Here is a 55,384-nt window from a genome sequence, read left to right as displayed (position 1 = left end):
CCGGGCGGCACCGTCGAGGTGCGGGTGCCGCCCTTCGGCGCCGTGCAGGTGATCGAGGGGCCGCGCCACACCCGCGGCACGCCCCCGAACGTCGTCGAACTCGACGCCGCGACCTGGATCGCCCTCGCCACCGGTGCCGAGGCGTGGCCGGATGCCGTCGCCTCCGGCCGTATCCTCGCCTCGGGCACGCGCGCCGACCTGTCGCCGCTGCTGCCGCTGCGGCCCTGATCCGCCCGGCCTATCGTGGAGCACGTGATCAGACTCGCCACGATCGGCACCAGCACCATCACCGAGCGATTCGCGGATGCCGTCACCGCGGTGGACGGCATCCGGATCGACGCGGTGACCTCGCGCGACGCCGCCCGCGGCCGGGCGTTCGCCGACCGCATCGGCGTCGCCCGGGTCAGCACCGACCTCGACGCGCTCCTGGCCGGAGGGGACGTCGACGCGGTGTACGTCGGGTCGCCCAACGGCGCCCATGCCGGCCAGGCCGCCCGGGCGATCGCCGCCGGGGTGCACGTCTTCCTGGAGAAGCCCGCGACCCCGACGGCGGCCGAGTTCGCCGCGCTGGTCGAGCACGCGCGGCGGCGCGGGGTCGTCGTCTTCGAGGGCATGCGCAACGCGTACGACCCGGGCCTTTCCCGGGTGTGCGAGCTGCTGCCCGAGATCGGCCCGGTGCGGCTCGCATCGTTCACCTACGGCAAGCGGTCGGCGCGCTACGACCTCGTCCTCGCCGGCGAGACGCCGAACATCTTCGACCCGGCGCTGGCCGGCGGCGCCCTGTTCGACCTGGGCGTCTATCCGCTGAGCGCGGCGATCGCGCTGTTCGGTGCGCCGAACGACGTCGCCGGACGTCTCGTCCCGGTCGCGACCGGCGCCGACGGCGCGGGCGCCGCCCTCCTCGCCTACGACGGATTCGTCGCGCAGATCGCGTTCTCCAAGATCGGGTTCACGGCCCGGCCCGACGAGATCCAGGGCGAGCGGGGCACGATCGAGATCGACGCGATCACCGACCCGCGCGAGATCGCCGTGACGGGGCTGGGCGGCATCCGCACCGTGCACCGCGTCGACGGAGCGGAGAACAACATGGTCTACGAGGTCGCCCGCTTCGCCGCCCTCGTGCGCGGTGAGGCGGATGCCGCCCCCGACCACGCCCGCACCCTCGCCGTGTTGCGGGCCGTCGAGGCGATCCGTGGCTGATCGGGCCGCACCCTCGCCGGCCTCGCCGCAATCCCCGCAGACGCTCGCGCATCTGCGTCGCGCCCGCGACCTCATGGACCGCGCCTACGCCGAGCCCCTCGACGTGCCGACGATGGCGGCGAAGGCGTTCATGTCGCCGGCGCACTTCTCCCGCGAGTTCCGCGAGGCGTACGGCGAGACGCCCTACGCGTACCTCATGACGCGGCGGGTGGAGCGGGCGATGGCGCTGCTGCGGGGCGGGATGAGCGTGACCCAGGCCTGCATGACCGTCGGCGCCACCTCGCTCGGGTCGTTCAGCTCCACGTTCACGCGGCTCGTCGGGGAGACCCCGAGCGCCTACCGGGCGCGTCCGCACGAGGCCGCCGAGGCGATGCCCGCGTGCACGGCCAAGATCCTCACCCGCCCGACCCGCTACGCCTGACCGGCCCGCTGGCATCCGCGGCGTCCGCCGCGCTCGGCGGCACCCAGGCCCGCCGCATCCGCGCCGCGAAAAACGGAAAAGTCGCGAAATACGGACGGATGCCGGCTGAACCATCCGTTTTTCGCGACATCTCCGTATTTCGCGACGCCCGCGACGCGCGCGATGCGACGCCCGCGACGCGACGCCCGGCGCCCGCGACGCAGGCGGCGGCGCGGTCGAGCAGGATCGGAGAAGCACCATCCGGGCCGGCATCCGTATCGTTGCCGCCATGACTGACATCGCCCTCATGTACTGCCCGATCACCGTCGACGACGTCGACGCCGCCATCGCGTTCTACAGCGACGCGCTCGGGCTCGAGCTCCTGGGCGACATCGCCTCCGACGGTCACCGCTGGGTCACCGTCGGCACGTCCGGCGGGTCCGGCGTCGCGCTCGTGCTCTCCGATCCGGGCGCCGGCCGTTCCCCCGAGGATGCCGAGGCGCTGCACCGCCTCGTCGCCAAGGGCTCGGGTCCGGGGCCGTACGTCTTCTTCGCCGCCGACCTCGATGCCGCGTTCGAGCGCGGGCGCGCCGCGGGCGCGGAGGTGCTGCAGGAGCCCATGGACCAGCCCTGGGGCACCCGCGACTGCGCCTTCCGCGACCCGGCGGGCACCCACATCCGCATCAACCAGGCGTGACAGCCCGCCGAGTGACCCCGCCCGCCGCGACGGCGGGTGGGACGCGCCGGACGACCTAGACTGGTGAGGTTCCGCCGTCCCCGATCCGATGGGTCTCGCCGTGCCTGACGCCGAAAGCGCTGCCGCGCGCGCCACCGCGCCCGCGGCACCCGCCGTGCGCGTCTTCACGACGCGGCACGTGCAGCTCGCGCGCGCCGCGCTGGCGGCGGTGGCGGCGATCATGATCACCTTCACGCCCGATCACTCCGCGACCGTCGGCCTGTCCGTCTTCAGCGGCTGGGCGACGGCGTCGGCGCTCGTCCTGCTGCTCGGCGCGTGGCTCGCCTACCCGCGCGCGCGCCGCGCGCTGCCGATCGTGCTTGGCGCGCTCATGCTCGTGGCCGGCATGGTGTCGGGCCTGCCCGGCATCCGTTCGACGACGCTGTTCTTCTGGCTGCTGATCGCCTGGGCGCTGCTGAGCGGCGCCGCCGAGCTGGGGTGGGGAGTGCGCGACCGCCGGCAGGGCCGCGACGACGCGCGCGACGAGATCCTCATCGGGGCGTTCACGATCGCTCTCGGCATCGCGCTGCTCGTGGTCAATCCGGCGTACCGCCTCGACTACTTCATCGCGGATGCCGGGCAGAGCTTCACCCTCACGGGCATCGCGATCGGGGTCGGCCTGTTCGGCGGCTACGCGGCGATCGTCGCGGTGTTCCTCGGCATCGCGGGCCTGTCGCCGCGGCGGGCGGGGGCTGTGGCGTGAGCGAACCGAACCTCGGGCCGCGTCCCGCGACGCGCCGCGACCTCATGAAGCCGGTGCAGCTGCTCGGGCTCGCCTTCGCCGCCGCGGTGTTCGGCGGCGGCGTCGCGCTCGTGTCGATGGGCTTCTTCACCGATCTGCCGGCGCCGGAGCCCGGTGAACTCGAACCGCACCTGCGCATCGCCCAGGTGGCGGGGGTCGTGGCCGGCATCTCGTTCATCGCGACGCTCGTGATCATCGCGCTGCTCATGCTCGCCGTCGACCCCGCCGAGATCACGCGTGAGGTCGATCACGGCGTGCTGCTCGACGAGAATCCCGCCGAGGGGGCCGCGGATGCCGCGGCACCGGCATCCGACGACGACACCGCGCCGCGCGACTGACGCGGCGCCGCGTGCGTCAGAGCTCGCCGACCAGCTCCGAAGCGAGGCCCGTGTAGGTCGCGGGGGTGAGGGCGAGCAGGCGCGCCTTCGCCTCGTCGCCGATGTCGAGCCCGCGCACGAACTCGGCGAGCTCGGGCCCGCCGACGCGGCGGCCGCGCGTGAGATCCTTCAGCAGCGCGTACGGGTCGGTGATGGCCGAGCGCCCGGCCACGATCTCAGCGCGCACGACGGTCTGGATCGCCTCGGCGAGCACCTCCCAGTTGGCGTCGAGGTCGGCCAGCAGCACGTCGCGCGACAGCGAGATCTCCTTGAGGCCGCGCTGCAGGTTGTCCAGGGCCAGCAGCGAGTGGCCGAACGCGACGCCGATGTTGCGCTGCGTCGTCGAGTCGGTGAGGTCGCGCTGCATCCGGCTCGTGACCAGGGTGGCGGCCAGCGTCGTGAACAGACCGCCCGCGATCTCGAGGTTCGCCTCGGCGTTCTCGAAGCGGATCGGGTTGATCTTGTGCGGCATGGTCGACGAGCCGGTGGCGCCGGCGACCGGGATCTGCGCGAAGAAGCCCATCGCGATGTACGTCCAGATGTCGGTCGCGAGATTGTGCAGGATGCCGCCGGCGTGACGCACGCGGTCGTACAGCTCGACCTGCCAGTCGTGCGACTCGATCTGCGTCGTCAGCACGTTGAAGTGCAGGCCCAGCCCCTCGATGAACTCGCGCGAGAGCGCCGGCCAGTCCACGTCGGGGGCGGCGGCCAGGTGCGCCGACCAGGTTCCGGTCGCCCCGGAGAACTTCGCCAGGTACTCGCCGCCCGCGATCTGCGCGGCGACCCGGCGCAGGCGCCACGCGAACACGCCCAGCTCCTTGCCCATCGTCGACGGGGTCGCGGGCTGACCGTGCGTGCGCGAGAGCATGGCGGCATCCCGATGCTGCTCGGCGAGGGCCGCGATGGCGTCGATCACGACGTGGAGCTTCGGCAGCCACACGTTCTCGACGGCGCGCTTGACGGTGAGGGCGTACGAGGCGGAGTTGATGTCCTCGCTCGTGCAGGCGAAGTGGGTGAGCTCGGCGACGGCGTCGAGCCCGAGGGCGGTGAGCCGGTCGCGCACGAGGTATTCGACGGCCTTCACGTCGTGCCGGGTGACCGACTCGGTCGAGGCCAGCCAGTCGATCTCGGCCTGGCCGAAGTCGCGGTACAGCGCCCGCAGCGCCTCCTGCTGGGTCGCATCCAACGGCGTGGCGCCGAACAGGCCGCGCCCGGCGAGGGCGATGATCCACTCCACCTCGACCTCGACGCGCGCCCGGTTGAGCCCGGCCTCGGAGAGGTAGTCGGAAAGACCTGCGACGGCGCCGCGGTAGCGGCCGTCGAGCGGGCTCAGGGGCTGGTCGGCGAGAGTTGTCAAGGCGCGGGCTCCGATCGGATGGGCGGCGGGCGCCGGGCTCGACGCGCTTATGCCGACGGCCGGATCGCGGGTTCGAGTTGCCGGAAGAGCGCCCGGCTCGCGCTTTCGATCATACCGAGCACCTCGTCGAACATCTCCGGCTCGGCGTAGTACGGGTCGGGCACGTCGAGGCTCCCCGCCGCCTCGTCGAACGAGAGCAGGAGGGCGAGCTTGTCGGCGTCGGCGCTGGTGCGCGCCCAGCCCGACAGGATGCGCTCGTGCGAGCGGTCGAGCGCGACGACGAGGTCGTGACGGTCGAAGTCGCCGGGGGTGAACTGCCGGGCGCGGTGGCGGGTGCCGTCGTATCCCCGCCGGGCGAGTGCGTCGATCGCGCGGCCGTCCGCGCGTTCGCCGACGTGCCAGTCGCCCGTGCCCGCGCTGGCCGACACGACGCGTTCGCCGAACCCCGACCGGTCGGCGAACGCCCGGAAGATGACCTCGGCCATCGGCGAGCGGCAGATGTTGCCGGAGCACACGAACACGACGCGGAAGGGCTCGACGTCGGCACGCATCTGTTCATTGTGCCTCGTGCGACCGGCCCTGCACAGCCTCCTGCACAGGTGCCGATTTCGGCGAACTGTCCACAGATCGTGCCTTCGCGCTCCCACGGGGCGCCGGCAGCCGTCAGGCTGTCGGGATGGATGCCGTCCCCGTACCCCCGACCCTCACCGCGCTCGCGAGCGCGCGCCGCCTCCTGGCCGAGGCCGCGACGGATGCCGCCGACCTGAGTCGCACCGCGACCGCCATCGCCGCCGCCACCGACTGGCGGTCGCGTGCCGCCGACGGCTTCCGCGGCGCCAGCGCGCGGCTGCGCGACGAGCTCGACGCCCTCGATCGGCTGATCGCCCTGAGCGACGGCGACCTCGCGGCACGGCAGTGCGCCGAGGTCTCCGCGATGGTGGAGCGGTGGTCATGAGCGTCAGCGCGCCCGCCGACGACCTCGACATCCGCGGCGGCGGGGTCGTCGCGGTCGACACCCAGCTCCTGCGCGACGCCGCCGCCCGGCTGACCCTGCTCGCCGCGGCCTGCGACCGGGTGCACGACGTGCTGGCCCGGGCCACCGGCATCCTGCTCGACGCCGGGATCTGGCTGTATCCGCCGGCGCGGGAGGCGACCGCGGCGGGGACGGATGCCGCGGCCATCGCGGCCGACCTGCGCAGCCTCGCCGACACGTACGAGTTCGCGGAGCTGGCGGCCGAACTCGAGGTGGCGCGGGCGGCGGGCGACCTTGACGTCGTCGCGCGGCTCACGGGGCGTCAGCGCGAGCTCGCCGACGCCGATCCGCTGGTGAGCCTGCGTGCCGCGTGGCTGACGGGGCAGTGGCGCCTCGGCGTCGGCGGGGGCCTCGTCGACCAGTTCGAGCCCACCGGGTCGAGCTTCGGCTCCCTGGCGCTGCTCCTGAACGCGCTGCTCGCCGTCGTCACGGCCTGGGGCCACGGCACCCCCGACCGGCCGCTGACCGGCAGCGCCGAGCCGGTCTCGACGCCGGTGCTGCGGCGCTCCGCGACCACCGCGCCGGAGTCGCTGGAGCAGCTCCTGGCGCGCATGCCGGGCGGCGGTGACAGCCGCATCCGCATCGAGGAGTACACGATGCCCGACGGGTCGCACGAGTACGTCGCCTATGCTGCGGGCACCCAGACGGTGGCCCCCGGGGCGTCGAGCGATGCCTTCGACATGCGCTCCAACATCGAGCTGTACTCGGGGGAGCGCGCGGCGTCGTACGACGCGATGCTGCAGGCGCTCGCCGACTCGGGCGCCCGGCCGGGCGACACGGTGCACCTCGTCGGCTACTCGCAGGGGGCGATGGTGGTCAGCGCCGTCGCGCTGGCGGGCACCTACACCGTGTCGACGATCATCACCGCCGGCAATCCGGTGCAGCCCGCCGTCGGCGGCGACACCCTGAGCGTCGCGCTGCGGCACCGCGACGACCCGGTCTCGGCCCTGTCCGACGGCGGCCGGGCCGGCGGGACGGGAGCGACCGGGAGCTTCGTCGCCGAACGCACCGTGGAACGCCCGCCGTGGGACGACGGGGCGCTCGCGGCGCACGAGTTCGACGAGTACCTTGCGACGGCGCGGCAGCTCGACGATTCGTCCGACCCGCGGATGGATGCCGTCCGCGACCTGTTCACCGAGCTGGAGGAGGCGGCATCCGTCGAGGTCACCGTCTACGGCGCCGAGCGACCCGCGCCGCCCCCGCAGCCCGCGCCCGAGGTGTCGCTCGAGCTGTTCAGCGGCGGGACTTCCGCTGCGGACGCAGGATGATGCCGATCACCCAGTTGATGAGCGAGATCACGAGGGCCGCGAGGACGCCGAGCCAGAAGTCCTCGACGCGCAGCCCCCAGCCCCACCAGTGCGTGAGCCAGGCGGTGATCCACAGCAGCAGTCCGTTGATCAGCAGCGAGATGAGCCCGAGCGTGAGGATGTAGAGCGGGAACGCGACGATCTTGATGACCGTGCCGATGAACGTGTTCACGAGCGCGAAGATCGCCGCGACCGCGAGGAGGGTCAGCACGAGCTGCAGCGTCTCGCCGGGCGCGAAGGCGATGACCTCGACGTGCAGCGGCTCGATGAGCGTCACGACCCAGAGGGCGAAGGCGTTGATGACGACGCGGATGAAGAAGCGCATTGTTCCGTCAGTCTGCCACGGCGTCGTCGAGAGGCTCGAGGTGTGCCCCGAGTTCGGTGGCGAGGTCTTCGAGCGCGATCGCACTCTGGGCGACGCGGAGCACGAGGTCGAACGCCTCGTCGTTCGTGAAGGTCGTGCGGAATCCGTTGATGCGGAGGAACGTGAAGGTGAGACGCAGCGAGAGGCGCTTGTTTCCGTCGAAGGGGGGATGGTTCTGCGCGAGCGAGGAGAACAGCGCCGCCGCCTTCAGCTCCAGTGTCGGATAGGCGTCCTGCCCGAACATGCCGGCTGACGGACGCGCCAGCGCCGAGAACAGCAGCCCCTGGTCGCGGACATGCAGCCCCATTCGCTCGACCACGGCCATGGCCTGGGGCGGCTCGATGTAGAGCGTCATGCGTCTTCGAGTCGTCGGAGCGCGTCCGCGTACTCGAGCGCGACCTCAGCGTCGGCAGCGAGCACCAGCTCAGTCTTCGCCTCATCGGACACGAATCGGTTCGCAGCCTCGATCACGACAGCGTGCTTGGACGTGTGCCGTGCGCGAGCCAGCGCCTCCAGCTTGGCGTCGAGGTCTTCGGGGAGTCGCAGTGTCATCGCCATACCAGAATGATACCGCCACCAGTTCGGTATCACCAGGCACGGCGGCGGCGACGTCGGCCGTTCGGTCGCGGCATCCTGCGGGTGCGGCGCGCGAACACCCGCAAATCGCCGCGATCGAAAGCAGGATGCCGCGCCCGCGCCCGGCATCCGTAGACTCGTCGCGTGACCGATCTGCCCGTCCGCATCCGTCCCGAGATCGCCGCCCTGCCCGCCTACCGGCAGGGCAGACAGGCCGGCGCCGACGCCTTCAAGCTGTCGAGCAACGAGAACCCGTTCGAGCCGCTGCCCTCGGTCGTCGCGGCGGCGCAGGCGGCGACGCCGTTCCACCGCTACCCGGATGCGTCGTCGCCGCGGCTGCGGGCGCGCCTGGCCGAGCGGTTCGGCGTGACCGACGACGCCGTGCACATCGGGGCCGGGTCGGTGTCGATCCTCTACCAGCTCGCGCAGGCGACGGCGGCTCCCGGCGACGAGATCCTCTACCCGTGGCGCTCCTTCGAGGCGTATCCGAACCTGCCCGCCCTCACCGGCGCGACCGCGGTGCCCGTCCCGAATGCGCCGGATGCCGGCCACGACCTGACCGCGATGGCGGATGCCGTCACCGACCGCACGCGCATGGTCATCGTGTGCAGCCCCAACAACCCCACGGGCCCGGTCGTCACGCAGGCGGCGTTCGACGCGTTCCTCGCGCGCGTCCCGGCCGACGTGCTGGTGGTGCTCGACGAGGCGTACATCGAGTTCGTCACCGATCCGGCCGCCGTGCGCGGCGAGACCGTGCTGGCGGACGGGCTGCGCAACGTCGTCGTGCTGCGCACCTTCTCGAAGGCGTACGGCCTGGCGGGGCTGCGGGTCGGCTACGCGGTGGGGCATCCGCGCATCCTCGACGCGGCGCGCAGCACCGGCATCCCGCTGTCGGTCACCGCCGCCGCCGAAGCGGCGGCGCTCGCGAGCCTGGATGCCGAGGACGAGCTGCTGGCCCGGGTGGCGACCCTCGTCGCCCGCCGCGACGCGCTGGTCGCGGCCCTGCGTGCCGCGGGCTGGGACGTGCCCGACGCGCAGGGCAACTTCGTGTGGCTGCCCGCCGGCGAGCGGGCGCTGGAGGTCGCGGCGGCGTTCGATGCGGCGGGGCTCATCGTGCGTCCCTTCGCTGGCGACGGCGTGCGCATCTCGATCGGCGAGGCCGAGGCCCTCGACCGCGTCGCCCAGGTCGCCGCCCCCCTCGCCCCCTGACCCCCTGACCTCCCTGGCGCCGCCGCGCCCCCGCGCCGCCGCGCCCCCTGACCTCCCTCGCCCCTCGCCCCCTGACCTCCCTCGCCCCGTGCCCGTGCCGCCGCGCCGCCGCGCCCCTCGCGCCGTGGCGCCGCCGCGCCCTCGCCTTCGGCTACGCGGTTCGGTCGCGGCGTTTTGTGGGTGTCGCGGCGTTGCACCCGCAGTTCGCCGCGACCGAATCGCTGTGGCGGGGTGTCGTGTTGTTGGGTCGCGGCGTTTTGTGGGTGTCGTGGTGCTGTACCCGCAGTTCGCCGCGACCGAATCGCTGTGGCGGGGTGTCGTGTTGTTGGGTCGCGGCGTTTTGTGGGTGTCGTGGCGTTGCACCCGCAGGTTGCCGCGACCGAACGGGAAGGGAGCGCTGGTGGTATCCGACGGCGAAAACGCGGATGCGTTGTGCATCGCATGCAGCACCCCGCATACACCGGGCGCTAGCGTGAAGGAATGACCTCGCCCGACGACCCGGCCCTCGTGCGCGTCCTGGCCTCCGACGGGACGTTCGCCCCGACGCCCGAGGCCGAGCGCTACCTGCCGCTCATCGATGCGCTCGCCGACGCAGAGCTGGAGACCCTCTACCGCGACATGGTCGTGGTCCGCGCCTTCGACCGCCAGGCCACCAACCTGCAGCGGCAGGGGCAGCTCGCCCTGTGGCCGCCGTCGCTCGGTCAGGAGGCGGCGCAGGTCGGCTCGGTGCGCGCGGCGCGCCCGCAGGACCACCTGTTCCCCTCGTACCGCGAGCACGTCGTCGCGACGACCCGCGGCGTCGACCCGATCGACATCATCCGCGTCATGCGCGGGCTCACGCACGGTGGCTGGGATCCCACCGATCCCACCAACGGCAACGTGCACATCTACACGCTCGTGCTCGGCTCGCAGACGCTGCACGCCACCGGGCTCGGGATGGGGCTCGTGTTCGACGGGCGCTGCGGCACCGGCGACCCCGCCGCCGACGAGGCCGTCATCGTCTACTACGGCGACGGCGCGTCGAGCCAGGGCGACGTGCACGAGGCGATGGTGTTCGCCAACTCGTACCGCACGCCGCAGGTGTTCTTCCTGCAGAACAACCACTGGGCCATCTCGGTGCCGGTGGCGACCCAGTCGCGCGCGCCGCTGTACCACCGCGGTGCCGCCTACGGCATGCCCTCGGCCCTCGTCGACGGCAACGACGTGCTCGCCAGCTACGCCGTCAGCCGCCTCGCCCTCGACGAGGCGCGCGCGGGCGGCGGGCCGCAGGCCATCGAGGCGGTGACGTATCGTATGGGCGCGCACACGACCAGCGACGACCCGACGAAGTACCGCACGTCCGACGAGGAGCAGTCGTGGGGCCGCCGCGACCCCATCGCCCGCATGCGTGCGTATCTGGAGGGCCGGGGCGCCCCGGCATCCTTCTTCGCGGAGGTGGATGCCGAGGCCAGCGCCTACGCCGACGACGTGCGCGTGCGCACGAACGCCCTCGGCGAGCTCGCGGCCGACACGATGTTCGCGCACGTGTACAGCGACGCGCATCCGCTCGTCGCCGAACAGGCGCGGTGGCTCGCCGACTACGAGGCCTCGTTCGAGGGGGGTGCGTCGTGACGGTGCTGCCCTTCGCCAAGGCCCTGCACGCGGGCCTGCGCGCCGCCATGGCCGCCGACGACCACGTGCTCATGATGGGCGAGGACATCGGGCGCCTCGGCGGCGTCTTCCGCGTCACCGAGGGCCTGCAGGCCGAGTTCGGCGAGCGCCGCGTGCTCGACACGCCGCTGGCCGAGTCGGGCATCGTCGGCACGGCGATCGGGCTCGCGATGGCCGGGTTCCGGTCGGTGTGCGAGATCCAGTTCGACGGGTTCGTGTTCCCCGCGTTCGACCAGATCACGACGCAGCTGGCGAAGCTGACGAACCGGCACGAGGGTGCGATGACGTTCCCCGTCGTGATCCGCATCCCGTACGGCGGCCACATCGGCGCCGTCGAGCACCATCAGGAGAGCCCCGAGGCGTACTTCACGCACACGCCGGGCCTGCGCGTCGTGAGCCCCTCGACGCCGAACGACGCGTACTGGATGATCCAGGACGCCATCGCCTCGCCCGACCCCATCATCTTCCTCGAGCCCAAGGCGAAGTACTGGATGAAGGGCGAGGTCGACACGACCGAGCGGGCCCTGCCGCTGCACGCGTCGCGCATCGTCCGCCGCGGCACCGACGTCACGCTCGTCGGCCACGGCGCCATGGTGACGACGCTGCTGCAGGCCGCCGCCATCGCCGAGGGCGAGGGCACGTCGTGCGAGGTCGTCGACCTGCGCTCGCTGTCGCCGATCGACTACGGGCCGATCCTCGACTCGGTGCGCCGCACCGGGCGGATGGTCTACGCCCAGGAGGCGCCGGGCTTCACCTCGCTCGGGTCGGAGGTGGCGGCATCCGTCATGGAACGCGCCTTCTTCGCCCTCGAGGCGCCCGTGCTGCGGGTGTCGGGCTTCGACGTGCCGTTCCCGCCCGCCAAGCTCGAGGGCGTGTACCTCCCGGATGCCGACCGCATCCTCGAAGCCGTCGACCGCGCCCTTGCCTACTGACCCCCGCCCGTGTCCCCGACCGCGAGACTGCACTGGTGCACCGAGACGGCAGCTGCCGACCGCAGTCTCGGTGCACGGATGCGGTCTCGCGGGATGATGGAGATGGATGTGGAGATGTGGAGATGAGGAGAACCGCATGAGCACGCAGACCTTCCACCTGCCGGACGTCGGCGAGGGACTGACCGAGGCCGAGATCGTGCAGTGGCGCGTCGCGCCCGGCGACACGGTCGCCGTCAACGACGTGCTGGTCGAGATCGAGACGGCCAAGTCGCTCGTCGAGCTGCCGTCGCCGTTCGGCGGCACGGTCGGCGACCTGCTCGCCGCCGAGGGCGACACGGTGACCGTCGGCGCCGCGATCATCACGATCGCGGGCGGTGCCGACACGACGGATGCCGCCGCCGGCCGTTCGGCGCACGGCGCGCCCGAGCCCGAGGACGGCGGCGCCGTGCTCGTCGGCTACGGCACCGGCACCGGCGCGACCAGCCGCCGCCGGGTGCCGCAGCAGCGCACGGAGACCGTGAAGGCCTCGGTGGGCGTCGTCGCCAAGCCCCCGGTGCGGGGGCTCGCGCGCGACCTCGGGGTGTCCCTGGCCGACGTGACGCCGACCGGCCCGGCCGGCGAGGTCACCCGCGACGACGTCGTGCGGCACGCCGAGCAGGCGTCGGTGTTCCGCAACCTCGCCACGCCCGACCGCCCGGCGGAGCGAGAGTTGACGATTCCGGTCGCGGCGGAGGTCGCGGCATCCGCCGTCGCGCCGCGCGTGCAGGGTCCGGCCGCGCCGGTGCGGCAGGCGCCCGCCCTCGACGACCGCGAAGAGGCGATCCCGGTCAAGGGCGTGCGCAAGGCGACCGCGAACGCGATGGTCGGCTCGGCGTACTCCGCGCCGCACGTGTCGGTGTGGACCGACGTCGACGCGACCCGCACGATGGAGCTCGTCAAGCGCCTGAAGGCCTCGCCCGACTTCGCCGACATCCGCGTCTCGCCGCTGCTGATCATGGCGCGCGCCGTGATCTGGGCGGTGCGGCGCACGCCGCTCATCGGCGCCGCGTGGATCGACCGCGAGGACGGTACGGCGGAGATCCGGGTGCGCAACTACGTCAACCTCGGCATCGCCGCAGCGACCCCCCGGGGTCTGCTCGTGCCGAACATCAAGGACGCGCAGGATCTGTCGATGCGCGAGCTGGCGAAGGCCTTGGAGAAGCTCACGCTCACGGCGCGCGACGGGCGCACGACCCCGGCGGATCAGCAGGGCGGCACGATCACGATCACCAACATCGGCGTCTTCGGGATGGATGCCGGCACCCCCATCATCAACCCCGGTGAGTCCGGGATCGTCGCGATGGGCACGATCCGCCAGAAGCCCTGGGTCGTCGACGGTGAGGTGCGGCCGCGGTTCGTCACGACGGTGTCGGGCTCGTTCGATCACCGCGTCATCGACGGCGACGGGATGAGCCGCTTCATCGCCGACATCGCCTCGATCCTCGAGGAGCCGGCGCTGCTGCTCGATTGAGCGCCGGTGTGCGGGTGAGCCGGGCTCGCCGGCGCACCAACTTGAGAACGATTATCAATACGGGTACGCTCGTCGCATGCCTCGCAAGAACCTCCGCCCCGCCCTCGTGCCCGCCGTCCTGACGGCCGCAGCGCTTCTTCTCTCCGGCTGCTCCGGATCGGCCTCGCCGAGCGGCACCTCCGACGGCGGGACCATCGCCGTCGTCGCGTCGACCAACGTCTACGGCCAGATCGCCGAGACCGTCGGCGGCGACCACGTCGAGGTGACCTCGCTCATCGCGTCGTTCAGCCAGGATCCGCACGAGTTCGAGGCGAGCGCCTCCGACCAGCTCACGGTGAAGAACGCGCAACTGGTCATCGAGAACGGCGGCGGCTACGACCCCTTCGTCGACAGCCTCGTCGAGGCCGCCGGCACCTCCGCCCCGCTGATCAGCGCCGTCGCCTTCTCGCCGCAGTGGTCCGGCGACGACCCGACGCAGCCCGTCGAGGGCTTCAACGAGCACGTCTTCTACGACCCGCAGGTCATGGTGGAGGTCGCCGACGAGATCGCGACCCAGCTGGGCAAGATCGATCCGGATGCCGCGGCCGAGTTCACCGCGAACGCTCAGGCCTTCGCGGACGACATCGCCGCGCAGGTCACGCCGATCCTCGACGAGGTGGCGGCCGCCCACTCCGGCGAGAAGTTCTTCGTCACCGAGCCCGTGCCGGCCTACCTCGCCGAGGCGGCCGGGCTCGTCAACGTCACGCCGGACGCGTTCAGCGAAGCGGTAGAAGAGGGCAACGACGTGCCCCCGGCCACGCTGCTCGAGGCGCTGAACCTCATCGGTTCGGGCGATGTCAAGGTAGTCTTCATCAACGCACAGGCCGCGGGCGCCGAGACGACCGAGGTCGAGAACAAGGCGGCCGAGGTCTCGGTGCCGGTGATCAAAGCCTCCGAACTGCTTCCCGATGGAAAGACCTACGTGACGTGGATGGCCGACATGGCGACCCAGCTCCAGAACGCCCTCTCTCAGTGAGCCCGGCGCCCAGCCCGCTGCACATCACCTCCGCCGCGCTCACGCGCGGCGGACGTGTGCTGTGGAGCGGGCTCGACCTCACGGTCGAGCCCGGCGAGCTGGTCGCCGTCCTCGGCCCGAGCGGCGCCGGCAAGACGACGCTGCTGCGCGCCATCCTGGGGCTGGAGCAGTTGAGCTCGGGCACCATCGAGGCCGCCGGAGTGGTGCGGCGGGCAGGGCACCCGGGAGGCAAGGGCAGCCGCCGCATCGGGTACATCCCGCAGCAGCGTCCCCTCCCGCGCGAGACGTCGCTGCGCGGGCGCGACGTCGTCGCCCTCGGGGTCGACGGCCACCGCTTCGGCCTGCCGCTGCCGCGGCGCGGCGACCGCGCCCGCATCGACGCCCTCATCGACGCGGTGGGCGCGCGGGAGTTCGCCGACCGGCCGGTGGGACTGCTGTCGGGCGGTGAGCAGCAGCGGCTGCGTGTCGGCCAGGCGCTCGCCGACGACCCGCCGCTGCTGCTGTGCGACGAGCCGCTCACGAGCCTCGACCTCGCCAACCAGCAGGCCGTCGTGGAACTCATCGACCACCACCGGCGCACGCGCGGCGCGGGCGTGCTGCTGGTCACCCACGACATCAACCCGGTGCTGGGGTCGGTCGACCGCATCCTCTACCTCGCGGGCGGCCGGTTCACACTCGGCACGCCCGACGAGGTGCTCACGTCCGAGACGCTGACCGGACTGTACGGCGCACCCGTCTTCGTGCTGCGCGCCGGCGGCCGGCTCGTCGTGGTCGGCGCGCCGGACGTCGCCGAGTCGGCGCACCACCACGACGCGCACGCGCACGACGCGCACGCGCACGGGGGGCACGACGCATGAACTGGTCGGACATCGGCGACGCCCTCTTCGGCGGCGCGGCCCACTACGGCGAGATCCTCGCCCTCGTGCAGAACTCGGTGTGGGCGGGGCTCGTCCTCGGCCTCGTCGGGGGCCTCATCGGAGTCTTCATCATGCAGCGCGACATGGCGTTCGCCGTGCACGGCATCAGCGAGCTGTCGTTCGCGGGCGCCGCGGCGGCGCTGCTGTTCGGCTTCGACGTCGTCACCGGGTCGATCCTCGGGTCGCTCACCGCGGCCGCGCTGATCGGCCTGCTCGGCGCCCGCGCGCGCGACCGCAACTCGATCATCGGCGTGCTGATGCCGTTCGGCCTCGGCCTCGGCATCCTCTTCCTCTCGCTGTACAACGGTCGCAGCGCGAACCGGTTCAGCCTGCTGACCGGCCAGATCGTCTCGGTGCAGAACGCCCAGCTCGGGTGGCTGATCGTGCTGTCGGCGATCGTGCTCGTCGCGCTGCTGCTGATCTGGCGGCCGCTGCGCTTCGACTCGCTCGACCCGCAGTCGGCCGCCGCCCGCGGCGTCCCGACGCTGGCCGTCTCGTTCGGGTTCATGCTGCTGCTCGGCGTCATCGTCGCCGTCGCGGTGCACATCACCGGTGCGTTGCTCGTGCTCGCCCTGCTCGTCACCCCCGCCGCCGCGGCGATGCGCGTGAGCACGGGCCCGCTGGCGGTGCCGCTGCTCAGCGCCGCCTTCGGGGTCGCGGCGGCCGTCGGCGGCATCCTCCTCGCCATCATGGGAACCCTGCCGGTCAGCCCGTACATCACGACGATCTCGTTCCTCATCTACGTCGTATGCCGCATCGTCGGCGCGCGCCGCGACCGCACGACCCGCGACTGAACCCGTGCCCGCAGATCACGCCCAGCAGGCTCCAAGACCCGCGGCCTAGACTCGGGGCATGGCCCAGCGCAACACCTGGCAGCGCGAGCGCGTGCGCGAGGCGCTCGCCGACGCGACCGGCTTCGTCAGCGCGCAGAGCCTGCACGCGACGCTGCGCGACGAGAACACCGGAATCGGCCTGGCCACGGTGTACCGCGCGCTCGCGACCCTCGCCGCCAGCGGCGAGGCCGATCAGCTGCAGAGCCCCGACGGCGAGGCGATCTACCGGGCGTGCGCCAGCACCGGCCACCACCACCACCTCATCTGCCGCTCGTGCGGCCGCGCCGTCGAGATCCAGGCGCACGAGGTCGAGGCCTGGGCGCGCCGCACCGCGTCGGCGCACGGGTTCACGCAGGCCGAGCACGTCGTCGACATCTTCGGGCTGTGCGCGGACTGCGCCGCCGCGGAGGCCGCGGATTGAGCGACGTCCGGTCGCCGCGGGTCGCGGCATCCGTTCGTCCCGCGCCCGCGCACGGGACGCCGCATCGTGACCACGGCGCAGGCCCCGCCCGCACCGCGCTCCTGGTCGGCGCCGGGGTGCTGGCGGTCGCGGCGCTCGTCGTCGTCGCGCTGCTCTCGCCCGGCCCCGCCCTGCCGACCCGCATCCAGGACGGTCTGACCCTCGCGATCAGCGTGCTCATCGAGTCGCTGCCGTTCGTCATGCTCGGCGTGCTGCTGTCGATCGTCGTGCAGGTCTGGGTGCCCCCGGGAGCGATCGAGCGATGGATGCCGCGCCGTGCCGGGGCGCGCCGCGCCGTGCTGTCGCTGCTGGGCATGCTGATCCCGGTGTGCGAGTGCGGCAACGTGCCGTTCGCGCGCGGCCTCATGATGCGCGGATTCGGGGTCGCCGAGACCCTCACCTTCCTCGTCGCGGCGCCCATCGTGAACCCCATCGTCATCATCACGACGCATCAGGCGTTCGGATTCGACGACGGCATCCTCGTGGCGCGGCTGCTCGGCGGGTTCGCCGTCGCGAACCTGATCGGGTGGCTGTACAGCCGGCATCCCGATGCGAGTGCCCTCCTCACCGAGCGCTTCGTCGCCAGCTGCGCGGTGCGTCACGGGGACGAGCACGACCACGCGGCGGGCAAGGGCCGGCAGAGCCTCGCCCAGTTCGTCGTCGAGCTGCGCGCCGTCATGCCCGCTCTCGTCATCGGATCGGCCCTCGCCGGCGCCGTGCAGGTGCTCGTGCCGCGCAACGCGCTGCTGGCGATCGGGTCGAACCCGGCCCTGTCGATCATCGCGATGATCGCGCTCGCGATGATCGTGTCGATCTGCTCGAACGTCGACTCGTTCTTCGCCCTGTCGTTCGCCTCGACATTCACGCCCGGCTCGATCGTCGCGTTCCTCCTCGTCGGCCCCCTCGTCGACGTCAAGATGCTCGCCCTGCTGCGCACGACCTTCCGCACGAAGGTGCTGGGCGGGCTCGTCGTGATCGTCATCCTGTTCGCCATCGCCGTCGGATCGGTGGTGAACCTCCTTGCGTGAGGTCTGGAGCGGGATCGGCGCGCGGCTGCTGGGGGTGGGCCTTGCGGCAGGCCTCGCCGCCGTCACGATCGCGCTGTGGCTCACCGGGCAGCTCGGGCTCTACATCAATCCCGACTCGGCGTGGTTCGCGGTCTCGATGGCGGTGCTCGCGCTGGTGGGGGCGACGGCGAGCTGCGCGCTGCCGCGCGGCGCCGAGGCCGACCACGGGCACGACCACGGCGGCGGGGACGCCGGCGGAGATGGGCACGGCGGCGGGCACGACCACGGTGGTGAGCACGGCGCCGGCGGCAGGCATGCGCCTGGGCACAGCGCCGGCGCGGGAAGCGGGCACGGGCTCGGCGGCTCCCACGGCGGCGAGGTTCATCCGGCGCAAACCACGGCCATTGCCGCGGATGGGCGCGATTCGCGACGGATGAACGGGGCGGTGGATGCGTCATCCGGCGCAAACCACGGCCATCTCGCCCGGACGACACGATTTGCGACGGATGAGCTTGCGACGGATGAGCGAGATGGCCGCGGCCCCGGGACGAGCCCGGCATCGGAGACACGCGCCGCCGCCGCGTCGCGCTCCGCGCCCGCCGCGTTGGGCTCCGCAGCCCGTACCGCGCCGGGCGCCGCAGCCCGCGCCGCGCTGGGCGCCGCGACCCGCACCGCGGCCACCGTCACCGGTGGCGTCCTGGCCACGGCGGTCGTCGCGGCCGTCGTGCTCACACCGCCGGCGACGCTGTCGGCCGAACTGGCCATGCAGCGCGACACCGGGGCTCCGCCGCTGTTCCAGGGCGCCGACACGATCGCCCTCGCCGCCACCGGCGACACCGCGTCGTTCGGCGTCGGCGAGTGGGCGAGCGTGTTCGCGACGGCGACCAATCCGCAGGCGTTCGACGGCGACGAGGTGACCCTCACGGGTTTCGTCACGCCCGCCGCCGGCGGCTTCGACCTGACCCGCCTGGTCATCACGCACTGCGTCATCGACGCCCAGCCGGCGAGCGTGCCGATCGCGGTGGATGCCGGCATCCCCGGCACCGGCACCTGGGTCACCGTCACCGGCACGATCCGCGACAGCGACGGACGGCTGCAGATCCAGGCGTCCAGCGTCGAGGTCGTTGACCAGCCGAAGGATCCGTATGAGTACTGACGGCTCCCGCCGCGCGCGCACGCGCCGGCGCCGTTCGCGCGCGTTCATCGGCGCGTTCGCCGTCGTCGTGGCCGTGCTCGCGACGCTCGGCCTGGCCGGCGCCGCGCTGACGACGGCGCAGGGCCCGCGCGTCACGCAGGTGAGCGTCGACCCGGAGGCGGCGGCATCCGCGGCCGGCTCTCGCCTCATCGTCACGACGACGCAGTCGCTCGCCGAGGTCGACGCGTCGCAGGTCACGGTCGAGCCCGCCGCCGACTTCACGGTGGACACGTCGGGGCGCAGCGTCGGCATCCGGTTCGCGCAGCCGCTGTGGGACGACACCGCCTACACCGTCACGATCGCGGGGCTCGTCGGCGTGGGCGGGGGACCGGTGGCGACCATCACCGAGACGTTCTCCACTCCGGCGCTGCACGCGTTCGTGCTGCAGCGCGGGGCGGGCGGCGACACGATCTTCCGCACCGACCTCACCGGCACGGCGGGGGTGCCGGTGTTCACGAACGACCACATCGAGGACTTCCGCGCGACGGCGAGCCACCTCGTGGTCTCGACCCTCGACACCGACCAGCATTCGCACCTCATCGTCACGGACCTCGACGGCTCGGGCGAGCGCGAGCTGACGCTGCCCGGCGACGGCGTCGTCACGAACCTGCAGAGCGCCGACCGCGGCGACCTCGTCGGCTACACCTTCACCGATGCGAGCATCGGCACCGCCGGGGCGCGGGAGAGCATGCTGTTCACGGCATCGCTCACGTACGCGCAGCGCGCTGCCGACCCGACCGCCATCGAGCGCACCGGCGGCGACTCGCGCGTCGACAGCTGGCGGTTCGTGCCCGGCACCGACACGATCCTCATGCTCACCTACGACGGGGCGCTCACGCTCGTCTCGCCCGGCGGCGACCCCGTCGCGCTCGGCAACGCCATGACGATCGAGGGCCTGGCGCGCGGATCGACGACGGTGATCATCGGACGCGTCGACGGGCCCGTGGCGCTCGACCTCGCGTCGGCGCAGGAGACGCCGCTTCCGGCGACCGACCCCGCGCTCGGGCAGGTCAACGCCGTGACCCCGATGGCGAACGGGTCGACGCTGCGGGTGCTCGCCGTGCTCGACGGGTTCACGGTGCGCTCCACGACGGTGAACCTCGTGGACGCGACCGGGGCGGCGACGCCGGTGTTCTCGGTCGACCCGAAGGACATCCTCATCCAGACCTGCGTGTCGCCGAGCGGACGCTACGCCGCGTTCCTCGTCGCGCCGGATGCCGTCTCGAACGCCTACGACGGATACCTGCTGCCCCTCCCCGAACGCGTCCAGACCCACGTCGTCGCGCTGACCGACGACGGCGGCGACACGGCGGGCACGGAGGTCGTCGCGCTGTCCGGTTTCGACATCTCGTGGTGCCAGACCCCGCCGCGCCCGTGAGCGCCGCACCGGGTGGCCGCCCTCGCCGCAAGGATGCAGGAGCACTCGTGAAAATCGAGCCCGAAACGGGCGATTCCGTCACTTCAGTCACACCCGCTCCTGCAGGTTTGCGCGGGCTCATCCCCGCGACGCGCGAACTCGCCCGCGGAGGCGGAGGCGGGGTGACGGTCGGCGGCGCCGTGCTAGACTGACTCTTTGTCTGCGCGCACTCCAGCACGCAGTTCGCACCCCCACCTCTCAGCGTGCCGGATTCGGTGTGCTCCGACGCGGGGTGCAGACAAGGGATCTTGGGTGGGGCCGTCCGGCCTCACGGTATTAAGGAGTAATCACCATGGCAGCAGTGTGCCAGGTGACCGGAGCGGTTCCCGGCTTCGGTCACAACATCTCGCACTCGCACCGCCGGACGAAGCGTCGCTTCGACCCGAACGTGCAGAAGAAGACCTATTACGTTCCTTCGCTCGGTCGCAAGATCACGCTGAACGTCTCGGCCAAGGGCATCAAGGTCATCGACGCCCGCGGCATCGAGTCGGTCGTGAAGTGACCTCATCGCGAAGGGTGTGAAGCTCTAATGGCGAAGAAGGCTCAGGACGTCCGTCCGATCATCAAGCTGCGCTCGACCGCCGGCACGGGGTACACCTACGTGACGCGCAAGAACCGCCGCAACAACCCCGACCGCATCGTGCTGAAGAAGTACGACCCGGTGATCCGCAAGCACGTCGAATTCCGAGAGGAGCGCTGATCTCATGGCCAAGAAGAGCAAGATCGCGCGCAACCACCAGCGCGAAGAGGTCGTCGCCCGCTACGCCGAGAAGCGTGCCGAGCTGAAGAAGACCCTCGTCGACCCGAACGCCACCGACGAGGCCCGCGAGGCCGCTCGTGTCGGCCTGCAGAAGCTGCCGCGCAACGCGTCGCCGGTGCGCCTGCGCAACCGCGACGCCATCGACGGCCGCCCGCGCGGCCACCTGTCGAAGTTCGGCATCTCGCGCGTGCGCTTCCGCGACATGGCGCACCGTGGCGAGCTGCCCGGCGTGACCAAGTCGAGCTGGTAATCCGCTTGCCGTGAAGGCCGGGGTCCCGAAAGGGTCCCGGCCTTTCGCTGTGCGCCCGGCATCCCGGCGCGTCGGCCGCGCGCCCGATCGAGGGATGCCGGTAGTCACATCCGTCACTCCCGTCACACCAGACGGGCGACACGCCGGGGAAGATGACGTCGGATGGCCGGAAATCCGCGGATTTCCGGGGTTTCTGGGTATATTCGGGGGCGGTCCATCCGACCAACCCGGGTGCACGACACCCGGTTCCGAAGTAACTGAAGGCGGCAGAAGCTGCCGTCTGGAGGAAACCCCATGGCTATCACCAAGACCGAACTCGTCGCCAGCATCGCCAGCGCCACCGGCGAGAGCCAGGCCACCGTCGGCCGCGTCGTCGACGGCCTGTTCGCCGCTGTCACCGAGGCCGTCGCCAAGGGCGAGAAGGTCACGATCCCCGGCTTCCTGTCGTTCGAGCAGGTCGCCACCGCCGCCCGCACGGGCCGCAACCCGCAGACCGGTGCGGAGATCAAGATCGCCGCCGGCAAGCGCGTCAAGGTGACCGCGGGCTCGAAGCTCAAGGCCGCCGCGAAGTGAGTCGAGGCGGGTCAATGTTGCGCAGCAACGTTGACGCGCCTGCGACTCAGGTTGAGTAGCCGCGCCTTGTGCGCGGCGTATCGAAACCTTCGCGTAACCACGACAGAGGGGGATGCCGGCCGGCATCCCCCTCTGTCGTGCCGGTCGCGGCGCCGCGCGTAGGCTGAACGGGTGACTGCGCCCGCCGCCCGCGACACCGGCACCCTGCGGCTGGTCGGGCCGATGATCCTCGTCGGGGCGGCGCTGATCGCCCTCGTCGCCGGGCTCGCCTACGGCGGCGGAGCCGCGCAGCTGCTCACGGGCGACCCCGGCCCGATCGTGCGCTGGGGCCTGCCGGTGGCGACCCTCGCCGTGAACCTCTCCGCCGCCACGATGGTCGGCACCCTCGTCCTGGCCCTGTTCGCCCTGACGGCCGGGGAGCGCCCCTTCGACACCGCGCTGGATGCGGCATCCATCGGCGCCGCGGTGTTCACGGTGGCCAGCGCCGCGACCGCGTTCTTCACGTTCCTCAACGTTCTGAACCCGGAGCTCAGCGCGGGTGCGGAGTTCGGCGCGCAGCTGGGCCGCTTCCTCACGCAGACCGAGCCCGGGCGCGCCTGGGCGCTCACGACGATCGCCGGGGCCATGCTCACCGTGCTCGCGTTCGCCGTGCGCGGCTGGACGTCGACGCTCGTCGTCGCGGCGCTCGCGATCGGGGCGCTGATCCCGATGGCGACGCAGGGGCACTCCGGCGCCGAGTCGGGTCACAACACCGCCGTCACCGCCCTCGCCCTGCACATCATCGGCGCCGCGGTGTGGCTCGGCGGACTGCTGCTGCTGGTCGTCGTGCGTCCCGGCCTCGACCGCGCGCGGCTCCAGGCGGCGACGGCCCGCTACTCGACCCTGGCCCTCGCGGCCTTCGTCGTGGTGGCGCTGTCGGGCGTCGCGCGGGCCGTCGTGGGGCTGCTGACGTGGGAGAACCTGCTCTCGCCGTACGGCGCGATCCTGGCGGTCAAGGTCGCCGCGCTCCTGGCGATCGGCGCGCTCGGCGCGTGGTACCGGCGGCGGCTGATCGCGCGGTTGACCGAGGATGCCGCCTCCCGGCGCTTCTGGGGACTGATCGCCCTGGAGCTGGCCTTCATGGGCGTCGCCAGCGGCGCGGCCGTCGCGCTGTCGCGCACGCCGCCGCCGGTCGACACGACCCTGCGCGCCCAGACGCCCGCCGAGGTGCTCACCGGGTCGCCGCTGCCGCCCGAGCTCACGCCGGTGCAGTGGGTCACGCAGGGGAACATCGACGTGCTGTGGGCGTTCGCCGCCGGTTTCGGGATCTTCTTCTACCTCGTCGGCGCGTGGCGGCTGCACCGCCGCGGCGACCGCTGGCCGCTCTACCGCAGCGTGCTCTGGGTGTGCGGCATGCTGCTGCTGCTGTGGGTCACGTCCGGGGCGATCAACGCGTACCAGGAGATCCTGTTCAGCGTCCACATGCTCGGGCACATGCTGCTGACGATGGCGATTCCCATGCTGCTCGTCTTCGGCGCGCCGATCACGCTCGCCTCGCGTGCGATCCGCAAGCGCGACGACGGCACCCGCGGCGGGCGCGAGTGGATCCTGTGGGCCGTGCACACCCCGTTCGCGCGGGTCGTGACGCATCCGCTGTTCGCGGCGGCGATGTTCATCGGGTCGCTGTGGGCGTTCTACTACTCCGACCTGTTCCGCTGGACCCTCTACGACCACCTCGGCCACGAGTGGATGGTGGCCCACTTCCTCATCTCCGGCTACCTGTTCGTGCAGTCGCTCGTCGGCATCGACCCGGTGCCGCTGCGCCTCCCGTACCCGTTCCGGCTCCTGACGCTCCTCGGCGTCATGGCGATGCACGCCTTCTTCGGCCTCGCGATCATGATGTCGACGGGGCTGTTCGTCGCGGAGTGGTTCGGCTCGATGGGGCGCACGTGGGGCGAGGCGCCGCTGGTCGATCAGTACACCGGTGGCGGCATCGCGTGGTCGATCGGGGAGATCCCGACGCTCATCCTCGCGATCACGGTCGCGATCCAGTGGAGCCGCTCCGACGAGCGCGCCCAGCGGCGGGCCGACCGCCAGGCCGACCGCACCGGCGACGCCGAGCTGGAAGCCTACAACGCGCGCCTGGCCGCCCTCGCCGAGCGCGACGCCCGCCGCGGCGAGTGATCCAACCCGTGCTGCACGGGTTCGGTGCTACACTGACGATATGGCGAACCTGACGATCACCGTGGATGCCGACACGCTCAAGCGCGCCCGCATCCGCGCGCTCGAGCGGGGCGAATCGGTGAACCAGTATCTCGCCCAGCGCCTGGCCGAGTATGCGCTCGAGGAGTCGGTGACCGAGCGTCGGCGGCGCGCCGCACAGGAGTTCGTCGAGCTTTCGCGGCTCTACAGCGGCAGCTCGGGCGGCAGAGGCTGGACGCGCGAAGAGCTCTACGACGAGATGTTCGACGCGTCGTGAGCGTGTTCTTCGACACGAACGTGCTCGCCTACCAGCTAGACGACAGCCAGCTAGCCAAGCAGCGTCGTGCGCGCGAAATCTTTGCCGAGCGCGCCGCCGACGCCGTGATCTCTACGCAGGTGATGATCGAACTCCACGCCGTTCTCACCCGGAAGTTCCGTCGGTCGCGTGACCAGGCGATGCGGATGCTCTCGGCGCTCGACGTCGACGTCGTGCCGACCGATGCCGCCCTGGTGCTGGCGGCAGCGGCCACCGCATCCGCCCACCAGCTCTCGATCTTCGACGCGCTCGTGCTCGAAGCGGCGGTATCCGCGGGCTGCGCCGAACTGTGGTCAGAAGACTTGACCGACGGCGCCACGCTGCGCGGTGTGCGCATCGTGAACCCGTTCCGCGCGCTGTGACGAGACGTCAGCCGCCGTCGGAGACGACGATGGATGCCGTGCCGTCGGGCAGGATCGTGACGCTGCCGCCCACCGAGAACGGGACGTCCTCGTCGACGTGGCGGATCGACCCGTCGTAGATCGACTGGATGTCGACGACGATGTGCGCGACGGCCTGCGTCCGCTGGATGGTCCACTGCGCCCCGTCGGGGTCGAGAGTGATGGTCGGCTGCTGCGCGATCGACCACACCGGGGGACCTACGATGCGGTTGCGGACCTCGAGGCCGAAGGGGCATCCGGTCGGCTGCAGCACCTGCTGCGTCGCGCACGTCGTGAGGAACGACTCGACCTGCTCCTGCACCACGGCGGTGAACTGCTCGGTGGGTTGGGTCTGCAGGTCGACCGGGATGTCCGCCAGCGGGGTGTCGGACAGCACGGCGACCCCGGCGGAGGTGGAGATCGCCGTGTCGACCGAGATGGAGTACAGGCCGGGCGAGAACACCAGCAGGGCGACGGGCTCGAGGGGATCGGCATCCAGCTGGTCGGGAGAGACCTGGCGCGTGTCGACCTCGAACCCGTTCACGGTGAACTGCGTCGCGCCGCGCACCGTGAGGTCGATGATCGCGAGTGGGCTCTGCGCGAACCGCCAGGTCGGGGCGACCCCGATCCAGCCGGCGCGCTCGATGCGGAACGTCGAGGTGCCCGGATACCCGCCCGCCGTGTACGACACGGTCACGTCGACCACTCCGTCGTGCTCCTGCTCGCCGAGCACCGTCACGTCGCTCAGCGGGGCCAGCGCGGTACGGCGCAGCAGCGCCTCGCTGGCATCCGTCGGCAGACCGGCCTTGGCGAGCGTCGCGGAATCCACCGAGGCGCCGGCCTGCGCGAGCGCATCGGCGGCGCGCCCCTGCGTGAGCAGGTCGAGGTAGCGCACGACGAACGCCGACGGGCTGTAGAGGTTCTGGTACAGCACGGCACCGGTGGCGCCGAGCGCGCCGACGAGCAGGATGCCGACCACCGCCAGCGCCGTCAGGTCGAAGGCGAGGCGGCGGCTTCTCTTCGGGGCGGGCGGGGTGGTCGGGGCGGCATCCGGGGCGACGGGCAGCGAGGCCGCGGCATCCGGCCGCGTCGCATCCACTTCTTCCACCCCGTCCACGTAGCCAGTCTAGGAAGGCGAGGCTGATAGCTAGCATGGATCGGTGAGCATCCCCGACCTGTCACCCGAACAGGAGGAGCTGTTCCGCCTCATCGAAGACACCCGCGAGCACGTGTTCGTGACGGGCCGCGCGGGCACCGGGAAATCGACCCTGCTGCAGCACCTCGCGTGGAACACCGAGAAGCAGATCGCCGTCTGCGCCCCCACCGGCGTCGCGGCGCTGAACGTCGAGGGGCAGACGATCCACTCGCTATTCCGGCTGCCGATCGGGCTCATCGCCGACAGCCGGCTCGACCAGTCCGAGCCGGCGCGACGCATCATGAACGCGATCGACACGCTCGTCATCGACGAGATCTCGATGGTCAACGCCGACCTGATGGATGCCGTCGACCGCTCGCTCCGCCAGGCCCGGCGGCGGCGCTCCGAGCCGTTCGGCGGCGTGCAGGTGGTGATGTTCGGCGACCCGTACCAGCTGTCGCCGGTGCCGCCGCGCGGCGACGAGCTGCGCTACATCAAGGACCACTACCGGTCGTTCTGGTTCTTCGACGCGCAGGTGTGGGCGGGCCCCTCGGCGGACGGGTCGGCGATCCGGTCGGACGGCCTGCTCGACCTCGGCCGCACCGGCGCGCCGCTGCAGATCCGCGAGCTGCGCGAGATCCACCGGCAGGCCGACGTCGACTTCAAGGCGATGCTCAACGCCGTGCGGCACGGGGTCGTGACCGCCGAGATCGCCGGGGCGCTCAACGCGGCGGGTGCGCGGCCGGTTCCCGAGCCGGTCGACGGCGAGCCGCCGATCATCACGCTCGCGACGCGCAACGACATCGTAGGCCGCATCAACCAGCGCCACCTCGACGCCCTGCCGGGGCCGGTGCAGACCGCGCGGGCCGAGATCAGCGGTGACTTCGGGCGCGGCGACGTGTACCCCGCCGACGCCGAGCTGCAGCTGAAGGTCGGGGCGCAGGTGATGTTCCTGCGCAACGACCTCGGCGGGCGCGCCGCGGGCGGCGACGGGCCGCGGTGGGTGAACGGCTCGATCGGCACCGTCACCCGCATCGCCGGCGGGACGGTGCGCGTCGAGCTCGACGGCGAGGAGGTCGATGTCGAGCCGACCGTGTGGGAGAGGTTCCGCTACGCGTACGACGAGGGCTCGCGCACGCTGAGCCGCGACATCGTGGCGGAGTTCACGCAGTTCCCGCTGCGACTCGCGTGGGCGGTCACGATCCACAAGTCGCAGGGCAAGACCTACGATCGGGCCGTCATCGACCTCGGCTCCGGCGCGTTCGCACCGGGCCAGACCTACGTCGCGCTCTCGCGCCTGACCTCGCTCGACGGCCTGTACCTGTCGCGCCCCCTGCGCCCCGCCGACATCCTCGTCGACGCCGACGTCCGCCGCTTCATGGCCGGCGTCCGCGCCTCCGGCTTCTGACCCCCCGCATCCCCCCGCTCCCCGGCATCGCCCCGGCATCCGCTTCACCCGCGAGACAGCATCCGTGCACCGAGACTGCAGCTGCCGTCTGCTGTCTCGGTGCACGGATGCAGTCTCGACGAGGATGAGGGCGGGGCGGGGGCGACGCAGGGCGAGGGCGACGCGGCGACGGGGTCAGGCGACGGATGCCGCGGGCGCGGCGGTGGCCTTGGCGGCGGCGAGGTCGACGAACAGGTCGGTGTTGAACTGGTAGGCCGCGAGCACCTCGTCGATGACGCGGTCGCTCTCGGCGGCATCCCAGGCGGCGGCGTCGAGCTGCTCGCGGTAGACGTCCTTGAACGCGGCCGGGTCGGCGATCTCGTCGAACAGGTAGAACCCGATGCCGTTCGTCCCGAACCCGAACTGGCGCGCCATGACCTTGCCGATGAACTGGCCGCCCGACAGGTCGCCGAGATAGCGCGTGTAGTGGTGGGCGATGAAGCCGCCGGGCCAGTTCCGCCCGACCTCGCGGATGCGGGCGACGTAGCGCTCGGTCGTCGGCAGCGGCTCGATGCGGCTGCGCCAGTCGGGTCCGATGAGGAACTCGAGGTCGGCCTCGATCGCGGGCAGCCGGGTGAGCTTCTCGCTGAGGAAAGGCGCCGCGACCGGGTCGTTCTTCATGAGCGCGGCGGCGGCCTCGAGCGCCTCGTAGATGAACCAGTGCTGCGCCACGAGCGCGACGTAGTCGTCGCGGGTGCCCTGACCGCGCAAGAGGTCGGACATGAAGCCGGCGTGCTCGCTGCCCGAGTGGGCGCGCTGCGAGCGCTCGCGCAGGGCGGTGGAGAAGGGGATCGGCGCTGTCACACCTTCAGGGTAGCAAAACTTAGGTACAGCTAACCTGAAGGTTTCGCCAGAGACGTCGTCATCGGCGCCGCAGGCGAGGGATGCCGGGTCGTCAGGCGTGCGGGCGGGGCGTCACGCCCAGGCGCGCGCAGGCGACGTCGTAGAGCGCGACGATCTCGCGGCGCACCTCGCGGCGCTCGGTGATCTCGCCGCCGGGCCACGGCACGCGCAGCACGTCGTGCGTGCCGTCGGCGGCGACGATGCGCCACTGCCCGGCGGCACCGTCGAAGGTCACCATCTGCGACGAGATCACGTCGGGCAGCGGCGAGAACGCCCGGGCGATGAGCAGGTTGTCGTCGGAGTGGTCGTCGTTCATGTGTCCGAGCACGCCGGCGAGGGCGTCGTCGTCGAAGGTGTGCGCCATGCCTCCACCTTAGGAGCGGATCTGTCGGCGGATTCCCGGCCCCAGCCCCCGCGGCGTACGCCGCCGCCGCCGCGATGATCTACGCTGAACTGGAACCATCGGGGGTGAGGATGACACGTCTGTCACGCGTCGCGGCGATGGCGTGCGCGCTCGCCCTCGCGGCAGTGCTCACGGCATGCTCCGCCGGCCCCGCCGACCTCGAGCTTCCGGCACAGGCCGACGCGGCGCTTTCGGACGACACGCAGGCGCAGCTGCAGGCGGCGGTCGATCAGGCGGTGGCGGCATCCGGGGCGACGGGAGCCGTCGTCGGGGTGTGGATCCCCTGGTCCGGGTCGTGGCTGGCCGGCGTCGGCACGACCACGACGACCGGGCCGGACGTCGCGGCGACGAGCACCTTCAAGGCCGGAGCGGTCACCCGGGCGATGACCTGCGACGCGCTGTACGCCGTCGCCGACCGCGGGCTGGTGGAACTCACCGATCCCGTCGGGGATTATGTCGCCGGCATCCCCGGGTATGAGCAGCTCACGCTTGAGGAGCTGTGCGACTCGACGAGCGGTCTGCAGTCGTACGCCCCGCTGCTGACTGCCCGGATGATCGCGAACCCGGCCCGGCCCTGGGCGCCGCGCGAACTGCTCGCCTACGGCATGTCGCGGGGACTGTCGGGCGAGCCGGGCGCGACCTTCAGCGACGCCGACACCGGGTACGTCCTGCTCGGGCAGGCTCTCGAGCACGCCACCGGCGCGAGCATGGCCGAGGTCTACGACGAGTACGTCTTCACGCCGATGGGGCTGACGGTGACCGCTCTGCCCACCACGGCCGATGTGCAGCTGAACGGGCTGTGGTCGCCGAGCGCCGAAGACGGCAGCGTCATGTGCGCCGAGCCGACCGACGTGACCGCGCTGTCGCCGTCGGCCGGGTACTCGGCATCCGGCGTCGCGACGAACCTGACCGACCTCGGGCGCTATACGCAGGCCGTGGCCGTAGGGGCCCGCTCGTTCGACACCGACACGCGGTACGAGAACCCGCTGCCCGTGGCCGCGGACGGACCGTCGTGGTTCACCGCCGACGGCGGCCTGTACCAGGCCGGCACGCTGCTCGGCCAGTACGGGTCGATGCCGGGATACCTCACCGCCGCGTTCGCCGACCGCGACACCGGCATGACCGTCGTGGTCGTGCTGAACAACTCGCGGGCCTCGTCGGCGCTCGTGCGCAGCCTCGCATGGCAGCTCGCCGCGATCGCGTCGAAGGCGCCCGCGGCGGAGGGCGAGACCGCCCCGGAGGCGGGCCTGCCGTGGACGGCGGACGACATGTCGGCGCAGGTCGTCGCGGCCGCGGTGTGCCCGCTGCAGGCCGAGGAGCCTGCGGACGGATAACGCCGTGACGGCACGGATGCCGGCCGCCCCGCCGTCGGCGATCGCTCTCGTGGTCGCCGGCCTCGTGTGTCAGGAGGGCGGGGCGTCGATCGCCGTGCTGCTGTTCCCCGAGGTCGGCCCGCTGGGCATGGTGATGCTGCGGCTCGTCTTCTCGGCGCTCGTCCTGCTGCTCATCGCCCGGCCGCGCCTGCGCGGCCACGACGCCGGCGCGTGGCGCGCCGTCGCGGCGTTCGGGCTCGTGCTGGCGACGATGAACGGCCTGTTCTACCTCGCGCTGGAGCGGCTGCCGCTCGGGGTCACCGTCACGATCGAGGTGCTCGGGCCGCTCGTGCTGTCGATCGTCGCGAGCCGCCGCGCCTCCGCGTGGCTGTGGGCGGGCCTCGCGTTCGCGGGGGTCATCGCGCTCGGCGGCGGAGGCTGGGACCGGCTCGACGTGCTCGGGGTCGTCTTCGCGCTGGGCGCGGCGACGACGTGGGCGCTGTACATCCTCGCCTCGGCGCGGGTCGGCGCGGAGTTTCCCCGGCTCGACGGGCTCGCCCTGGCGATGAGCATCGGCGTGCTCGTGTCGCTGCCGTTCGGGGTGACGGATGCCGGTGCCGCCCTGCTGCGGCCCGAGATCCTGGGGCTCGGGGCCGCGGTGGCGCTGCTGTCGTCGACGCTGCCGTATGCGTTCGAGCTGATCGCGCTGCGGCGCCTGCCCGCGCCGACCTTCGCGACCCTCATGGCGCTGGGGCCGGCGACGGCGGCGCTCGCCGGGTGGATCCTGCTCGGGCAGCACCTGGCGTGGCTCGAGCTGGCCGGGATCGCGCTCGTGATCGCGGCATCCATCGGCGCCGTCCGCGCCGCGGGTCGCCGCACGGGTGTCGAACCGGTCGGATGAAGCGGGATCGCCGTCCTCCTCGCTAGGCTGAGGGCATGGCCGGTCGGGGACCGTATGCGAAGGGGCTGGCGCGGCGCGCCGAGATTCTCAGCGCTGCCCTGGACGTGGTCGCCGAGAACGGCTACAGCCGCAGCTACGTCAACGACATCGCCGAGCGCGTCGGCCTCACCCACACCGGTCTCATGCACTACTTCGCGTCGCGCGAGGAGCTGTACGAAGAGGTGATCCGTGCCCGTGACGTCAGCGACCGCACGGCGTACACGACCGGGGCGCGCGGCGTCGAGGGTTACTTCGCCGTCATCGAGCACAACCGGCACGTGCCGGGGCTCGTGCAGCTGTACGCGGAGTTCTCCGCGGATGCGGCGCACCCGGGGCATCCGTCGCACGCGTTCTTCGTCGAGCGGTACGCGTACCTGCGTGAGGCGCTGGCGCGCGACGTCGAGCTGGCGCAGGCCGACGGCGCGATGGGCGCGACCGCCGACCCGACCGAGGTGGCCGAGTTGCTGATCGCCACCGCTGACGGCCTGCAGGTGCAGTGGCTGCACGACCACAGGATCGACATGGCGGGCCGGCTGCGGGCGCTGTGGCGGGCGCTGTGCCTGGCCTCGCACGTCCGCGACGCGGCCCGGGAAGACGCTCGCAAGGGCGCCGGGGACGACTGACCTCACTTAGGGATTGCGTCGGGCCTCTGGCAGGATTGCGGGATGACCTCCCGGCAGAACCGGCCCCGTTATCTCGACCCCGCGGCCCCCGTTGCCCGGCGCGTCGCCGATCTCCTTTCCCGCATGACGGTCGAGGAGAAGGTCGGGCAGATGCTGCAGCTCGATGCCCGCGGCGACCTCGACCACCAGGTGCTCGGCCTGCACGTCGGGTCGATCCTGCACGCCTCTCCTGAGCGGGTGCTCCGCGCGCACGAACTGACCGCGCAGACGCGGCTGGGCATTCCGCTGATCGTGGCGGACGACTGCATCCACGGGCACTCGTTCTGGGAGGGTGCGACGATCTTCCCGACCCAACTGGGCCTGGCCGCCTCGTGGGATGCCGGCCTCGCCGAGCGCGTCGCGCGGGCGACGGCCGTCGAGGTCGCGGCCACCGGCATCCATTGGACCTTCTCGCCCGTGCTGTGCATCGCGCGCGACCTGCGCTGGGGGCGCGTGGGGGAGACGTTCGGGGAGGACCCGTTCCTCATCGGCGAGCTGGCGTCGGCGATGGTGCGCGGCTATCAGGGCGAGGGGCTGACCGACCCGACCGCGATCCTCGCGACGGCGAAGCACTTTGCGGGCTACTCCGAGACGCAGGGCGGCCGTGACGCCAGCGAGGCGGACATCTCGCGGCGCAAGCTCCGGTCGTGGTTCCTGCCGCCGTTCGAGCGCGTCGCCCGCGAGGGATGCCGCACCTTCATGCTCGGCTACCAGAGCATCGACGGTGTGCCGGTGACGATCAACGAGTGGCTGCTCACCGACGTGCTGCGCGGCGAGTGGGGCTACACCGGCACCCTCGTCACCGACTGGGACAACGTCGGCCGCATGGTCTGGGAGCAGAAGGTGCAGCCCGACGACACGCGCGCCGCGGCGGCCGCCGTCAAGGCCGGCAACGACATGGTCATGGTGACCCCCGGGTTCTTCGAGGGCGCGCTGGAGGCCATCGAGCGGGGGCTGCTGACGGAGAAGGATCTGGATGCCGCGGTCTCGCGCATCCTCACGGTGAAGTTCGAGCTGGGCCTGTTCGAGAACCCGCGCCGGCCGGAGGCCGAACTGATCGAGCAGGTCGTGGGGTCTCACGCGCACCGGGCGCTCAACCTCGAGGCGGCGCGGCGCTCGCTCGTGCTGCTGCGCAACGACGGCGTGCTGCCGCTGGACGGCGGGATGGTCGAGGGCGCTGGCCGCGCGGCGCGCACCGGGCGTGAGCCGAAGCGGGTCGCGGTGGTCGGTCCGCTCGCCGACGACGCGCAGACGCAGCTGGGCGACTGGGCGGGCGGCTCGGGTCAGGCCGGGTGGCTCGACGGACAGCCGCGCGAAATGATCACGACCGTGCTCGACGGGCTGCGCGCACAGGTGCCGTCGGACTGGACGGTCACCTCCGCGCGCGGGGGCGACATCCTCACGCACGGCGACCATCCCGACGGCAACTACTTCCCCGACGGCCAGCCGCGGCCGCCGCTGGTCGCGCCGGCCTCGCCGGACGAGGGGCTCATCGCCGACGCCGTCGCCGACGCGCGGCGCGCCGACTACGTCGTCGCCGTCGTGGGCGACCGCATCGAGCTCGTCGGCGAGGGACGATCGACCGCGACGCTCGAGCTCGTCGGCGCCCAGGTCGCGCTGCTGGAGGCGCTCGTGGCGACCGGCACGCCGGTGATCGTCGTGCTGATGGCCTCGAAGCCGCTCGTGCTGCCGCCGGCGGTGACCGGCGCCGCGGCGCTCGTGTGGGTCGCGAACCCGGGCATGGAGGGCGGCCGGGCCATCGCCGAGCTGCTGCTCGGGCTGATCGAGCCCAGCGGCCGCCTGCCGATCTCGTTCGCCCGGCACGTCGGGCAGCAGCCGACGTACTACAACCAGATCCGCGGCCAGCACGGCGACCGCTACGCCGACCTCACGCAGGAGCCCGCGCACGTCTTCGGCGAGGGCCTGTCGTACACGCACGTCGCCTACGAGGGCGTGTGGCTCGCGGCCGACCGGCTCGGTGCCGGTGACGTGCTGCACGCCGAGGTGGCGCTGCGCAACACGGGCGAGCGCCCCGTGGTCGAGACGGTGCAGGCCTACGTCAGCGACCTCGTCACCTCGGTGAGCTGGGCCGACCGTGAGCTGAAGGCCTACCGCCAGGTCCCGCTCGAGCCCGGCGAGCACACGCACGTGTCGCTGGAGATCCCGGTCGCCGATCTCACGATCGTGGATGCCGCCGGCATCCGCGTCGTCGAGCCCGGCGAGTTCGAGCTGCGCGTCGGCCCGTCTTCGCGCGCGGACGCACAGCTCGCCGTCCGCTTCGAGGTCGTCCCGTAGCCTCGAGGTTCGCCGGGGGGTGCGGCATCGCCGCGCCGCCCAGCGCCGGCGGGTCACATGTTGTAGCTATCACGCCCGCTTTGCGGCCATTCGCGCCCCCGCGAGGGGTACAGCGCTACGCGAGGCCGGCGTCGCTGAAGCTCGTCACCTCGACCCCGGCGTCGTCCAGCAGTGCGCGGACGGCGGGCGAGGCGACGAGCTCGAGGTCGCGGGCGCGGATGATCGAGAAGGTGCTGAGGCCCAGGATCTCGGCATCCACGTAACCCGGGTGCAGGATCAGCAGGCTCGTCTCGTTCGCGAGGATCGCCGGCAGCAGCCGTTCCATCGCGCCGACGGCATCCGCTGTGATCTGCGCGTCGAGGGGGAACGGCTTCGCGTACCAGTCGTTGGGCAGCAGCGGAACGCTGCCGCGGTACAGGTCGTCGACGAACAGCACGCCCAGGTCGGCGGCGACCTGCCGCACGACCGCGTCGCTGACCGGCGAGACGATCGAGTGGTGATGCACGTATGCGGGGGCGCGACCCATCAGTTCGACGAACCGGTCGACCTGGGCGCGCGCCTCGGCCATCGTCTCGTCGAGATCGAACGGCTCACGCTCGAACTGCGAGAACACGGCGTCGCCGCCGGTCACGCGATACTCGGCGCGGATCTGCCCCGAGGTGCGGAACGCGCCGTCGCCGGTGACGAGTCCCGGAACCTCGGATGCCGGCAGCACCGGCCGGCCGGTGACGAAGTTGAGGTCGATGCCGACGTCGATCCCGTCGAGCTCGCGCAGCCGCGATGCCGCGAAGGCGGCATCCGGGCAGTTCGCGAACATGCCGGTCGCGCGGACGATGCCGTTCGTGATGCCATCGAGGATGCCGAGGGTCGCGCCATGGGTGATGGCGATGTCGTCGGCCTGGACGATGAGACGGGGCATGAGGGATCCTTCGGGTTCAGTCGGCGGCGCGCTGCTGCTCGTCGCGGAGTGTGATCAGGTGCAGGAGCAGGTAGATGCGCTCCTCGTCGGTGACGCCGGCGTCGAACGACTCGTCGAGGTAGCGGCCGATGTGCTCGGCGCACGCGTACAGCTCGGGGTTGTCGGCGATGAGCGCCTGGTAGTACTCGTCGGCGGCGCCGTGGTGCGCGCGGTTTCGGGTCAGCCGCTGCACGACGAACTTGATGTGCGTGAGGAAGCGGGCGCTCGCCGTCGTGGCGCCGTCGACCTCGATGCCCAGGTCGCCCCGGACGATGTCGATGATCGCGCGGATCGTCGTGCCGAGGGTCATCGCCCGTCCCGGGTCGCCGACGAGCCCGGCGTTGACGAGGTGCAGCGTGATGAAGCCCGCCTCGTCGAGCGGCAGCTTGCGGCCGAGCTCCTCGTGGATGACGTCGAGGGCGTGCAGGGCGATCGCGAACTCGCCGGGGTAGGTCATCTTCGTCTCCCACAGCATCGAGTTGTAGAGGGGGATGCCCTCGTCGATGCGGCGGATGGACTGGGCGAGGTGGTCGGCGAGCCCGACCTCCACCGTCGTCGGCAGCCGGATGCCGTAGGTCTTCGCGAGCAGCTCCGACACGCGGGACGTGGCGCGCAGCACGGGGTAGGGCACCTCGAGCAGCACGCGGAAGGCGCCGCTGCGGCCCACGCCGGTCAGATGGAACTCGCGCTCGACGCGCGACTCGTCGACCGCGGCGCCCTTGCTCGCCAGGTAGCCGACGCCGGCGCCGACGAGGATGACGTCTTCGCCGTCGGCGTCGACCGCGCTGACGATGTTGTTGTTGAAGATCTTCGTGATGGTGCGCATCTGTGCTCCCCGTGCGGCCACCGGTTCGGATCCGGCGGCCGCACGTCGAGAGGTGCGGCTCAGCCTGCCGCGGGGTGGACGGTGAACAGAGTGTCTCCTTCGCTGACGCTACCGTCTGCGACGACATCGACGCGCTGGTCGCCGCCGATGTTGGTGACGATGACCGGCGTCACGAGCGAGTAGCCCGCGGCCGCGATCGCGGCGGCGTCGAACTCCAGCAGCACCTGGCCGGCCGTCACGCGGTCGCCCTGCGCGACGCGCGGGGTGAAGTGCTCGCCGTTCAGCTTGACCGTGTCGATGCCGACGTGGATCAGCAGTTCGGTGCCGTCGTCGGTGCGCAGACCGATCGCGTGTCCGCTCGCCGGAGCGGCCACGACGACGCCCGCGATCGGGGCGACGACGCGCGAGGCGGTCGGGGCGATCGCGACGCCGGGGCCGATGAGGGCACCCGAGAAGATCGGGTCGGGCACCTGCGCGAGCGGAACCACCTCGCCGGCGACCGGCGCGCCGACCGTCACCGTCGCGGTGCGCGCGGCGGCGTCGACGAGGCCGCGGAAGCCCGCGGACCCGGATGCCGCGGCATCCGCATCGTCGGTCGATGCCTGCGTGCCAGGCTTCTGGTAGCCCCAGATCTGCAGCAGGATCGTCGGCACGGCCAGACCCACGACGAGGCCGAGGACACCGGCGATGACCGGAGCCATGAGCGGCAGGGCGAGGATCGGCGCCGGGCTGAATCCGATGACGTACGCGCCGAACAGGCCGAGCACCAGCCCCGAGGCGGCGGCCGAGATCATCTCGATGACGAGCACGCGACGGTGGGGCAGCACGAGACCGTACAGGGTCGGCTCGGTGATGCCGCCGATGCCGACCGAGATGGTCGCGGCGACGGCGGTGTCGCGCAGCTTCTTGTTGCCCTGACGGGCGGTGAGGATCACCATGCCGAGGGCGACGCCGAACATCGCGTACTGGTAGCCGAACGCGGCGCCGAGGATGACGCTGTGGCCCGAGGCGAGCTCGACGAGCGCGATCGAGATGAGCGCCCAGTGGATGCCCATCGCGACCAGGAAGACCCACAGCGCCGGGACGACGATGTAGAACACGAACGGCACGTTGGTGCTGAGCCAGGCGAGCCCCTCGCCGATGCCGTTGCCGACGACGACGCCGATCGGGCCGAACACGAGCGCCGTGAGCGGCACGAGCACGAGCACTTCGATCGTCGGGACGAACACCTGCTGCAGCGCGCGCGGCAGGTAGCGCTTGAGCACGCGGTCGAGCCCGCCGAGCGCGAGGGCCAGCAGCAGCGCCGGGAACATCGAGCTCGCGTAGGAGTACATGAACAGCGGCAGTCCGAACGCGGACACCTGCGTGCCCTGTTCGCCGATCGCGGTGAATGCGGGGTGCAGCAGGGCCGCCGCGATGGATGCGCCGACGAACGGGTTTGCGCCGAGCTTGCGCGAGGCGGTGAACGCCGCGAAGACGGGCAGGAAGTAGAAGACCGCGTTGCCGGCCGCCGTCAGCACCGCCGCCGTCGGGCTGGCTGCGTCGAGCCCGCCGAACTGGGTGAGCAGCAGCACGAGCACCTGCACGAGCGCCGCGCCGGTGATGGCGGGGATCAGGGGCTGGAAGGTCGCGCCGAGGAAGTCGAACACGGCATCGAGCGGGCGGCGCGTGCCGGCCGCCTCGGTCGCCGAGTCGTCGAGCGCGCCCCAGCCGGGCAGACCCACGAGGCTGTCGCGGATGCGGTCGACGTGCGTGCCGATGACGACCTGCACCTGGCCGCCGGCCTTGACGGCTTGGATCACGCCGGGGGTGTCGCCCAGGCGGTCGAAGTCGACCTTGCCCTCGTCGCGCACGACGAAGCGCAGCCGGGTCGTGCAGTTGTGCACCGATGCGACGTTCTGCGGCCCGCCGACGAGCTCGCCGATCGTGCGCGCCAGAGCGGCATCCGTATCCGTGTTCGCCACGGTTCCTCCTTCATTGGATGGTGTGCCGAAGTCTCGCCCGCCCGGCGGCGTCGCCTGAAACGAAAAAAGACCTCACACCACGCGTTCGCGTGATGGAGGTCTCGCCTGCCGAGCAGTAACAATCCTCGCGGGGCTGACGCCCTGCCGCTCCAGTATGCCGCGTCTTCGCGCCGCCGCGCAATGCAGGCGTGCGGATGGATGCCGCAGGTGCGCTGCACGCGGCATCCGTCACGGGGTCGCAAACGGCCGCTGTCCGCGCGTCATTCCGGCCATTCGCGACCCCTTCGCGCTGGCCGAGTCCGTTCTCCGACCGTGGCGAAACGGCGAGTAACAGGTGGTGAAACGGCGAGCAAGACCTGGCGAAACGGCGAGTATGGGGTGGTGAAACGGCGAGCAGGCAACTAGCATCGACCGCATGGCTGCCACATCACTACTGCCGCGGCTGATCATGCCGAAGGTGGAAGAGGCACTCGAGGACACGCGGATCGTTGTGCTCCAGGGTGCCCGCCAGGTGGGCAAATCCACTCTGGCGTCACAGATCGTCGCCGAACGGGGTGGTGTCGCCGTCACTCTGGATGACCCGACGGCGCGCGCGTTCGCGCGATCCGACCCGGTCGGGTTCGTCGAGCAGGCGCCCGGCGACCTGTTGGTCATCGATGAACTGCAGAGGGCGCCGGAACTGGTGGTCGCCCTCAAGGCGTCCGTCGACCGCGACCAGCGGCCGGGGAGGTTCCTCGTCACGGGATCGGCCAACCTCCTGGATCTCGCATCGACCCACGAGTCGCTCGCCGGGCGGACGGAACGCATCGACCTCTATCCGCTGAGCCAGCGCGAAGTCGACCGCCGCGGAGGGTCGTTCATCGATGCTGCCCTCTCGGGCGAGACGTTCGCGCACCATGAGAGCGCGCTTCGCCGCGAGGACTATGTCGACCGCGTAAGTGCGGGCGGCTACCCCGAAGCGCTGCGGCGCGCCACGGCGCAACGTCGAGCCGATTGGTACGCGAACTACGTCTCCCAGATCGTGCGCCGCGACGCCCCCGACATCTCCGGCCTTCAACGGCTCGCCGATCTGCCCCGCCTCCTTCGGCTGATCGCGGCGCGGATGGGGAGCACGATGGTGTGGAGTTCTCTCGCCGCGGATGCCGGCATCCCGCGGCGAACGCTCGATCCCTATATCGCCCTGCTCGGGACGCTGTATCTCACGCATGTGTTGCCGGCGTGGTCGACCAATCTCACCTCCCGAGAGGTGAAGCAGCCCAAGGTCTTCCTCGTGGATTCGGGACTCGCAGCGAGCCTGGTCGGCGCAACGGCGGAGGCGCTGACCCCTGGTTCTGCACTGCTCGGCCCGCTCATGGAGTGCTTTGTCGTCGGCGAACTGCGTCGTCAGCAGACCTGGGCGGCGCAACGCACGACGATGCATCACTATCGCGACAGCCGCGGCGTTGAGGTGGATGTCGTCCTGGAGGCACCGGACGGACGCGTCGTCGGCATCGAGGTCAAGGCTGCAGCGACGGTGCGGGCAAGCGATGTGAGGGGTCTGGCCGCGCTGCGCGACCGGCTCGGAGATCGATTCATCGCCGGCTACATCCTCTATGCGGGCGGGGCGGCCGTCGCCGCCGGGGACCGCATTCGCGCGGTGCCGCTCGATGTGCTCTGGAGCGCGTGAGGATGCGCCACGGCCGGGCGTGGAAGAACCGGGCGCCTGGTACCGGCGGCTGCGTGAGCGCCTGGAGCACACCGGAGCCTACGGGGGCGACGACGTCGACGGCCTCATGCCGGACCGCGCCTCGGGCTGGGCGGTACCGCCGGAGGATGTCGCGCGCGATCGGGCCGCCGGGCGCATCATCGGCCGCGGGGGTCAGCGCCCTGCCGCCGGGGCGACGCCGGATCGAGCTGCAGGATGCGCCGTCCCTGACGGCGGCCGCTCAGCGCGCGAACGGCCAGCCGGTGTACGCCTCGGCGAGGAACGTGCTGCCCGCGGTCGAGCTCGTGACGCTGTGCAGCTCGCCGAGCTGGCGCTGGCGGTCGAACTCCGACGCGTCGTCGGTGACGTGCAGCATGCTCGTCATCCACCAGGAGAAGTGCTGCGCCTTCCAGATGCGCTCCCGGGCCGTGTCGGGGAAGGCCTCCAGGGCTGTGCTCGATCCCTTCAGCAGCAGCTCGCCCAGGGCCTCGGCGAGGATCAGCACGTCGGCGACCGCGAGGTTCATGCCCTTCGCGCCGGTCGGCGGCACGGTGTGCGCGGCATCGCCGACGAGGGCGACGCGGCCCTTCAGCAACTCGTAGGCGACGAAGCTGCGGAAGCGCAGGATGTCGCGCTGGAAGATCGGTCCCTCGTTGAGCGTGGTGCCCGGCACGCGTTGCTGCAGGAGCTCCCACAGCTGCTCCTCGCTGTAAGTGTTCGGGTCGTCGTCCGGGTCGCACTGGAAGTACATCCGCTGCACGGTGTCGCTGCGCTGGCTGATCAGGGCGAAGCCGTCGGGCGAGTTGCTGTAGATCAGCTCGTTCGCGCTCGGCGGCGCCTCGCACAGGATGCCGAACCACGCGAACGGGTACTCCCGGAAGTAGCCCGCGCGCGAGCCGCTGACCGCTTCGCGCGCGACCGAGCGCGAGCCGTCGGCGCCGACGACGAACTCGGCTTCGATGTCGTAGGCGTTGCCCTCGGCATCCGTCACGTGCACGTGCGGACGGTCGCTCTCGGCACCGGTGACGCGCTGCGCCGTGACGCCGAAGCGCAGATCCTGGCCGTCGGCGAGGCGTGCGGCGATGAGATCCTTCAGCGCCTCGTGCTGCGGGTAGAGCCACACGCTGCGTTCGACGAGCCCCGGGAAGTCGATGCGGTGGCTCTCGCCGGCGAACCGCAGCTCGATGCCGTCGTGGCGGTGCCCGACGGTGCGGGCGCGGCTGAACGGGCCGAGGCCGTCGAGCACCTCGACGGTGCCCTGTTCCAGGATGCCGGCGCGCACCGTCGTCTCGATCTGTTCCCGGCTGCGCTGGTCGAGCACGATGGAGGCGATGCCCCGCTGTGCGAGCAGGTGCGACAGCAGGAGCCCTGCGGGACCGGCGCCGATGATGGCGACGCGGGTGCGGATGGTGGTCATGGCGTCTCCTTCGACGGGCGCGGGTGGATCCAGTGTGCGACGCCGGCGGAGCTCGCCGGTGCACGAATCCCATTGAACAGGATGCTGTGGTGTGCCCGGCGGGGGCGGGTCAGTGCTGGGCGCGGAGCGCGCGCTCGATGTCGCGGGCGGCCCGGTGCAGCTCGACGAGGGCGAGGTCGGTGGCGGCATCCCGGGGGAGCACGACCGACAGCGCGGCGATGATCGCGCCGGTCTCGTCGCGTATCGGCACGGCGACGCCGGTGGACACCTCCTCGATCGAGCCGGGCGCGACGGCGTGGCCGAGCGTGCGGATCTCGGCGAGCTTGCGTCGCAGCGCCGCGGGGTCGGTGATCGTCTGCCGGGTCAGCGGCCGCAGCGGGCCCGCGAGGATGCGGTCTTGCAGCTCGCGCTCGCCGAAGGCCAGCAGCACGAGGCCCGACGACGAGGCGTGCAGGGGGAGCCGGCCCGCGATGCGGGTGATGTTGGCGCCCGCGGTGGGCACGCTGAGGCGCTCGACGAACAGGGCCTCCTCCTGTTCCAGGATCGCCAGCTGCGTGTGCTCGCGTACGCGCGCCTGCACGCGCTCCATGAAGGGCATCGCCGCCTGTCGCAGCCGCAGCGCCTGCGACGAGCGGGTCGCGAGCTCCCACAGCCGCATCCCGATGCGCACGCGATGGTCGTCGTCGCGCTCGAGCAGCCCCACCTCGACGAGCTCGCCGACGATGCGGTGCGCGGTCGAACGTGGCAGGCCCGCGCGGCGGCCGATCTCCGCCGCGCTCTGCACCGTGCGCGTCGGGGTGAAGGTCTCCAGCACCCGTACGAGGCGGCCCGTGACCGAGTCGCCCGTCGGGGAATTCGCCATGCGCCCAGTCTGGCAGGGCGACCCGCATCCGACGCCGCGGGTGGCCGTTGTCGTCGGCGTCATCGCGCTGATCGCGCTCCTGCGGGCGGTGCTCACCGGCGGCCGCCGCGTCTGAACCGTGCCGCAGCTCTCGCCACTGCGCCACTGCGCCATTGCGCCACTGCGCCACTGCGCCGCTGCGCCACTGCGCCGTTTCGAGGTGCGCCCGTCGCCGGTGCTCGGATCGTCGCGCCGCGCAAACGGCAAGCTCTCACCTCGGCAAGCCCGGCAGCACCGTGTCGCGCGCCGACGTCCGACGGCCGGGTTCAGACGGCGAGGTCGTAGCGGTGTCGTCCGGCGAGGCGGGGTTTTCGGGTGGGGTCGATCCAGGTGGGTGGGATGGTCCAGACGCGGGCGTTGATGCCGGGGCCGTCGATGTGGATGTCCCAGCCGTCGTCGTGGAGGCGGTGGTGGCAGGCGGAGCACAGGAGTACGCCGTTGTCGAGGTCGGTCCTGCCGCCGTGGGACCACCAGACGAGGTGGTGGACGTGGCATCTTCCGGGTGGGGCGCCGCAGCTGACGCATCCACCGTCTCTTTCGGTGATCGCGAGCTTCTGCGCCTTGCTGAACGAGCGTGCCGCGCGCCCCAGGTCGAGGATCTCTGAGGACGATCCGAGGACGATCGGGATGAACTGCAGTTCGGCGGCGAGGCGGCGCACGTCTGCGGCGGGGATGGGGTGGTCGACCCCGTCGACCGTCGCCAGCCCGGTGCCGGTGGTCAGCGCGTCCAGGTCCATCCGTACGACGACGGTCGTGGTGGGCCGGGTCGGGGTCTGCTCGCAGCCGAGGGCGTGCTCGCAGAGTTCGATGAGGGCGTCGGCGCGCAGCTGACGCATCGACCGGTCGTCCTTCTCGGCATCGTCGCGGTCGCGGTTCGTGTGGATCGTGGCGGAGACGATGCCTTCGATCGCGGCGCGCACGGGGGCGGCGGAGGCGACGTCGCTGCGGAACTCGAGGTGGAACACCCCGTCGCGCTCGCTCAGGAACAGCGCCCGGTCCGCCCGGATCTCCGCCAGCTTCGGTGCGACGCCGTCGGGGTCGAGGTGCGCCTCGGCGCGCACGATCAGCTTCGCCAGCTCGTCGGGCCGCAACCCCGGTGCGGCCGCGACCAGTCGCGCCTCCATCTCCTCCAACGCCGCCTTGTCGGCGCGGGGTGCGACCTTGGTGAGCAGCCCGGTGATCGCGGATGCCGCGGCCACCCCGATCGTCCCGGTCCGCAGTGCGGCGGCGACGTGCGGGTGCTTGTCCGGCAACGGCTCCCCGGTCAGAGTGGTGCGGGGCGCGGTCGCTTCCCCGACCTGCACGATCCGTCTCGCCTCCCCGACCGGAATCCCGGTAGCCGCGGAGATCATCGACTCCGGTGACCGGAACCCCTGCGCACGCGCCAGGGAGTCCTTGCCGAGCTCGACGCGGGACTGCCGGGCGATCTCCGCCGCGACCGGTGCGAACGCGGCATCCACGTGCCGTTTCAGAGCCCCGAACGCCGCGCTGATCGCGACCAGGTCACCGGCCGGCAGACCCTCCACCGGACGGGCGCCACCGGCATCGACCAGCGCGCGCAGCGCCTCGGTGATACCCGCGAGCCGATCCCTGTCCATATACCCACAGTAGGGAGGGCCTCCGACATTGCGCCCTCGAAAACCGGCCGGTCCCGGGTGCATTCACCAACACTCAGCGAACTCCCAGGAAGCGACTGCGGGGCGGCGGTTGCGCACCCTGGCGTCCGCTGTGCACCGTGGCATCCGCTGCGCCAGGGTGCCGCGAAAAACGGATAAACCGCGAAAAACGGATGCCGTCAGCCCGCCGCGTCCGTTTTTCGCGACATTTCCGTTTTTCGCGACGGGGGCGGGAGACGGATGCCGGGCGCGACCGGCATCCGCATCCCCGGCACCTCATCGCGTTCGGCGTCGCGTCAGATTCGCGTGACATGATCCGAACCATGGCGCGCCGGGCATCGACCTCACGACGACGGCGGCATCGACGGGCTCTGCTCGCGGTCGCGGCGGTTCTCGCGGTGGCGTTCGCGATCGGGGCCGTCGCGATCGCGCAGATCGGCCGGCAGCGCGACCCCGCCTGCACGACGGCGGCGCGCTACAGCGCCGAACAACTCGACAACGCGTGGACGATCATCGTCGCCGGGCGGGATGCCGGCCTGCCCCCGCGCGATCAGTCCATCGCGGTCATGACCGCGCTCGGCGAGTCGAGCCTGCGCAACCTCGACTACGGCGACTGGGAAACCGACAGCGTCACGAACCCCGACGGCACGCGCACGACGTCGATCGGCCTCTTCCAGCAGCAGGACGGATGGGGGACGCGCGCGCAGCGACTCGATCCGTACACCGCCGCGGCGTTGTTCTATCGGGCGATGACGCAGCGCGTGCCCGAGCCCGAGCGGTCGGCGATCGAACCGACCCTGGTCGCGCATCGGACGCAGATCAACGGCGACCCGCAGCACTACGCGAGCTCGTGGGATGCCGCGACCGCACTCGTGGCCGCGCTGGATGCCGGCGTGCCGGACTGCGGGTGACCCGACCTCGCAGCCTGCTGTCGCGAAATACGGAAGAACCGCGAAATACGGATGGATGCCGGCCGCTCCGTCCGTTTTCCACGTCATTTCCGTTTTTCGGGGAGCCCGATCGACAGCGGTGGCTTGCGTGGGTGGATGGAGAAATGGCGCAGTCCCCGCGACGAATCGGCGTGCGGACCGGGGCGGCAGCCAGACGAGCACACCGGGGTCGAGGAGGAGTCGGCCTCCAGCGTGCCCGATCCGTCGATCACGAGGATCCGCACGTCGAGAGCCGGGCCGGTGCGGCGCTGGATCTCGTCTCCCGCGGGCAGCGCGATGACGTCGGCGTCGAGACCGCGTTCTGTGGGGAGGAGTTGCCTCCGAGATCGACGTCGCGGTGGCGGGCCTTCCGGCGCTGCGCGGGAAGGGCCGGCAGTGGGATCTGGATGCGGGCGACTTCGTGCCGACCCCGCCGGAGTGGCACTCCGTATCCGCGCGGGGAGGACAGCGTGTTCCTCCTGAGCGTCGTGCGCGCAACCGATTCCGCCGGGTAGGAGCCTCGCACGATGGGTCCACGCTGGCGATGGAGAGCCCCTCGTAGGCTGACGCGGTGCGGCTGTTGCGCGAGCAGTTCGCCGCGGATGCCGACGGGGTCGAGCCGCTCGGCACGGCGGCGACGACCAGCTACATCTTTCGTGTCGGCGCCGACCTGGTAGCCCGGTTCCCGATGCAGCCCGGCGACCCTGTCGCATATCGCCGGTCCCTCGAATCGGAGGGGGAGGCCATGCGAGAGTTCGCGAGCGCGAGCCCGTTCCCTTCTCCGCGGCTCGTCTTCGTCGGCCGGCCGGCGCTCGGGTATCCCATGCCGTGGTCCGTGCAGTCATGGATCCCGGGCGAGGTCGCGACCCCGACCGCGGTGGCGGCGTCGTCTGCCGTCGCTCGAGATCTGACGCGGCTCGTCCTCGCGTTGCGCAGCGTCGACCTCAGGGGCCGATCCTTCTCCGGGGCTGGACGCGGGGGCGAGCTCACCGCGCACGACGAATGGGTCGCGCACTGCCTGACGCAGAGCGAGTCGCTCCTTCCCGTGGCCCGGCTCCGTGAGGCATGGGACGCCCTGCGGCTGACGCCCCGCCGGGAACCGGATGCGATGTCGCACACAGATCTGACGCCGTTCAATCTCGTCGTCGTCGACGAGCGTCTGGCCGGCGTCCTGGACACGGGCGGGTTCGGCCCCGCAGACCCGGCACTGGATCTTGTGGCAGGCTGGCATCGCTGCAGGCCCTCGGTCTCGTCTGGTACTACGACACGACGAACCCGGCGATGAGCCTGCTCGGACGCAGCACGATCGATCGCATCCTGACCGCCGACGAGATCGGCGTATAGGTGTCTGCTGCCGCTAGAGAGCGTCGATGAGGTCGCGCATCAACTGCGAGGGCGTGGTGTGACGCTCTTGCGCCGCCTCGTCCAGCTTCGCTCGGCGCGCGGCGTCGAGACGAAGTGTGAAAGGGCGGGCCTGCGCACCCACGCTGATGGGGCGTCCGGGCGCCGACGGGCCCAGGTGCCTGCCTTTGTATCCCGTCTCGGATTCCGCCTCGGCAGCCCACTGCTCGATGTCTTCGTCGGTGAACGGAACTCCGTTCACGTCGCTGTACGTGTCCATCTGTCTACCTCCTCAGTCCAACCTCGATGAGAACCTTCTTCGTCGCCGGCATGGAATGGAAGACCAGCCAGCCATCGGGTTCGTCTTCCACCGCGATGTACTCCAGCAGTCGCCCACTGGCGTCTGCCCCGACACCTACCCACTGCACGGGGTGGGTGTCGCGCGCTCGTGATCGCAACGTGCCTTCGAAAGCCTCGACCACGTCCGACGCAGTGATCTCGGGGTGCCGATCGGTAACTCTCGGATGCACTCGTACCCGCACGCTCGCTCCCACTGATGTATTTCGTACTGCCCAAGTGTAGTACGAAACCTCGGTGTGCGCCCGCTGCGAGGCCGAGCGTTTCGACGCAGTGATCGCGGTACACTGACGAGGCAGGTCCGGAAGTCGTTCCTATGGGCGCCGATCCGGACCTGCTTTGTGTCTGGAAGCCATCTTGACCATGAGCGGCGCAACCTGTGCCGCCCAGCGTCCGCCGCGCTGGATGCACCACGCAATTGCATCGCTGAGCCACAGGCACGGCTCGTCGGCGCTTGTCAGATGGTGGACCTCGATCGACCTGGTGACAGTTCGAACGGCAGCGAGGTCGTGTGCGACCGCTGAATCATCCCGCTCGATCACCACTCTCGAAGCTCCGGAATCATGACAGAGCGTAATTGTCTCACCGAGGCAACGGTCACGGTCCGCGAGGCCTGTCGAGCCGACCGACCGTGATGCGGTCGCGGCGATCGGCAGGTTGCAGATGACACGGAGTGCGGCATCACGTTGCGCATCGGTGAGCTTCTTGAAGTGCAGCCGACGCGCATTGTGCGGCGCGAGTGTGCGCACAGCTCGGCGCACGACCGTCACATCGCTTGCGCTCACCCATGTCCCCACAAGGATGAACTCACGCGCCTTCGTCTCGTCTATGAACACGTGCGCACCTGCGGGGAGTTGGCGCGACATCGGTCCATCTTGAACCAGTCAGCCGCTCCCGCGCCCTAGTTCTCCACAGCGGCGTGCGAGGCGTCGACCGTACCACTCACACCGTGAGCAGCACCTTGGTGGCGCGGCGCTCGTCCATGGCGCGGTATCCCTCGGCGGCCTGATCGAGGGGAAGGGTGAGGTCGAAGACGACGCCGGGGTCGATCTGGCCGGTCATGATCAGCTCGATCAGTTCGGGCAGGAAGCGGCGCACCGGCGCCGGCCCGCCGTGCAGGTGCACGCTGGAGAGGAACAGGCCGAGGCCGTCGAGTTCCACGCCGTGCGAGACGCCGACGAACCCGACGTGCCCGCCCGGGCGGGTCGCGCGGATCGCCTGATCCATCGACTCCTGGGTGCCGACGGCCTCGATCGTCGAGTGCGCGCCGTAGCCGTTCGTGAGCTCCTTGATCTTCGCCACTGCCTCGTCGCCGCGCTCCTCGACGATGTCGGTCGCACCGAACCGCCGGGCGAGCGCCTGACGGTCGGCGTGGCGCGACATCGCGATGATCCGCTCGGCCCCGAGGCGCTTCGCGGCGAGGATGCCGAGGAGGCCCACCGCTCCGTCGCCGACGACGGCGACGGTCGTGCCGGGTCCGGCCTCGGCGGCCACCGCGGCGAACCAGCCGGTGCCGAGCACATCGCTGGCTGCGAGCAGACTCCGCAGCTGGCTCTCGGTGGGCGTGCCGGGAACCTTCACGAGCGTGCCGTCGGCGAGGGGGATGCGGGCGTGCTCGGCTTGCGCGCCGATCCTTCCCATCATGACCTGATGCCTGCAGCGCGACTGGTAGCCGGCCCGGCAGATCTCGCACGTGTTGTCGGAGGCGACGAACGAGCCGACGACGTAGTCGCCGACCGTCACATCGTGCACGCCGTCGCCGACCTGCTCCACGACGCCGACGTACTCGTGCCCCATCTGGGTCGCGCGGCGCACCGGTTCGATGCCGCGGTACGGCCAGAGGTCGGAGCCGCAGATGCAGGTCGCGGTGAGGCGGATGACGGCATCCGTGGGCTCGATGATCGTCGGGTTCTCGACGGTCTCGACGCGGACGTCGCCGGGGGCATGAAGAATGACAGCGCGCATGGGGCATCTCCGGGTTCAGGGTGAGCTGACGATCCACTTCACCACGGATCGGGCCGGCGCGGGAGTCCCGGTCGAGACAGGTACCGTGAGGGACTCCCTCCGTGCGCCGCCGGAGATCCTGGATGCGCTCGCGAAGGCGCTCTTCCTGGACGACGCGGAGGCGGGCGCACCTGTTCGATCTCGCACACGCGGCCAGTCCGGTGGCCGGCCGCCGTGCTGGCCCGAGCCTTCTACAACGACACGTTCGACATGCCGGGGCAGCCACCGGCCTCGGCCTGCTGACCGCGACCTCGCTGGCCGTCAACGTCGTCGCCCCGTATGTGCTCACCGCGGCGACGGCCCTCGCCCGGCGCTGGCCGGACGTGCTCGCGCACGCGGTCGACCCCGGCTGGGTGCCGACCCGGATGGGGGGCCGGTCCGCGCCGGACAGCCTCGACGAGGGGCGCCGCACGCAGGAATGGCTGGCCGCCGCCGACGCGGAGGCGATCACGCCCCGCACCGGCGGGTACTGGTGCCACCTGGCTGCCCGCCGCTTCCGGTATCCCGCTGACTTCGCGCGGTGGCGCCGAAATAAAAGTTGAGTTCCGCTTAGAATAGTTTCGTGGAACTCCAGCATCCTTTCCGAGCCATCACGACGTCAGTAGACGGAGACGTGTTGCAGGTGCTGGCTTCCACTCACGACGAGATGACGGTGAGCCGCCTGGCGCTGCTGATCCCCGAGCGCTCTGGCCCCGGCATCCGCCTCGCCGCCGACCGGCTCGTCGATCAGGGCATCCTGAGGGTGCGCCGCATCGGGCGTGTTCGTGCATATGGCTTCAACGACGACCACCTGCTCGCCCCGGCTCTGCGGCAGATCGCGCAAGCGAAGTCCCTCCTCGTGACCCGCCTGCAGAGCGTGTTCAACGAAGCCGGCACGCCGCTCGCCGTCCTGTTCGGTTCGGCGGCATCCGGCGAAATGAATGCGAGCAGCGATGTCGACATCCTGGTCGTCCGCCCCGCGGACGCCGACCTGTGGGATGAGAAACTCGCGGATCTCACCGTCCAGATCTCCCGCCTGACGGGGAATGACGCGCGAATCATCGACATCGACGTCGAAGACCTGACCGCCGAGCAGTACGCCCCGCTGATCGACGACGTGGTCCGAGAGGGAATCGCTCTGGCCGGCGACCTCAGCGAGCTCAGGGCGCGACGCGATAGGCGGCGGTCGTGACCCCGAAAAGCATCCGCACGCGGGTCGCTGAACCATTCGAGTGCACGCAGCGCCTCGCTCGCGCCACCGGGTTCTGGGAATCGGCCGAGAACGAGAGGTCACTGGATGCCGACCCGAACGCCATCGCTGCCCTCTACGTTCTGGCGGGTATCGCGGCCGCCGACGCGATCTGCTGCCGGAAGCTGGGCGAATACTCGCGCTCCGAAAGCCACGACGAAGCGATCTCGCTCATCAAGCGCGTGTCACCGGACCTCGCCGCGCCCCTGCGGAGACTCCTTGCCGACAAGTCGCTCGACGCGTACGGCGCGGCCGCAGTTTCTGCCAGGCGCGTCGAGCAGACCCGGACGGCATCCGCACGTCTGATCGAGGCTGCTCGCACGTTGTGATCTGCGGCTGAACTCCTCGTTCTCAGGCGCGGTAGAGGTAGGGCACCCCGCTCGTGCCGAAGCGGGGAGCCGGGCGCGGGTGGATCTCGAACGTGGCCCGCAGGCGAACCTTCTCGAACCCGATCAGCTTGCGGATCGGCTCGCCGTGCCCGTCCGGCACCTGCAGGTACGCCTGCGCGACCTCGACGCCGGCGATGCGACCCTCCCGTTGCATGACCTGCGGAGTAGGGGGACTCCGATCGGCCCTGGGGGATGACCGGCTCAGGGAGCGCCGGCGGCGGTGATCCTCCCGGCGCGCTGTGCGATCGCGGACCGGTACCAGCGGCTGCGGGTGCCGTTCCAGGCGCGTACGAACAGGCGCCTGTCGACGACGGACCAGATCCAGGTCAGCGTCCCGGTGGTCTTCCCGTCCGGATGATAGGGGGCGATGTGCAGGTCGTCGGTCGCAGCGATCTTCTCGATCACCTCAGCGGGCCAGGTCGTCATCAGGCTGCCTCCGTTCGCATCATCTCCGGGTGGGATGCCTTCACTCCATCACGTCGCCCAGCGCTGGGGGGAGTCCCTGCCAGTACCTCCCTCGGCGGGGACTCCCTCGCGCCGACGGATGGTGATTGGATATCGGTCGCCGACCAGACGCCGAGTACCTCGGCGATCAGCCCACCGGACCCATCGCCGTGCCGGCGAAGGGCCCGGTCGCGCTCGTCGCGACCGTGGTGTTCCTGACCGCGATCGCGCCGCTGGCGACCGACATGTATGTGCCGGCCTTCCCTGCCGTGTCGCATGACCTGTCGGCGACGGCGACATCGCCCCGATGGTCGGCCCGCTGCTCGTCGTGCCGGAGACGCTGCCCCGCGAGAAGCGCCATGGCGGCGGGATGCGTACGTTCGCCGCCGCGGGCACGCAGGTGCTGCGCAACCGCCGCTACGTCGGCTATGTCCTCGTCACCGGCTCGACCATGGGCGCGATCTTCGCCTACGTCGCGACGTCTGCGTTCGTGCTGCAGTCCATGAACGGGCTGTCGCCGGTCGTCTCCTCCATCGTCTTCGCCGCCAACGCCGGCGGCATGACCCTCGCCTCCCTCGTGGCCGCGCGCCTGGCCGGACGCGTCCCGACCCGGCGGGTCATTGCCGTCGGCCACGCAGCGGCCCTCGTCGCGGCGGTCGCGATGCTGGTCGGCGCGCTCTGGTTCGGCATGCCCCTGCTGGTCGCCCTGATCGGGTTCTTCGTGCTGATGACGACCGTGGGACTGATCGGCCCCAACGGCGGTGAGCACACCGCCGTCCCGATGGCGGCGCTGATGATCGGCTGCATCGTCCTGTCCATCGTCGGGCTCGTCATGGCCCGCCCTGCCCGCGCCGTGTACCCCCTCTGATCCGGTGGAGGCTGATGCGGGATCCTCGGCGGACGGTATTGATCAGCACACGTCCGTGCTCCCGATAGCATGCAAGGACCGAACAGGCGAGGGGATGTGCGATGACGGGCGTCGGACGCGCGGATGCTTTGGTCGCCGAGATGCTGGGCATCCTGACTCGGACTCGTGAGGCACGGCAGCACCCGCCGGCTGTCGAGCGAATGCTGGCCGAGAGCATGTCGACGGCCGGGATCCTCTCCGAGCAACTCGCCGAGCTTCAGCAGTTCGTCATCCTGGAGGCAGAAGAGCCCGACACGAATGAGATGATCCAGGCGCGGACCGCATGGGACCAGCTCCCCGCGGATGTGGATGCCAAGGGCGTGCGCGAACTCGTGCTGCTTTCGCCGACGCTCTCGACGCTGCACCGCGCCGCGGTGACGGTGACGTCGGTTCATCGCTTCGGGGACGAGAAGCTCAAGATGGCGGCCTTCATGGGCCAGGTGGCGGGGCGGTTCCCGAGGTACATCGGGATGCTCGTGCCGCGGCCCAACGACAAGTTTCCCGGATTCTTCATCGACGCCAGTGAGTTGAACGGCATGGAGCGCCTGCTGGAACGGCTCGCCCACGTCGGAGCGATCAAGGACTTCAAGCTGCTCGGACAGTTCAAGAACAAGGAAGGCAAGCAGTATTGGAAGGAGCGTTCCGAGGTTCCGAAGCACCGGACTGCCGAAAAGTGGCGAGTGCTACGTGGCACTGTGGCTTCCGACTGGGAGCCGTTCTTGACCGGCCACTGGCTCACGGCCTACGCCTACCAGATTGCGAGGGACCAGTTCGAGCGTGTCGGGGCCGCTTTCGAGATCTATTCGAATGTTCGCTACTCACTGCCGGGCGACCTGGGTGGGGGCTCCAGCGATGTCGACGTGCTCGTGCGCACATCTGACATCGTCCTGAGTATCGAGTGCAAGTCCGGTCACGTCCTCACCGGTCAGCCGAGCCAGGCGTCCAAGACGCTACGCAACGCCGAGCGCTTCGACCGCATCCTGGACACGATGGAGGTCAGTCTCAAGCGCATCTACCAGCTCCTCTACCTCGAGAGCGACAAGGAGCCTGCGGAGGACGTCTCGCGCGCGGTCACCGGCGGCAAGGTCGACCTGCTGGTCACCATGCCCAGGGCCGTCCGCCTGACGGTCCAGCGCATTGCGAATGGTCAGTCGATCGATGACTACGAACAGATCGGCGCCGCGGAGGCGTAACTCCAGGTTGCGTCCGGACGCAACACCCCTGCACGGAGTTGGCGGCATCCGGGGTCATCGCCGTGGATAGGCCCGATGTGCGCCAGGTCTGCCGTGACCGAACCAGGAGATCGACGCGTGGCGATCGGTGCGGACTGCTCGCGGGGTCGCAAATGGTCGCCATTCGAGATCCCCTCCGGCCAGATGCGACCGCACCGGGCGCGTCAGATTCGGACGGCATCCGCACAAAAGCCCGGCTGCACCGCCTGCGGCGGCACATCCGGGCCGTGGAGGGGCTGACGGGAATCGAACCCGCGCTGTCTGCTTGGGAAGCAGAAGTTCTGCCATTGAACTACAGCCCCGTGGCCCGCAAAGTCGGGCCCGGTGATGCATCGGCGTGCACCGGAGGTGTCTCGTCGTGCACCGCGACACGACCAAGCATACAGAGCGAACTTGCGACGGCTGTGCAGTCGCCGAATTGCGCGAGACCGGGTCAGACGGGTCATACTCGTCGTCATGCCCTCCTCGCTCTCTCTCGACGGTCTGCGCTTCGCCATGGTGTCCTCTACGGCCAGCACGGTCGACCCCGATGCGCCGACGACGTTCGACTACCACCAGGACGGTCGCCTGATCTGGGGCGAGTACGTCGGCGACACGGTGACCACCGGGCGCTTCGTGGGTGAGCTCGATGGCGCGACGGTGCGAATCTCGTTCGCGCACGCGCTTGTCGCCGACGGCTCCGTCGTGCGCGGAGATGCCGTGAGCCGCATCGAGCGGGCCGACGATGGCCGGCTGCGCCTCGTCGAGGACTTCGCCGTCGGGGCCGTCGACCACGTGAGCGTCTGCCTGCAGGTGTGAGTTCACACCCGGCTCTGCCGGGTCGAATCGGCGCGGGTGAACCGCATCAGGCCGCTCTCGAGCGAGATCGGCGCGCGCGTCGGGATATCGTCGGGGAGCACGTAGCGGCGCCGGAACACTTCGCTGAGCACGATCACTGTCTCAAGCTTCGTGACCTCCGGAAGCGCCGCGATCGTCCCGATGACAAGCGACTGCATCGCCTCCATGTCCACGCTGTGCACGGCGAGCATGACGTCGTGCTCGCCGGTGAGGACGCGCGCCGACTCGATATCGGGCAGTTCGCCGATCGCCTGCAGGAAGGATGCCCAGCTCTGCGGCCGGACGCTGCAGAACACGAGGGCGCTCACGCCCAGCCCGAGCCTTTCCGGATTCACGTCTGCGGTGAAGCCGGTGATGATCCCGGCTCGCGTGAGCGCCTCCACGCGGGAGTAGGCGCTCGCCCGGGAGATCCCGACCTCCTGCGCCAGCGCCGCGACGGAGATGCGGCCGTTCCGTCTGAGCACGCGGAGGATGTCGTACGCGATTTGGTCGATCACGGATGCGGATCGTCCAGTGGATGCCGAGGGATCGTCACTCATGCTGGACATATTGCCGCAGTGATCGAATAGTGACAATGGATTGCTCCAATCTGCCACCATCCGTCGGATAGAGTTCGGGAAAGGGCATGTAACACGCCTGTCTGTCCAGCTCCACTCTGCCTATCTCGAAGAGGAGGATGCCGTGGCTCCATTCCATCGCCACGCCGTCGTCGCCGCCATCGCTGCGGCTGCCATCGCGCTCACCGGATGCTCGGGAGGGAACTCCGCGAACAACAACACCAACGCCTCCTCCGGGGGCGGAACGCTCGTGGTCGACACCGCCTTCTCGCTCGAGACCGGCGACCCGGGCCGCAACTACGTCCCGACCGGGAACCTGGTGCTGCACGCGGTGTACGACACGCTGCTCACCTTTCAGGGCTCGGACTCTACGACGCCCGAGCCCGACCTCGCCACGATGGAGCAGAACGAGGATGCCACCGAGTTCACCTTCACGCTGCAGGACGGGCGTACCTTCTCCGACGGCACCCCGGTGACCGCTGACGATGTCGTCTTCTCGCTCGAGCGGGTCGCCGGCATCACCGACTCGAAGGCGAACTTCCTGATGGCGGGCATCACCGTCACGAAGGTCGACGACAAGACGGTGAAGCTGTCCACCGAGACCCCGTCGTTGCAGCTGCCGGCGATCGTCACGAACCCGTCGCTGGCCATCCTGAACTCGAAGATCGTGAAGGAGAACGGCGGCACCACTGACAACTCCGACACCGCGAATGCCTGGCTGGACGCGCACTCCGCCGGATCCGGCCCGTACACGCTCGACTCGCTCGACCTCACCTCCCAGGTCGTGCTGGTCAAGAACGCGGCGTACGACGGCACCGACACTCCGGCCTACGACAAGATCGTCGTCCGCAACATCTCCGAGTCGGCCACGCAGCTGACGAACCTCAAGGGCGGGGACTCGAACGTCGCCGTGGACCTCTCCGGCGACCAGGTCAAGGATCTCGGCGACGACTTCACGGTGAAGTCCGAGCCGTCGGCGGAGACGCTATTCCTCCTCGTCAACCAGAACAAGGACGTCGGCGGCGTCACCGCGAACCCCCAGTTCGCCGAGGCCGTGCGCTACGCGTTGGACTACGACAAGCTGCTCGAGCTCGCCGGTGCGGGCTCCGTGCAGGCGACCGGCGTCATCCCGCCGATGTTCCCTGGAGCGCTGCAGACCGGCGTGAAGCAGGACATTGACCGCGCGAAATCGGCCCTGGCCGCGTCGGGCTACGCGGGCGAGGAGATCACGCTCCAGTTCCCGAACGACAACCCCGTCGGCGGCGTCGAGTTCACGCCGGTGGCGGAGCGCGTGCAGCAGCAGCTGAAGGACATCGGCGTGAATATCACCCTTGCCCCGGCACCGTTCGCGACCGAGGTCGACCCGTACGTCAACGCCAAGGAGGCGTTCTCGCTCTGGTACTGGGGCCCCGACTACGCCGACTCGTCGTCGTTCCTGCCCTTCGGCCCCGGCGAGAAGGTCGGCCTGCGCGCCGGCTGGCCGGCCACGGCCAACACCGCGATCGCCGACCTGGTGGCCGCGGCGCGCGACGCCACCGACGTGGAGGAGCGCAACACGGCATTCGGCGAATATGCGCAGGCGATGCAGGACGAGGGGCCGTTCGTGCCGCTGATCGTCCCGGGCAGCAACCTGGCAAGCGACGACACCGTCGACGGGCTCGAGTACAACGTCACCTGGACGCTCGATCTGCGGACGCTGCACCCCGCCGACTGAGCGGATGCCGGAGCGGACGTGACGCAGACGCAGACCATCGCCACCGGCCGGGCGCGGACATCGCAGCACACGCTGCTGCGATTCCTCGCCCGGCGGGCGGTGACAAGCGTGATCCTGCTGTTCGGGATCATCCTGGTCACCTTCTCGCTCACGGTGATCGTCCCCGGCGACCCCGTGCGAGCCGCGTTGGGTGAGGGCGCCTCGTCCAACCCCGAGACGGTCAAGGCGTTCCGCGCGAAGTTCGGGTTGGACCAGCCGATCCCGGTGCGGTTCTTCATCTACATCGGCAACCTGTTCCGCGGCGACCTCGGCAGCTCGATGACCACCGGGCGGCCGGTCGCAGA

Annotated in this window: 61 protein-coding genes, 1 tRNA gene and 1 pseudogene (2 of these 63 cut by a window edge); 42 read left to right on the top strand and 21 right to left on the bottom strand. The window is 70.9% G+C overall.

The features are described 5' to 3' along the window. The 6 genes from QM720_RS05160 to QM720_RS05135 all read left to right on the top strand — a co-directional run. Positions 1-228, top strand: the 3' portion of a protein-coding gene (locus QM720_RS05160) for a sterol carrier family protein (RefSeq protein WP_415125082.1). It extends 141 nt beyond the left edge of the window; 228 of the gene's 369 nt are visible here — the last part of the coding sequence; its start codon lies beyond the left edge, outside the window; its stop codon occupies positions 226-228. Between the two features lie 24 nt (positions 229-252). Next, positions 253-1,200 carry a Gfo/Idh/MocA family protein gene (locus QM720_RS05155; protein ID WP_415125081.1) on the top strand — a complete coding sequence of 316 codons (948 nt, stop codon included), beginning with the start codon at positions 253-255 and terminating at the stop codon, positions 1,198-1,200. A 73-nt stretch (positions 1,201-1,273) separates the two neighbouring features. Beyond that, complete coding sequence (locus QM720_RS05150; RefSeq protein ID WP_415127815.1) at positions 1,274-1,621, top strand: helix-turn-helix transcriptional regulator; 348 nt, start codon at positions 1,274-1,276, stop codon at positions 1,619-1,621. Between the two features lie 268 nt (positions 1,622-1,889). Continuing rightward, positions 1,890-2,297: a VOC family protein gene (locus QM720_RS05145; protein ID WP_415125080.1), complete on the top strand. Its 408-nt coding sequence runs from the start codon at positions 1,890-1,892 to the stop codon at positions 2,295-2,297. A gap of 100 nt (positions 2,298-2,397) precedes the next feature. Then, the gene (locus QM720_RS05140; protein ID WP_415125079.1) at positions 2,398-3,039 is read left to right on the top strand and encodes an acyl-CoA synthetase; all 642 of its coding nucleotides are present in this window, start codon (positions 2,398-2,400) and stop codon (positions 3,037-3,039) included. Continuing rightward, positions 3,036-3,416, top strand: coding sequence for an amino acid transporter (locus QM720_RS05135; RefSeq protein ID WP_415125078.1), 381 nt, complete (start codon positions 3,036-3,038; stop codon positions 3,414-3,416). Before QM720_RS05140 ends, QM720_RS05135 begins: the two co-directional genes overlap by 4 nt. Before the next feature lie 16 nt (positions 3,417-3,432). Here QM720_RS05135 and purB read toward each other — a convergent pair whose 3' ends face one another. Then, on the bottom strand, positions 3,433-4,812 hold the full coding sequence (gene purB / locus QM720_RS05130; protein WP_415125077.1) for an adenylosuccinate lyase: 1,380 nt from the start codon (positions 4,810-4,812) through the stop codon (positions 3,433-3,435). 47 nt (positions 4,813-4,859) lie between these two features. Then, complete coding sequence (locus tag QM720_RS05125; RefSeq protein ID WP_415125076.1) at positions 4,860-5,363, bottom strand: low molecular weight protein-tyrosine-phosphatase; 504 nt, start codon at positions 5,361-5,363, stop codon at positions 4,860-4,862. Positions 5,364-5,488: 125 nt separating this feature from the next. Between QM720_RS05125 and QM720_RS05120 the strand changes: the two genes are divergently transcribed. Continuing rightward, positions 5,489-5,767, top strand: coding sequence for a hypothetical protein (locus tag QM720_RS05120; RefSeq protein WP_415125075.1), 279 nt, complete (start codon positions 5,489-5,491; stop codon positions 5,765-5,767). Next, on the top strand, positions 5,764-7,113 hold the full coding sequence (locus QM720_RS05115; protein ID WP_415125074.1) for a hypothetical protein: 1,350 nt from the start codon (positions 5,764-5,766) through the stop codon (positions 7,111-7,113). The genes QM720_RS05120 and QM720_RS05115 overlap by 4 nt, the downstream gene beginning before the upstream one ends. On the opposite strand, the gene QM720_RS05110 is transcribed toward QM720_RS05115, so the two are convergent. The 3 genes from QM720_RS05110 to QM720_RS05100 are packed head-to-tail and all read right to left on the bottom strand — an operon-like array spanning position 7,079 to position 8,074. Next, complete coding sequence (locus QM720_RS05110; protein WP_415125073.1) at positions 7,079-7,477, bottom strand: phage holin family protein; 399 nt, start codon at positions 7,475-7,477, stop codon at positions 7,079-7,081. The genes QM720_RS05115 and QM720_RS05110 overlap by 35 nt on opposite strands. Positions 7,478-7,484: 7 nt before the next feature. Then, on the bottom strand, positions 7,485-7,871 hold the full coding sequence (locus tag QM720_RS05105) for a type II toxin-antitoxin system death-on-curing family toxin (RefSeq protein WP_415125072.1): 387 nt from the start codon (positions 7,869-7,871) through the stop codon (positions 7,485-7,487). Continuing rightward, the gene (locus QM720_RS05100) at positions 7,868-8,074 is read right to left on the bottom strand and encodes a ribbon-helix-helix protein, CopG family (protein WP_415125071.1); all 207 of its coding nucleotides are present in this window, start codon (positions 8,072-8,074) and stop codon (positions 7,868-7,870) included. Before QM720_RS05100 ends, QM720_RS05105 begins: the two co-directional genes overlap by 4 nt. A gap of 162 nt (positions 8,075-8,236) precedes the next feature. Here QM720_RS05100 and QM720_RS05095 point away from each other — a divergent pair, with 162 nt between their 5' ends. The 18 genes and pseudogenes from QM720_RS05095 (at position 8,237) to QM720_RS05010 (ending at position 24,679) form a co-directional block, all read left to right on the top strand. Continuing rightward, positions 8,237-9,301, top strand: coding sequence for a histidinol-phosphate transaminase (locus QM720_RS05095; protein WP_415125070.1), 1,065 nt, complete (start codon positions 8,237-8,239; stop codon positions 9,299-9,301). A 480-nt stretch (positions 9,302-9,781) separates the two neighbouring features. Further along, complete coding sequence (locus QM720_RS05090; RefSeq protein WP_415125069.1) at positions 9,782-10,912, top strand: thiamine pyrophosphate-dependent dehydrogenase E1 component subunit alpha; 1,131 nt, start codon at positions 9,782-9,784, stop codon at positions 10,910-10,912. Then, complete coding sequence (locus QM720_RS05085; RefSeq protein ID WP_415125068.1) at positions 10,909-11,883, top strand: alpha-ketoacid dehydrogenase subunit beta; 975 nt, start codon at positions 10,909-10,911, stop codon at positions 11,881-11,883. The genes QM720_RS05090 and QM720_RS05085 overlap by 4 nt, the downstream gene beginning before the upstream one ends. A gap of 136 nt (positions 11,884-12,019) precedes the next feature. Then, positions 12,020-13,393 (top strand): dihydrolipoamide acetyltransferase family protein, encoded by a 1,374-nt coding sequence (locus QM720_RS05080; RefSeq protein ID WP_415125067.1) that lies wholly within the window; start codon positions 12,020-12,022, stop codon positions 13,391-13,393. Between the two features lie 76 nt (positions 13,394-13,469). Continuing rightward, on the top strand, positions 13,470-14,408 hold the full coding sequence (locus QM720_RS05075; protein ID WP_415125066.1) for a metal ABC transporter solute-binding protein, Zn/Mn family: 939 nt from the start codon (positions 13,470-13,472) through the stop codon (positions 14,406-14,408). Further along, a complete protein-coding gene (locus tag QM720_RS05070; protein ID WP_415125065.1) occupies positions 14,405-15,265 on the top strand; it encodes a metal ABC transporter ATP-binding protein in 861 nt (286 codons plus the stop codon). The genes QM720_RS05075 and QM720_RS05070 overlap by 4 nt, the downstream gene beginning before the upstream one ends. Then, the gene (locus QM720_RS05065; protein ID WP_415125064.1) at positions 15,262-16,119 is read left to right on the top strand and encodes a metal ABC transporter permease; all 858 of its coding nucleotides are present in this window, start codon (positions 15,262-15,264) and stop codon (positions 16,117-16,119) included. Before QM720_RS05070 ends, QM720_RS05065 begins: the two co-directional genes overlap by 4 nt. A gap of 58 nt (positions 16,120-16,177) precedes the next feature. Next, complete coding sequence (locus QM720_RS05060; protein ID WP_415125063.1) at positions 16,178-16,579, top strand: Fur family transcriptional regulator; 402 nt, start codon at positions 16,178-16,180, stop codon at positions 16,577-16,579. Further along, positions 16,576-17,646, top strand: a complete 1,071-nt coding sequence (locus QM720_RS05055) for a permease (protein ID WP_415125062.1) — start codon at positions 16,576-16,578, stop codon at positions 17,644-17,646. Before QM720_RS05060 ends, QM720_RS05055 begins: the two co-directional genes overlap by 4 nt. Next, positions 17,639-18,781, top strand: a complete 1,143-nt coding sequence (locus tag QM720_RS05050) for a TIGR03943 family putative permease subunit (RefSeq protein WP_415125061.1) — start codon at positions 17,639-17,641, stop codon at positions 18,779-18,781. Before QM720_RS05055 ends, QM720_RS05050 begins: the two co-directional genes overlap by 8 nt. Next, positions 18,771-20,198, top strand: coding sequence for a hypothetical protein (locus QM720_RS05045; protein ID WP_415125060.1), 1,428 nt, complete (start codon positions 18,771-18,773; stop codon positions 20,196-20,198). Before QM720_RS05050 ends, QM720_RS05045 begins: the two co-directional genes overlap by 11 nt. A 331-nt stretch (positions 20,199-20,529) precedes the next feature. Then, positions 20,530-20,767: pseudogene (rpmB, locus tag QM720_RS05040) on the top strand (50S ribosomal protein L28). Further along, on the top strand, positions 20,767-20,937 hold the full coding sequence (gene rpmG, locus QM720_RS05035) for a 50S ribosomal protein L33 (RefSeq protein WP_005051772.1): 171 nt from the start codon (positions 20,767-20,769) through the stop codon (positions 20,935-20,937). The pseudogene rpmB and the gene rpmG overlap by 1 nt, the downstream one beginning before the upstream one ends. Positions 20,938-20,941: 4 nt before the next feature. Then, the gene (gene rpsN / locus QM720_RS05030) at positions 20,942-21,247 is read left to right on the top strand and encodes a 30S ribosomal protein S14 (RefSeq protein WP_028496288.1); all 306 of its coding nucleotides are present in this window, start codon (positions 20,942-20,944) and stop codon (positions 21,245-21,247) included. 294 nt (positions 21,248-21,541) lie between these two features. Continuing rightward, positions 21,542-21,820, top strand: coding sequence for an HU family DNA-binding protein (locus QM720_RS05025; RefSeq protein ID WP_415125059.1), 279 nt, complete (start codon positions 21,542-21,544; stop codon positions 21,818-21,820). 222 nt (positions 21,821-22,042) lie between these two features. Further along, positions 22,043-23,983: a cytochrome c oxidase assembly protein gene (locus QM720_RS05020; protein ID WP_415127813.1), complete on the top strand. Its 1,941-nt coding sequence runs from the start codon at positions 22,043-22,045 to the stop codon at positions 23,981-23,983. Between the two features lie 40 nt (positions 23,984-24,023). Further along, on the top strand, positions 24,024-24,278 hold the full coding sequence (locus QM720_RS05015) for a hypothetical protein (RefSeq protein ID WP_415125058.1): 255 nt from the start codon (positions 24,024-24,026) through the stop codon (positions 24,276-24,278). Then, positions 24,275-24,679, top strand: a complete 405-nt coding sequence (locus QM720_RS05010) for a PIN domain-containing protein (RefSeq protein ID WP_415125057.1) — start codon at positions 24,275-24,277, stop codon at positions 24,677-24,679. The genes QM720_RS05015 and QM720_RS05010 overlap by 4 nt, the downstream gene beginning before the upstream one ends. Positions 24,680-24,686: 7 nt before the next feature. Here QM720_RS05010 and QM720_RS05005 read toward each other — a convergent pair whose 3' ends face one another. Next, a complete protein-coding gene (locus QM720_RS05005; protein WP_415127811.1) occupies positions 24,687-25,805 on the bottom strand; it encodes a hypothetical protein in 1,119 nt (372 codons plus the stop codon). A 52-nt stretch (positions 25,806-25,857) separates the two neighbouring features. Here QM720_RS05005 and QM720_RS05000 point away from each other — a divergent pair, with 52 nt between their 5' ends. Continuing rightward, positions 25,858-27,240 (top strand): ATP-dependent DNA helicase, encoded by a 1,383-nt coding sequence (locus QM720_RS05000; RefSeq protein ID WP_415125056.1) that lies wholly within the window; start codon positions 25,858-25,860, stop codon positions 27,238-27,240. A gap of 174 nt (positions 27,241-27,414) precedes the next feature. Here the strand turns inward: QM720_RS05000 and QM720_RS04995 are convergent, their stop codons facing one another. Next, positions 27,415-28,083, bottom strand: a complete 669-nt coding sequence (locus QM720_RS04995) for a heme oxygenase (biliverdin-producing) (protein ID WP_415125055.1) — start codon at positions 28,081-28,083, stop codon at positions 27,415-27,417. 91 nt (positions 28,084-28,174) lie between these two features. After that, complete coding sequence (locus tag QM720_RS04990; protein ID WP_415125054.1) at positions 28,175-28,486, bottom strand: DUF2470 domain-containing protein; 312 nt, start codon at positions 28,484-28,486, stop codon at positions 28,175-28,177. A gap of 110 nt (positions 28,487-28,596) precedes the next feature. Here QM720_RS04990 and QM720_RS04985 point away from each other — a divergent pair, with 110 nt between their 5' ends. From QM720_RS04985 to QM720_RS04970, 4 genes are read left to right on the top strand one after another with little or no spacing between them, the layout of a single operon-like run. Then, positions 28,597-29,859 carry a serine hydrolase domain-containing protein gene (locus tag QM720_RS04985; protein WP_415125053.1) on the top strand — a complete coding sequence of 421 codons (1,263 nt, stop codon included), beginning with the start codon at positions 28,597-28,599 and terminating at the stop codon, positions 29,857-29,859. A gap of 16 nt (positions 29,860-29,875) precedes the next feature. Continuing rightward, entirely contained in the window at positions 29,876-30,739 is an 864-nt protein-coding gene (locus tag QM720_RS04980) for an EamA family transporter (RefSeq protein ID WP_415127809.1), read from the top strand. Between the two features lie 35 nt (positions 30,740-30,774). Then, positions 30,775-31,401 (top strand): TetR family transcriptional regulator, encoded by a 627-nt coding sequence (locus tag QM720_RS04975; protein WP_415125052.1) that lies wholly within the window; start codon positions 30,775-30,777, stop codon positions 31,399-31,401. A gap of 42 nt (positions 31,402-31,443) precedes the next feature. Further along, positions 31,444-33,735, top strand: coding sequence for a glycoside hydrolase family 3 N-terminal domain-containing protein (locus QM720_RS04970; RefSeq protein ID WP_415125051.1), 2,292 nt, complete (start codon positions 31,444-31,446; stop codon positions 33,733-33,735). A 115-nt stretch (positions 33,736-33,850) separates the two neighbouring features. Here QM720_RS04970 and QM720_RS04965 read toward each other — a convergent pair whose 3' ends face one another. Genes QM720_RS04965 through QM720_RS04955 form a run of 3 tightly spaced genes read right to left on the bottom strand, consistent with a single transcriptional unit; the run spans position 33,851 to position 37,483 of the window. After that, complete coding sequence (locus QM720_RS04965; RefSeq protein WP_415125050.1) at positions 33,851-34,654, bottom strand: ChbG/HpnK family deacetylase; 804 nt, start codon at positions 34,652-34,654, stop codon at positions 33,851-33,853. 16 nt (positions 34,655-34,670) lie between these two features. Beyond that, positions 34,671-35,519 (bottom strand): PRD domain-containing protein, encoded by an 849-nt coding sequence (locus QM720_RS04960; protein ID WP_415125049.1) that lies wholly within the window; start codon positions 35,517-35,519, stop codon positions 34,671-34,673. A gap of 59 nt (positions 35,520-35,578) precedes the next feature. Continuing rightward, the gene (locus tag QM720_RS04955) at positions 35,579-37,483 is read right to left on the bottom strand and encodes a glucose PTS transporter subunit IIA (protein WP_415125048.1); all 1,905 of its coding nucleotides are present in this window, start codon (positions 37,481-37,483) and stop codon (positions 35,579-35,581) included. A gap of 415 nt (positions 37,484-37,898) precedes the next feature. On the opposite strand from QM720_RS04955, the gene QM720_RS04950 reads away from it, so the two are divergent. Then, positions 37,899-39,149, top strand: coding sequence for an ATP-binding protein (locus tag QM720_RS04950; protein WP_415125047.1), 1,251 nt, complete (start codon positions 37,899-37,901; stop codon positions 39,147-39,149). A 259-nt stretch (positions 39,150-39,408) separates the two neighbouring features. Here QM720_RS04950 and QM720_RS04945 read toward each other — a convergent pair whose 3' ends face one another. From QM720_RS04945 to QM720_RS04935, 3 genes are all read right to left on the bottom strand, one after another. Then, positions 39,409-40,584, bottom strand: coding sequence for a 4-hydroxybenzoate 3-monooxygenase (locus QM720_RS04945; protein WP_415125046.1), 1,176 nt, complete (start codon positions 40,582-40,584; stop codon positions 39,409-39,411). Positions 40,585-40,693: 109 nt separating this feature from the next. Continuing rightward, positions 40,694-41,446, bottom strand: coding sequence for an IclR family transcriptional regulator (locus QM720_RS04940; protein ID WP_415125045.1), 753 nt, complete (start codon positions 41,444-41,446; stop codon positions 40,694-40,696). Positions 41,447-41,751: 305 nt separating this feature from the next. After that, positions 41,752-43,083: a DUF222 domain-containing protein gene (locus QM720_RS04935; RefSeq protein ID WP_415125044.1), complete on the bottom strand. Its 1,332-nt coding sequence runs from the start codon at positions 43,081-43,083 to the stop codon at positions 41,752-41,754. Positions 43,084-43,424: 341 nt separating this feature from the next. Between QM720_RS04935 and QM720_RS04930 the strand changes: the two genes are divergently transcribed. Both QM720_RS04930 and QM720_RS04925 read left to right on the top strand, forming a co-directional pair. Then, positions 43,425-44,012 (top strand): peptidase M23, encoded by a 588-nt coding sequence (locus QM720_RS04930; protein WP_415125043.1) that lies wholly within the window; start codon positions 43,425-43,427, stop codon positions 44,010-44,012. A gap of 589 nt (positions 44,013-44,601) precedes the next feature. Then, positions 44,602-45,315 carry a phosphotransferase gene (locus tag QM720_RS04925; RefSeq protein WP_415125042.1) on the top strand — a complete coding sequence of 238 codons (714 nt, stop codon included), beginning with the start codon at positions 44,602-44,604 and terminating at the stop codon, positions 45,313-45,315. A 72-nt stretch (positions 45,316-45,387) separates the two neighbouring features. Here the strand turns inward: QM720_RS04925 and QM720_RS04920 are convergent, their stop codons facing one another. From QM720_RS04920 to QM720_RS04910, 3 genes are all read right to left on the bottom strand, one after another. Then, complete coding sequence (locus QM720_RS04920) at positions 45,388-45,651, bottom strand: CopG family transcriptional regulator (RefSeq protein WP_415125041.1); 264 nt, start codon at positions 45,649-45,651, stop codon at positions 45,388-45,390. A 391-nt stretch (positions 45,652-46,042) separates the two neighbouring features. Then, positions 46,043-46,594, bottom strand: coding sequence for a hypothetical protein (locus QM720_RS04915; RefSeq protein WP_415125040.1), 552 nt, complete (start codon positions 46,592-46,594; stop codon positions 46,043-46,045). A gap of 76 nt (positions 46,595-46,670) precedes the next feature. Further along, complete coding sequence (locus tag QM720_RS04910) at positions 46,671-47,693, bottom strand: zinc-dependent alcohol dehydrogenase family protein (protein WP_415125039.1); 1,023 nt, start codon at positions 47,691-47,693, stop codon at positions 46,671-46,673. Between the two features lie 200 nt (positions 47,694-47,893). Here QM720_RS04910 and QM720_RS04905 point away from each other — a divergent pair, with 200 nt between their 5' ends. Genes QM720_RS04905 through QM720_RS04895 form a run of 3 tightly spaced genes read left to right on the top strand, consistent with a single transcriptional unit; the run spans position 47,894 to position 49,289 of the window. Further along, positions 47,894-48,274, top strand: a complete 381-nt coding sequence (locus tag QM720_RS04905) for a hypothetical protein (RefSeq protein ID WP_415125038.1) — start codon at positions 47,894-47,896, stop codon at positions 48,272-48,274. A 20-nt stretch (positions 48,275-48,294) separates the two neighbouring features. Continuing rightward, complete coding sequence (locus QM720_RS04900; protein ID WP_415125037.1) at positions 48,295-48,903, top strand: nucleotidyltransferase domain-containing protein; 609 nt, start codon at positions 48,295-48,297, stop codon at positions 48,901-48,903. Beyond that, positions 48,900-49,289, top strand: a complete 390-nt coding sequence (locus QM720_RS04895; protein WP_415125036.1) for a hypothetical protein — start codon at positions 48,900-48,902, stop codon at positions 49,287-49,289. The genes QM720_RS04900 and QM720_RS04895 overlap by 4 nt, the downstream gene beginning before the upstream one ends. Positions 49,290-49,311: 22 nt before the next feature. On the opposite strand, the gene QM720_RS04890 is transcribed toward QM720_RS04895, so the two are convergent. Both QM720_RS04890 and QM720_RS04885 read right to left on the bottom strand, forming a co-directional pair. After that, positions 49,312-49,503: a fibronectin type III-like domain-contianing protein gene (locus tag QM720_RS04890; protein WP_415125035.1), complete on the bottom strand. Its 192-nt coding sequence runs from the start codon at positions 49,501-49,503 to the stop codon at positions 49,312-49,314. A gap of 47 nt (positions 49,504-49,550) precedes the next feature. Beyond that, positions 49,551-49,775: a DUF2255 family protein gene (locus tag QM720_RS04885; RefSeq protein ID WP_415125034.1), complete on the bottom strand. Its 225-nt coding sequence runs from the start codon at positions 49,773-49,775 to the stop codon at positions 49,551-49,553. Positions 49,776-50,100: 325 nt separating this feature from the next. On the opposite strand from QM720_RS04885, the gene QM720_RS04880 reads away from it, so the two are divergent. Continuing rightward, entirely contained in the window at positions 50,101-50,661 is a 561-nt protein-coding gene (locus QM720_RS04880; protein ID WP_415125033.1) for a hypothetical protein, read from the top strand. 101 nt (positions 50,662-50,762) lie between these two features. Further along, complete coding sequence (locus tag QM720_RS04875) at positions 50,763-51,893, top strand: hypothetical protein (RefSeq protein WP_415125032.1); 1,131 nt, start codon at positions 50,763-50,765, stop codon at positions 51,891-51,893. A gap of 267 nt (positions 51,894-52,160) precedes the next feature. On the opposite strand, the gene QM720_RS04870 is transcribed toward QM720_RS04875, so the two are convergent. After that, positions 52,161-52,234: transfer RNA gene (locus QM720_RS04870), tRNA-Gly, on the bottom strand. Positions 52,235-52,388: 154 nt separating this feature from the next. On the opposite strand from QM720_RS04870, the gene QM720_RS04865 reads away from it, so the two are divergent. Further along, the gene (locus QM720_RS04865) at positions 52,389-52,730 is read left to right on the top strand and encodes a hypothetical protein (protein WP_415125031.1); all 342 of its coding nucleotides are present in this window, start codon (positions 52,389-52,391) and stop codon (positions 52,728-52,730) included. A gap of 2 nt (positions 52,731-52,732) precedes the next feature. On the opposite strand, the gene QM720_RS04860 is transcribed toward QM720_RS04865, so the two are convergent. Next, positions 52,733-53,266 (bottom strand): Lrp/AsnC family transcriptional regulator, encoded by a 534-nt coding sequence (locus tag QM720_RS04860; RefSeq protein ID WP_415125030.1) that lies wholly within the window; start codon positions 53,264-53,266, stop codon positions 52,733-52,735. A gap of 184 nt (positions 53,267-53,450) precedes the next feature. Here QM720_RS04860 and QM720_RS04855 point away from each other — a divergent pair, with 184 nt between their 5' ends. Both QM720_RS04855 and QM720_RS04850 read left to right on the top strand, forming a co-directional pair. Further along, positions 53,451-55,040 carry an ABC transporter substrate-binding protein gene (locus QM720_RS04855; RefSeq protein WP_415125029.1) on the top strand — a complete coding sequence of 530 codons (1,590 nt, stop codon included), beginning with the start codon at positions 53,451-53,453 and terminating at the stop codon, positions 55,038-55,040. A gap of 18 nt (positions 55,041-55,058) precedes the next feature. Further along, positions 55,059-55,384: the start of an ABC transporter permease gene (locus QM720_RS04850; protein WP_415125028.1), read on the top strand. It continues 742 nt past the right edge of the window; the window shows 326 of its 1,068 coding nt (coding positions 1-326); the start codon lies at positions 55,059-55,061; the stop codon falls past the right edge of the window.

The organism is Microbacterium sp., assembly GCF_047602155.1.
In the GTDB taxonomy this organism is placed as follows: Bacteria; Actinomycetota; Actinomycetes; order Actinomycetales; family Microbacteriaceae; genus Microbacterium.
This window is presented reverse-complemented; position numbering and strand designations above follow the sequence as displayed.

Bases quoted from the DNA above. Each gene is read 5' to 3' on its own strand.
- QM720_RS05080 (WP_415125067.1), top strand. From the start codon at position 12,020: ATGAGCACGCAGACCTTCCACCTGCCGGACGTCGGCGAGGGACTGACC.
- QM720_RS05145 (WP_415125080.1), top strand. From the start codon at position 1,890: ATGACTGACATCGCCCTCATGTACTGCCCGATCACCGTCGACGACGTC.
- QM720_RS04970 (WP_415125051.1), top strand. From the start codon at position 31,444: ATGACCTCCCGGCAGAACCGGCCCCGTTATCTCGACCCCGCGGCCCCC.
- rpsN (WP_028496288.1), top strand. From the start codon at position 20,942: ATGGCCAAGAAGAGCAAGATCGCGCGCAACCACCAGCGCGAAGAGGTC.
- rpmG (WP_005051772.1), top strand. From the start codon at position 20,767: ATGGCGAAGAAGGCTCAGGACGTCCGTCCGATCATCAAGCTGCGCTCG.
- QM720_RS05100 (WP_415125071.1), bottom strand. From the start codon at position 8,074: ATGGCGATGACACTGCGACTCCCCGAAGACCTCGACGCCAAGCTGGAG.
- QM720_RS04960 (WP_415125049.1), bottom strand. From the start codon at position 35,519: ATGCGCACCATCACGAAGATCTTCAACAACAACATCGTCAGCGCGGTC.
- QM720_RS05045 (WP_415125060.1), top strand. From the start codon at position 18,771: ATGAGTACTGACGGCTCCCGCCGCGCGCGCACGCGCCGGCGCCGTTCG.
- QM720_RS04915 (WP_415125040.1), bottom strand. From the start codon at position 46,594: ATGTCGCGCCAACTCCCCGCAGGTGCGCACGTGTTCATAGACGAGACG.
- QM720_RS04980 (WP_415127809.1), top strand. From the start codon at position 29,876: ATGCCGGCCGCCCCGCCGTCGGCGATCGCTCTCGTGGTCGCCGGCCTC.
- QM720_RS05090 (WP_415125069.1), top strand. From the start codon at position 9,782: ATGACCTCGCCCGACGACCCGGCCCTCGTGCGCGTCCTGGCCTCCGAC.
- QM720_RS04885 (WP_415125034.1), bottom strand. From the start codon at position 49,775: ATGACGACCTGGCCCGCTGAGGTGATCGAGAAGATCGCTGCGACCGAC.
- QM720_RS05020 (WP_415127813.1), top strand. From the start codon at position 22,043: ATGATCCTCGTCGGGGCGGCGCTGATCGCCCTCGTCGCCGGGCTCGCC.
- QM720_RS05065 (WP_415125064.1), top strand. From the start codon at position 15,262: ATGAACTGGTCGGACATCGGCGACGCCCTCTTCGGCGGCGCGGCCCAC.
- QM720_RS05125 (WP_415125076.1), bottom strand. From the start codon at position 5,363: ATGCGTGCCGACGTCGAGCCCTTCCGCGTCGTGTTCGTGTGCTCCGGC.
- QM720_RS04880 (WP_415125033.1), top strand. From the start codon at position 50,101: ATGGTCGGCCCGCTGCTCGTCGTGCCGGAGACGCTGCCCCGCGAGAAG.
- QM720_RS04920 (WP_415125041.1), bottom strand. From the start codon at position 45,651: ATGGACACGTACAGCGACGTGAACGGAGTTCCGTTCACCGACGAAGAC.
- QM720_RS04950 (WP_415125047.1), top strand. From the start codon at position 37,899: ATGGCTGCCACATCACTACTGCCGCGGCTGATCATGCCGAAGGTGGAA.
- QM720_RS04945 (WP_415125046.1), bottom strand. From the start codon at position 40,584: ATGACCACCATCCGCACCCGCGTCGCCATCATCGGCGCCGGTCCCGCA.
- QM720_RS05060 (WP_415125063.1), top strand. From the start codon at position 16,178: ATGGCCCAGCGCAACACCTGGCAGCGCGAGCGCGTGCGCGAGGCGCTC.
- QM720_RS05025 (WP_415125059.1), top strand. From the start codon at position 21,542: ATGGCTATCACCAAGACCGAACTCGTCGCCAGCATCGCCAGCGCCACC.
- QM720_RS05015 (WP_415125058.1), top strand. From the start codon at position 24,024: ATGGCGAACCTGACGATCACCGTGGATGCCGACACGCTCAAGCGCGCC.
- QM720_RS05075 (WP_415125066.1), top strand. From the start codon at position 13,470: ATGCCTCGCAAGAACCTCCGCCCCGCCCTCGTGCCCGCCGTCCTGACG.
- QM720_RS04930 (WP_415125043.1), top strand. From the start codon at position 43,425: ATGGCGCGCCGGGCATCGACCTCACGACGACGGCGGCATCGACGGGCT.
- QM720_RS04975 (WP_415125052.1), top strand. From the start codon at position 30,775: ATGGCCGGTCGGGGACCGTATGCGAAGGGGCTGGCGCGGCGCGCCGAG.
- QM720_RS05115 (WP_415125074.1), top strand. From the start codon at position 5,764: ATGAGCGTCAGCGCGCCCGCCGACGACCTCGACATCCGCGGCGGCGGG.
- QM720_RS05150 (WP_415127815.1), top strand. From the start codon at position 1,274: ATGGACCGCGCCTACGCCGAGCCCCTCGACGTGCCGACGATGGCGGCG.
- QM720_RS04985 (WP_415125053.1), top strand. From the start codon at position 28,597: ATGACACGTCTGTCACGCGTCGCGGCGATGGCGTGCGCGCTCGCCCTC.
- QM720_RS04990 (WP_415125054.1), bottom strand. From the start codon at position 28,486: ATGGCGCACACCTTCGACGACGACGCCCTCGCCGGCGTGCTCGGACAC.
- QM720_RS04940 (WP_415125045.1), bottom strand. From the start codon at position 41,446: ATGGCGAATTCCCCGACGGGCGACTCGGTCACGGGCCGCCTCGTACGG.
- QM720_RS05110 (WP_415125073.1), bottom strand. From the start codon at position 7,477: ATGCGCTTCTTCATCCGCGTCGTCATCAACGCCTTCGCCCTCTGGGTC.
- QM720_RS05120 (WP_415125075.1), top strand. From the start codon at position 5,489: ATGGATGCCGTCCCCGTACCCCCGACCCTCACCGCGCTCGCGAGCGCG.
- QM720_RS04935 (WP_415125044.1), bottom strand. From the start codon at position 43,083: ATGGACAGGGATCGGCTCGCGGGTATCACCGAGGCGCTGCGCGCGCTG.
- QM720_RS04865 (WP_415125031.1), top strand. From the start codon at position 52,389: ATGCCCTCCTCGCTCTCTCTCGACGGTCTGCGCTTCGCCATGGTGTCC.
- QM720_RS04875 (WP_415125032.1), top strand. From the start codon at position 50,763: ATGACGGGCGTCGGACGCGCGGATGCTTTGGTCGCCGAGATGCTGGGC.
- QM720_RS05105 (WP_415125072.1), bottom strand. From the start codon at position 7,871: ATGACGCTCTACATCGAGCCGCCCCAGGCCATGGCCGTGGTCGAGCGA.
- QM720_RS04890 (WP_415125035.1), bottom strand. From the start codon at position 49,503: ATGCAACGGGAGGGTCGCATCGCCGGCGTCGAGGTCGCGCAGGCGTAC.
- QM720_RS04910 (WP_415125039.1), bottom strand. From the start codon at position 47,693: ATGCGCGCTGTCATTCTTCATGCCCCCGGCGACGTCCGCGTCGAGACC.
- QM720_RS04965 (WP_415125050.1), bottom strand. From the start codon at position 34,654: ATGCCCCGTCTCATCGTCCAGGCCGACGACATCGCCATCACCCATGGC.